Raw genomic sequence first — 54,527 nt, 5'->3', positions numbered from 1 at the left:
CCGCATCCAAGCCGACGACACCGCCGCCTACCTCCACTTCCACGACCCGGAAGACCTCGAGGACCAGGTCGCCGACGACCTGGCCATGCTGCTCGCGGAGCGGTTCGACGAGTCGCAGGTCGTCGACGATCCCGATCCCGAGGCGGCGGCGGCATCCCTCATCGCCCGCGTGCCGGTGCCGTACACCACCACGATCGGCCGCGAGGACGATATCGCCGCCGTGCGCGAGCTGCTCGCGCGCGGCACCGACCGGGTGGTGAGCCTCATCGGTCCCGGCGGGATCGGAAAGAGCCGCCTGGCGATCGAGACGGCCCTCGCGAGCGAGGACCTCTTCCCGGACGGCACGTACTTCGTGCTGCTGGAGGGCGTGCTCGAGCCGGGGCTGCTGCTGCCGACCATCGCGTACACGCTCGGCATCCGCGACAACGGCGAAGCCGCTCTCGAGGAGCGCATCTCGCACGCCCTCGCCGACCGCAAGGTGCTCGTCGTTCTCGACAACTTCGAGCAGATCGTCGACGCCGCGCCGGTGCTCGTACGGCTGTACACGGTCGCCCCGACAGCGACCTTCCTCGTCACCAGTCGCATCGTGCTGCGCATCCGCGGCGAGCGCGTCTACGAGGTGCCGACGCTGTCGACGCCGCCCGGCGACGGCCCGGCGAGCGTCGACCGGGCCACCCGCTCGGCCGCCGTCGCGCTCTTCGTCGATCGCGCGCAGGCAGTCAAGCCCGGGTTCGACGTCACCGACGACAACGCGGCCGATCTCGCCGCCATCGCTCGCCGGCTCGAGGGCCTGCCGCTGGCGATCGAGCTCGCCGCGGCGAAGGTGCGCATCCTCACACCCGCCGGCATCGCCGAGCGGCTGGAGCAGAGCCTGCCGCTCCTGACCGCCGCCGTGCGCGACCTGCCCGAGCGACACCGCACGATGCGCGCGACGATCGACTGGAGTGTGAGCCTCCTGCCCGACGAGCAGCGCGAGCTGCTCGAGGACCTCGGGGTGTTCGCGACCCGCTTCACCCTCGACGCCGTGGAGGCGCTCGGCGTGGGCCGCTCGTGGGAGGGCCTCGAGATCGACGGACTCGCGGCCCTCGTGGACGGCTCGCTCGTCAAGCAGACCGAGATCGGCGGGCGCTCCGTCTTCTCGCTGCTCGCGATCGTGCGGGAGTACTCGCTCGGGCGGCTGAAGGCCCGCGGCGAGGCCGACCGCGTGCGGGCGGCGCACGCGGACTACTACTTCGCGCTCGTGCGGCGGCTCGCGCCCGGGCTCGGCGGTCAGGCGCAGGCCGAAGCGGTGGTGCGCCTCGGTCTCGAGCTGCCGAATCTGCGCGCGGCGGTGCGTCACCTCATCTACACCGACCGCCTCGACGACGCGGGAGACTTCGCGTGGAGCCTGCTCATCTACTGGTGGATCTCCGGCTTCTTCGCCGAGGTCCGCCTGTGGATGCTCGAACTCCTCGAGAAGCAGCACGAGCGCCCCATCACCCAGCACACGCGCGCGGTCGCGTGGTTCCTGGCTCTGTGGGGCGAGATGTGGCAGCGCCCCAGCGAGCAGGTCGTCGCGGGGCTCGGCGAGTGCGTGCGCCTGTTCACCGAGAGCGGCGACGAGGATGCGGCGGCGATGGCGCTCGCGGCGCGGGCGACCGCCCGCGTGCAGCTCGTGGATCCGAACGCGGTCAAGGCCGACAAGGAGCTGCGCAAGGCGGTCGCGAAGCTGCGCGAGCTCGGCAACGGCTGGGCCGAGGCGATCACCGAGGTGTCGCTCGGCCGGCTCGCCTGGGTGCGCGGCGCCACCGAAGAGGCCCTGGCGCACTTCGACCGGGCGACGGAGGTCGCGTCCGCCGGCGGCGACCTGTTCACGACATCCGTGGCGGGCAACCTGCGGTCGCGGCTCAACTTCCAGCTGGGCCGGATCGACGAGGCCGAGCGCGAGTTCGTGCACACCCTGCTGCTGTCGGTGCACCTGCACTACGAGGAGGGCGTCGCGTACAGCCTGGAGGGCGTGTGCGCGGTGGCTGCCGCGCACGGAGAGGCGTGGCGGGCGTCGGCGCTCGCTGTCGCGGCCGGCGTGATCCGCCGCCGCATCGGCATCTTCGACGTCGAGGCCTTCACCGTGCACACGCCGTACCTCGACATCCTGCGGGGGCGCGACCCGGGAAGCGTCGCCTCGGGCGAGGCCGCGGGCGCCGAGATGAGCGTGTCCGAGGCCGTGCGGCTCGCGCTCCCCGAGAGCGAGCACGCGGCGGTCGAGGAGGCCATGCGCCACTGGTGACGCGCGGAAAGGGGCGAGACTATCGCCGCGACGCCACCCCGCCCCTACGCAACGACTACTCAGTTCTTCGGGCGTGCCGGAACCGGATCCGCGTGCCCGGCCGCGCCTGGGCGAGCAGGTCGAGCGAGGCATCCGTCACCACGGCGATGACGGGGTAGCCGCCCGTCACCGGCCCGTCGGCGAGCAGCACCGTCGGGCGGCCGCTCGGCGGCACCTGCAGCGCTCCGGGCACCATGCCCTCGCTCGGCAGCTCGTCCGTGCGCGTGCGGGGCAGCCGCGGTCCGTCGAGCCGCATGCCCACCCGGTCGGCGTCGTTCGTCACGGTCCACAGCGACTCGTAGAGCGTCGCGAGGGCGTCCGGCGCGAACCAGTCGGCCCGCGGACCCGGTGCGAGCTCGATCGTGAGCTCGTCGTCGTGCGGTGCCCCCCATGACGCGGGCGTCGAGACGGGGACGGGAGCGGATGCCTCGTCCGCGACGGCGAGTCGGTCGCCCGCCCGCAGCGGTGCAGGACCCAGGCCCGCCATGACGTCGGTCGCTCGAGAGCCGAGCACGGCGCGGCCGTCGAGGCCGCCGCGCACCGCGACGTAGGCGCGGGCGCCGTGCGCGAACCAGTCGAGGTGCAGCTCGGCACCGGCCGGCCACGCGATCGCCTCGTACGGGTCGACCTCGCGGCCGGCGAGGTGGATGGCGCCCCACGCCCCTGTCACGGCGACCCACAGGTCACGCCGGGCGACCGCGCGGAACCCGCCCATCGTCACCTCGAGGCCTGCGGCATGCTCGGCGTTGCCGACGAGACGGTTCGCCGCGCGCAGGGCGGTACGGTCGAGGGCGCCCGATCCCGCGACTCCCAGCGCCGCGGCGCCGGGGCGGCCGAGGTCCTGGACCGTTGCGAGCAGGCCGGACTCGACGACGTCGATGCCGCCGGCCGGTGCGGGAGCCGACGCGGCGGGCCGCTCGGCGGCGACCGGCGTCCCGGATCGACCGCTCGCCGCCGGGACGGCCCGGAAACGCACGCGCGTTCCCGGTGCGAGGAGCGCGGGGTTCGCGGCATCCGGGTCGAACAGCATCGCCGCGGTCGTGCCGATCAGCCGCCACCCGCCGGGGGTGTCGCGCGGGTACGCCCCCGAGAAGCCGCCGGCGAGGCCTACCGACCCGGCGGGCACACGCGTGCGCGGCGATGGCAGCCGCGCGACGTCGTACGTCCAGTCCTCGCGCACGAGATACCCGAAGCCGGGGGCGAATCCCGTGAAGGCGACCGTCCACGGCGAGGCCGTGTGCCGGTCGACGAGCACCTCCGGGCTGAGACCGAGCAGCGCCGCCGTCTCGGCGAGGTCGGCTCCGTCGTAGACGACGTCGAGCTCGACGAGAGGCGCGTCGGAAGCCGGCGCGGCGCGCCCCGCCGCCTCCGCGGCGTGAAGCGCCCAGCCTCGGGCGACCGAGAGCGGCAGCACCCGGGGGTCGACCCGCACGAGCACTGTGCGTGCGGCGGGGACCAGGTCGACGACGCCGTCGAGGCGGGATGCCTCGAGCCCGCCGTGCACAGCGAGCACGTCGCCCTGCGACCCGGCCTCGAGGAGGAACGCGCGCTCGCCCACGGGCAGGAGGCGGGCGCTCACCATGGGGCGCGCACCACGATGCCGTCGGCGTCGAGAGCGGCGCGCACCGCGCGCGCCATCGCGACGGCCGCCGGCGAGTCGCCGTGGAGACACAGCGAGGCCGCGTCGACCTCGACCACCGAGCCGTCGACGGCCACGACGACCCCATCGCGCACCAGCCGCAGCGCGCGCGCGGCGACCTCGTCGGGGTCGTCGAGCAGGGCGCCCGCCGAGGTGCGCGCGACGAGCCCGCCGTCCGCGAGGTAGCCGCGATCGAGGAACGCCTCGCGCACGAAGGGGAGTCCGGCGGCTGCGGCGGCGCGCGCGATCTCGCCGCCGAGGCCGAGGACGGGAAGCGCGCGGCCGATGAGCGCGGACTGGTCGGCGACCGCGCGCGCGACCGCCTCCGCCTGCCGCCGGTCGGCCGTCACCGCGTGGTAGAGCGCCCCGTGCGGCTTGACGTAGCGCAGGTCGGCGCCTGCCGCCACGAGGGCCCCCAGCTGCAGGGCCGTCTGGGCGGCGAGTTCGTCGGGCGCGAAGTCCATCGCCGCGCGACCGAAGTCTTCGCGGTCGGGGTAGGACGGGTGCGCTCCCACTGCGACTCCGAACCGCGCCGCCCGATCGACCGCGTCGCGCATCGACGCGGCATCGCCGGCGTGCCCACCGCACGCGACGCTCGCGCTCGAGATCAGCGCGAACATCGCCTCGTCGTCGGCGGTGGGGACGCCGTCGACGGTCTCGCCGAGGTCCGCATTGAGGTCGATGGCCGCCATGCCCCCACGCTAGCCCCGCGCGAACGCGTTACGACTCCGTAAAGGCTGTGGACGGTCGCGTGCACGAGCACGCCGCGCCAGGCAGGATGGACCAATGGCCCGCTCCACCGAACGCCCCGCGGCAGGGACGCCGCTGCTCCAGGTCCGCGACGTCGCCGTCGAGTTCCAGACGATCGAGGGGACGGTGCACGCCGTCGAGAACGTCGACCTCGACCTCGCCGCCGGCGAGACGCTCGCCATCGTCGGCGAGTCGGGGTCCGGCAAGTCCACCACCGCGATGGCGGTCATCGGTCTGCTCCCCGGCAACGGCAAGGTCACCCGGGGCAGCATCCTGTTCGAAGGCGAAGACCTCGTGGGCGCCCCCGAGAGCGTGCTGCGCACCGTCCGCGGACGGTCGATCGGCCTCGTCCCGCAGGACCCGATGTCCAACCTCAACCCGGTCGCCAAGATCGGCACCCAGATCGCCGAGACCCTTCTCGCGCACGGTCTCGCCACCCGCAAGAACGTCGACCAGCGCGTCATCGAGACCCTCTCGGCCGCCGGTCTTCCCAACGCCGCCGAGCGGGCGAAGCAGTACCCCCACGAGTTCTCCGGCGGCATGCGCCAGCGCGCGCTGATCGCGATCGGCCTCGCGTGCAACCCCAAGCTCCTCATCGCGGACGAGCCCACGAGCGCTCTCGACGTGACGGTGCAGAAGACCATCCTCGACCAGCTCGACCGCATGACCGGCGAGCTGGGCACCGCGGTCATGCTCATCACCCACGACCTCGGTCTCGCGGCCGAACGCGCTGCGCGCGTCGTTGTCATGAACCGCGGACGCATCGTCGAGCAGGGGCCGGCCCGGCAGATCCTCGAAGACCCGCAGCAGCCCTACACGCAGGCGCTCGTGAAGGCGGCACCCTCGGTGGCGGCCGTCCGCCTGCGGCCCGAAGTGTTCCGCACCGCGCCGGCGGTGGACGTTCCGGCGACTGACGCCGCGGCGGAGTACGCGCCGACGGCCGAAGCGCCCGTGACCGAGGTACCGACGGCCGAAGCGCCGGTGACCGGGCCCCCCGCGGCCGGCACGCCGGCAGAGCGCCCCGACACCGCCGAGCCTCGCACGTCCGCAGCGCCGGCGGCCGCGGCATCCGCTCCCGATCACATCGTCGAGGTCGAGGGCCTCACGAAGGTCTACAAGGTGCGCGGCAGCAAGGAGGACTTCGTCGCCGTCGACGACGTCTCGTTCGCGATCCCGCGCGGCGAGACCGTCGCCATCGTGGGCGAGTCCGGCTCGGGCAAGACCACGACGGCGCGCATGATGCTGAAGGTCATCGACCCGACCAGCGGCTCGATCCGTTTCGACGGCCAGGACGTCGCCGCGCTCAAGGGGCGTGAGCTCAAGCAGTTCCGCCAGCGGGTGCAGCCGATCTTCCAGGACCCGTACTCTTCGCTCAACCCGATGTTCTCGATCGAGCGGATCATCACCGAGCCGCTCGACTTCTACAAGCGGGGCTCGTCGAAGGAGCGGGCGGCTCGCGTGCGCCAGCTGCTCGACGACGTCGCACTGCCGCACTCGATGCTGCGCCGCTACCCGTCCGAGCTCTCGGGCGGTCAGCGCCAGCGCGTCGCCATCGCGCGCGCGCTCGCGCTCTCGCCCGACCTCATCGTGTGCGACGAGCCCGTCTCCGCACTCGACGTGCTCGTGCAGGACCAGGTGCTCACGCTGCTGCGCGACCTGCAGCAGGAGTACGGGCTCAGCTACCTGTTCATCTCGCACGACCTCGCGGTGGTGCGGCTGATCAGCGACTACGTGTGCGTCATGAAGGACGGCGCGCTGGTCGAGGCCGCCTCGAGCGAGGAGATCTTCACGAATCCCCGCGACCCGTACACCCGCCGGCTCCTCGCGTCGATCCCGGGCAACGAGCTCGACATCGCCGTCTGACCGCTGCGCACGGCCGCGCACGCGAGCCGCATATACAGCCGCACGGCAGCGCACACGGCCCCCGGAATCGCCTCGCGATCCGGGGGCCGTGGTCGTTCGAGCTCAGCGCGCGCGGGTGCGCGGGTCCATCGCCTCGCGCAGGGCCTCGCCGAGGAGCGTGAAGCCGAGCGCGGTGATCATGATGCAGATGCCCGGCAGGAAGGCGAGCCACGGGGCGATCGCGAGTTCCGCCTGCGCGTAAGTGAGCATGCGTCCCCACTCCGCCGTCTCGGGGCGGCCGCCGCCGAGGCCGAGGTACGACAGCGCGGCGGCGTCGATGACGGCCGTCGCGAGGCTCAGGGTTCCCTGCACGATGACCGGGCCGACGGCGTTGGGCAGCACGTGGCTCATCGTGATCGTGCCGCGCCCGAGCCCGAGAGTCTGCGCCGACAGCACGTAGTCGGCGCTGCGCTGCTGGAGCATCGACGAGCGCAGCAGGCGCGCGAAGACCGGGACCTGCGAGACACCGATGGCGATCATCACCGAGAAGGGGGTCTGCCCGAGCAGCGCCGCGATCGAGACCGCGAGGAGGAGGCTCGGAACCGAGAGCAGGATGTCGACGAAGCGCATCAGGATGTTGTCGACCTGGCCGCCGAACATGCCCGCGACGAGACCGATCAGCATGCCGCCGATGAGGCCGAACGCGGTCGAGACGACGCCGATGATGAGCGATGCCTGCGCGCCCCAGATCAGCTTCGAGAGCACGTCGCCGCCGAAGCGGTCGAGTCCGAGCGGGAACTGCTCGAGCTCTCCGGGACCGGGGATGTGGGTGGGCGTGATGTACGCCTGGCCGGGCAGCGCGTTCGGCGGGTACGGCGCGAGCCACGGCGCGAGGAGCGCGATGAGCACGAAGATGCCGACGATGATCCCGCCGACCCAGGCCGAGGGGTTGCGGAGCAGGCGGCGCCAGACATCGCGCCAGAACCCGCCTCCGGCCGTCCGCGCGGCGAGCAGCTCGCCGTCGGTGATGGCGGTGTCGTCGACCGGACCGCCGGACGGAGCGGGGGGCAGCATGGCGGAGGTCATGAGGCACCTCCTGTCGAGGATGCGGTGAGCACGATCATGAGACCCTCACTCTCGGATCGATGAAGCTGTACGACACGTCGACGGCGAGGTTGATGAACGCGTAGCCGATGGCGATGAAGATGATGAATCCCTGCAGGACGGCGTAGTCCCGCTCGAAGATCGCGTCGGCCATGAACTGCCCGACGCCGGGATAGGCGAAGACCTTCTCGGTGAGGACCGCGCCCGAGATGAGGAGACCCGCCTGCAGGCCGACCGTGGTGACCACGGGGAGCATGGCGTTGCGCAGGATGAACCGGTTGCGGATCGTTCCCTGCGAGATGCCTTTGGCCCGCCCCGTGCGGACGTAGTCGGCGTTCTGCACCTCGAGCACCGAGGCCCGCGTGATGCGGACGATGATCGCGAGCGGGATCGTGCCGAGCGCGATCGCCGGGAGGATGAGGTGCAGGATCGCGTCCCACGCGGCGTCGAACTCACCCGTGAGGATGCCGTCGAGGACGTAGAACCCTGTGGGGTGCGTCGCGTCGATGCGGGGGTTCTGGCGTCCGTCGGAGGGGAGCCAGCCGAGCTGGACCGCGAAGACGTACTTCAGGATGAAGGCCAGGAAGAAGACCGGGATCGTGATGCCGATGAGGCTGGCGGTGACGGCGAAGTGGTCGGCGGCCTTGCCGTGCCTGCGCGCGGCCCAGTAGCCGAGCGGGATGCCGAACCCCACGGCGAACAGGAGCGCGGCGATGGCGAGCTCGAGGGTCGCGGGGAACCGGAGGGCGAACTCCTCCAGGACGAGCCGGCTCGTCATGATCGACGCTCCGAAGTTGCCCTGCAGGAGGGATCCGATCCAGGTGAAGTACTGCTCGATCAGCGGCCGATCGAACCCGTAGAGCTCGTTGATGCGCTCGATCGCCTCGGGCGTCGCCTTCTCGCCCAGGATCGCGACCGCGGGACCGCCGGGGAGCGAGCGCACCCAGATGAAGAGCAGGATCGACAAGCCGAAGAGCGTGGGGATCAGATAGAGGACTCGTTTGCCGATGACGCGCAGCACTGCAGAAGACTCCGAGAGGTCGTGACGGGAGAGGAACGCGGATGCCGCGGGCGGGCGAGGGGCCCGGCCCGCGGCATCCGTCAGTTCATCACTCGGTGAGGACGATCTGGTTGAACACCTCGTCGTTCACCGGGCTGGCGGGGTACGTCTCGACCCGCGGGTCGAACGCCAGCGACGGTGCCGGGTGGGCCAGCGGGATGCCGGGGTTGAACTCCGCGATCATCTCGTTGATGGCCATGTACTGCGCCGTCTGCTCCTCGACGTCGGCCGTGGCGCGCGCCGCCGTGAGGGCGTCGAACAGCTCGGGGTTGTCGAAGCCCCACTCGTTCGAGGCCTGTCCGAAGAACACGCCCACGAAGTTGTCGGTGTCGTTGTAGTCACCCGTCCACCCGAGGAGGTGCAGACCGTGGTCCGAGCCGCCCTGGATGCGGTCGAGGTACGCCGGGTTCCACTCGTTGCCCGTCGGGGTGACCGTGATGCCGACCGCCTCGAGCTGCGAAGCCAGGTTGGTGAAGATCTGCTCGGGGTTGGGCATGTACGGACGCGACACGTTCGTCGGGTAGTTGAACATGAGCGTGAGTCCGTCGGGGTAGCCCGCCTCGGCGAGCAGCTCCTTGGCGAGCTCGGGGTCGTACTCGTACGTGGTGACGTCCTCGTTCCAGCCGGTGACCACCGGCGGGATGAACTGCGACGCGACCTCGGTGCCCTCGGGGAGCACCTGCGTGACGAGCGCCTCCTTGTCGATCGCGTGGGCGATCGCCTCGCGCACCTTGGGGTTCGCGAGCTCCGGAACGGCCTGGTTCATGCCGAGGTAGAGGATCGTGAACGGGTCGCGCTGCATGACGTTGAAGCCCGCGTCCTCGAGCGCGGCGGTGTCGGCCGGCGCGACCAGGTCGTAGCCGTCGATGTCGCCGGCCTCGAGCGCCTGGCGGCGTGCGGTCGGGTCGCCGATCGTGCGGAAGATGATCTCCTGCACCTGGCCCTGGTCACCCCAGTAGTCGGGGTAGGCCGACAGCGTGACCTGCTCGCCCGGCGCCCACTCGTCGAAGACGAACGGGCCGGTGCCGGTCGGGTGCGCGTTGGCGTACTCGCTGAGGGTCGGGGACTCCTCGGTGCCGCCCACCGCGTCGGCGTCGTACTCGGCGAGGGCCGTCGGGCTCTGCATCGAGAACGCCGGCAGCGACAGTGCGGCGATGAAGCCCGCGAAGGGCTGCGTCAGCGTGACGGTCGCGTGCGTCGCGTCGTCGGCCGTGCAGGACTCGTACACGGCGGTGTCGGGCGAGTCGGCGAAGCCCTTGAAGAGCGAGCCGTAGTAGTACGAAAGGCTCTCGGACTGGGCAAGGCCCGTCCAGTTGTACCAGCGGTCGAAGTTCGCGCAGACGGCCTCGGCGTTGAACTCGGTGCCGTCGTGGAACGTCACGCCCTCCTTGAGGGTGAACGTGTACGACAGGCCGTCGTCGGACTGCTCCCAGCTCTCGGCCAGCAGCGGGGCGGGATCGGCCGTGCCCGGCTCGACGCCCACGAGGCCCTCGAAGATCTGACGCGAGACGCGGAACGTCTCGCCGTCGCTCGCGAAGGCCGGGTCGAGACCTGCGGGGTCGTTCGATGCGGCGAAGACGAACGTCGAGTCGACGTCGCTCGCCTCGCCCGTCTCGTCGCCACCGCCGCGCTCGCTGGCGCAGGCCGTGAGCACGACGGCGCCGACGGCGACCGCCGCGGCACCGGCGAGCAGGCGCCTCTTCGAAGTGTGGAGCATGTGCTGTGCACCTTCCATATCGTGTGGGCGCCGCTGCACGTCATCGTGGAGCGAGGTGCGCGAAGCCCTCAGGGGGTGTGATGAATCGACGCTAACCGAAGCGGCGCGCATCGACGATTACACCTGTGTCTCGATTGTGTTTCGACGGTATCCGATGCCGCGCACTGATCGTTCTGCCCATCCACAGGCCGGTCCGCCGCGCAGAAGCGTCATCGCACCTACGGCGGGCTAACGTGAGGGCATGGCACGCGGCGGGAACGAGGCATCCGCTCCTTCTGCGCGCCTGACCGACGGCACCCTCGCCCGGGTCGTCCCGTCCGCATTCGGCGGCGGCTGGGAGCTCGACGTCGACGGCACCCCGCAGTCCCACGTCGACCTCGACGACCCGACGCACCTGCACTTCGAGTACGTCGCGCGCATGGGGGCCGTGATCGACCGGCTCCGCATGCCCGGCCAGCCGCTCACCGCGATCCACCTCGGCGCCGGCGCCCTGACCATCCCGCGCTACGTGCAGGCGACGCGGCCGGGCTCGCGGCAGCAGGTCATCGAGCTCGAGCCCGCGCTGTGGGACCTCGTGCGCGAAAGCCTCCCGCTCCCCCGCGGCGCCCAGATCCGCGTGCGCATCGGCGACGCACGAGAGGGACTGGCGCGGCTCCCCGCCGGGCTCGTCGGAGCAGCCGACCTCGTGGTGTCGGACGTGTACTCGGGTGCACAGACGCCCGCCCACCTCACGACGGTCGAGTTCTACACCGAGGCCGCGCGCTTCCTCGCCCCCGACGGCGTGCTCCTCGTCAACGTGTCGGACGGGTCGGGCCTCGCCTTCGCACGGCGCCAGGTCGCCACGATCGCCGCCGTCCTCGAGCACGTCATCGTCCTCGCGGAGGTGCAGACCCTGAAGGGCCGGCGGTTCGGGAACCTCGTGATCGCGGCATCCCGCGCCCCCCTGCCCACGCAGTGGCTGCCGCGGCTCATGACTGCGGGCCCGCACCCCGCCAAGGTCGCGCAGGGCGCCGAGGTGGTCGAGTTCGCACGCGGCGCGAGCGTCGCCACGGATGCCGACGCGACCGCGTCGCCGAAGCCCTCGGCATCGCTCTTCGAGCGCTGAGAGCGAGGCGGGATGCCGCGTCCCGGCGTGCCACGCGCGGCGATCGGCCCCGGCCCGGGCACACTGGATGGAGCCACCGATCGCTGCGCGAAGGGAGTCGCTGTGAGCTACATCCGCGGGTACGACCCCGACACCCTCCGCGAGCGGGTCGACCCCCGCCAGTGCAAGGAGCGGCTCGACGAGATCGGCGAGCAGCGCAGTCTTCCGGCGCTGCTGGAGCGGGTCTGGCTGCTGAAGGTGCTCGACCGCAGCGAAGACGCGCTCATCGTTTCCGAGCAGTCGGTGCGCGTGGCCCGCATGGCCGGCACCCGCAAGGACCTCCTGCGCGCGCGCATCCTGCACGCGTCGGTGCTGCAGACCCGCGGTGCCTACGCGGCCGCCGACCAGGAGCTCACAACCTGCGCCGAAGAGGCCGAGGGCCAGGGCTGGTCCGGCATCGCCGCCTTCGCCTACCAGCACCGCGGCAAGACCCACTACGAGGCCGGCGACTTCGACTCGGCGCGGCGCGACTTCAAGCGGGCGCTCTTCCTCCGGCAGGAGTCCGGGGCCGCCGACGACCAGCTCGAGTCGACGCTGCTCGCCATCGACGCCGCCGATCGGCGCCGGGCCGCGGCATCCGTCGCCAGCTGACTGTCGCAGGCCTCGCCTAGTCTCCCTCCATGTCGGACCTGAACCGCGTGCGCCACTGGGCTGAGGCGCTCATCGCCGCCCACCTCGACGACAGCTGGACGTTCGGGTTCGACAACGCCAAGCGCCGGGCCGGGCTGTGCGACTACACGAGCCGGCGCATCAGCGTCTCGCGCTACCTGGCCGCGCGTCACGACGACGACACCAACCACCAGACCCTCCTGCACGAGGTCGCCCACGCCCTCGCCGGGCCGGCCGCCGGCCATGGGCCGAAGTGGAAGGCGACAGCCCGCGAGCTCGGCTACGTCGGCGGCACGACCCATCACGGCGAGACGGCGACCGACCTCGCGCCGTGGGTGGGCGTGTGCCCCTCGGGCCACGTGGCCTACCGGCACCGCCGGGCGACGCGGCCGACCTCGTGCGCCAAGTGCGCTCCGCGCTTCGACGACCGCTTCGCCTTCACGTGGACCCGTCGCGAGATCACCCCCGCGACGCGCCTCGCGGCGATGACGCCGCGCGACTGACCGGGGCCCGCCGCGCCGCAGGGCCTCGCCGGGCGGGGGGCCGCGGACCCACCAGGTTCACTCGCCCGGTCCGTAACTCCGCCTGGATTCCGGCTTGCCTGCCGCGGCAGCCCGAACCGCGCGGGCACCCACCGCCCGCGAGCCGACGCAGGCGGAGTTACGGTCCGCCGCAGGGCGGGCGCGGGTCAGTACGCGGTGAAGGCGCCGTCGCGAAGGACGGGGACGACGGATGCCGCGTCCACGGCCGCGGCGGCGAGCACCTCGTCGCGGCGGCCGGCAGCCTCGAGCTCGCGACCGGAGCCGCTCGCCGTCAGCAGGTGTCGCACGGCACCCCGCAGCGACCGGAAGCCCTCGCCGGCGACGGCGGCGTCCGGTGACGAGTGGTCGATGCCGAGCTCGGCGAGGGCGTCGATGACGGCCCCGGCGCCGAGGAGGTCCTCGACGGCGAACCGCAGCGGTGCACCGGCATCGCGCGAGACGAGCTCGCCGCACGCGATGACCGCGATGCTGGTGCGTTCACCGCGCCGGTGCTGAAGATCCATCACCGCGCGGGCGACGGCGGCGGCGTTGCGCAGCCCGCCGAGCAGAACGGTGCCTGCCGTGGATGCGGCGGCGTCGGCAACCGCGGCGCCGTTGATCGACACGGCGCGGGCCGCGGCATCCATCGCCACCGTCTCGCCCTTCTCGACCGCCTGGACCACGGTCGATGAGAACCGCAGCACGTCGACGACCACCACGACGTCGCTCGGGGCGAGCCGGGCGAGACCGTCGGTCCCCCACTCGAGGCGGACCTGGTACGCGGACTGGTCGAACGGATGCTGCGAGCCGGGCATCCGTCCAGGGTACGGCGGCGCGGCCGGCCGACGAACGGCGCCCTGGTGCGAAACTGGAGCATGCGCATCCTGTTGAAGCTCGTGATCGACTGCGACGCGGATGCCGCGTGGCGGGCCGTCCACTCGCCCCGCGCGGTGGCCGAGCTCTACGGTCCGCTCCTCGACCTCGAGCCGATGGTGCCCGGCGGGCTGCCGACGTCGTGGTCGCCCGGCGACGACGTGCCGGTGCAGCTCGCCGCCCTCGGCAAGGTGCCCGCAGGACAGCAGCTCATCCACGTGAGCGAGCGCGAGGTCGACGAGCCTGCGGGGAAGGTGCGGATCTTCCGCGACAGCGGCATCCCGCTCACCGGTCCGCTGTCGAGCCTCGACGTGTGGGACCACCAGATGGCTGTGTCCCCCGCCCCGGGCGATGCGTCGAAAACACTGTGGCGCGACCGGCTGGTGATCGGCGGGCCGACCGCCCCGATCCTCTGGCCCGTGCTGTGGAGCGCGTGGCAGTGGCGCGGCGCGCGCATCCGCGCCCTGGCGCCCACGTGGGCGCACGACCTCGCGGTCGACTCCGACCCGTCGATCTGATCCCCGCCCGGCCGGCCGCCCGGACCGGTCACGGTGCCGAGTTGCCGGTTGCGGCGGGGTCCGAGCGCGCCGAGGTCGCCGCAACCGGCAACTCGACGGCAGAAGGGCGAAGGTGAGCGGATGCCGCGACCGAAGCCGGGCCGCGGCATCCGCCCGACGACCCCGGATCAGTCGGCGAGAGCCTCGATCGGGGCCACCCGCGTCGCGAGCCGCGTGGGCACGACGGCGGCGACGAGGGTCAGGACGGCCGTCGCGACCACGATGAGCGCGACCGGGCCCCACGGCACCGCGGGCACGACGAGGGTGGGCGACGTCCAGGCAGGCGGCATGGCAACCGACCCGAGCAGCGACTGCGCGCCGGCCCATCCGTAGGCGGTGCCGAGCACCAGGCCCGTGACGACCGCGGCGATCGTGATGTGCGCGGCCTCGAGGAGGACCATCCTGCGCACCTGCCCGGTCGAGACGCCCAGGGACCGCAGCAGCCCGAGCTCGCGGCGGCGCTGCACCACGCCGATCGTGAGGAGGTTCACGAGCCCGACCGCGGCGATCACGGCCGAGACTGCGACGAGGCCCATCATGATGCCGGCGAACGTGTCGAGCACCGCGTTGAACTCGGTGTCGATCTCGCCCCCGCCCGACGCGGTGACGACCGACTTCACCGTCTCGAGTGCGACGGCGAACATCGTGACGAGCGTCACGCCGATCACGACGCCGATCGCCATGCGGCTCGATCGCTCGGGATAGCGCAGAGCGTTCTCGGCGGCGAGGCGGGCCGTCGCAGAGCTGCCGAAGAGGCGGCCCACGAGCCGGAGGACCGGCGGCATGATCATCGTCGAGCCGAGCACCAGGCCGGTGAACGACAGGATGCCGCCGAAGAACGCGACCACCACGCCGAGCGGCGTCACCAGTCCGAGCAGGATTCCTCCCGTCAGCAGCGCGGCTCCCGCGGCGAAGAGGCCGATCGCACCGCCGTTGCGTCCTCTGCGGCTCGCATACGAGTCGTGGGATGCCTCGACCGACCCGCCGAGCGCCTGCAGCGGCGTGACGGTCAGCACGCGTCGCGATCCGACCCACGCGGCGACCCACGTGGTGAGCGCGACGATCACGGCGGGGATCACGAGAACGGGCTGGAGCACGCCGTAGCCGACGTCGTCGACGCCGAGCAGCGTCTCGGCGAGCGCGATGCCCGCGGCCGACACGGCGATGCCTGCGATGAGTCCGGCGAGCGCGCCGACGACCCCGACGACGAGGCCCTGCCGGGCGACCTCCGCGCGCTGCGACATGGCCGAGGCGCCGATCAGCCGCAGGAGCGCGATGCGCCGGGTGCGCCCGGCGACGACCGTCGAGAAGGTGTTGGCGGTGACGATCGCGGCGACGTAGACGGCGACGCCCACGAGGATCACGGTCATCACCATGAGGACCACGGCGAGGATCCCGCTCTGGCCGATGTAGGGGTCGGCGCGCATGATCGCGGCGATGTAGCCGGTCGCGGTGAGCAGCACGGCCCCGAAGGCGCTCGAGATGGCGGCGACGAGGATGCTCGCGCCCATGCCGCGCTCGCGCAGCCACGAGAGGCGAGCTGCGCGCGGGGATGCGGCAGGGGCGGCCCCGGACTCCGGGCCTGCGGGGCGAGGCATCCGCTCGCCTGTCGATGACGCGGTCGCAGCGGTCACGACGCCACCGCCGGCTCGCCCGCGCCGAGCTCGGTCGCGAGCATGTAGGCCGAGATCTCTTCGGCGCTCTGACGCGGCTTGTCGGCGACGATGCGGCCGTCGCCGAGGAACAGCACGCGGTCGGCGTGGCTGGCGGCGACGGGGTCGTGCGTGACCATCGCGATCGACTGGCCGTGGTCGCGGCTCGCGGCTGCCAGAAGCCTCAGCACCTCGCGCCCGCTGCGGGAGTCCAGGTTGCCGGTCGGCTCGTCGGCGAACACCAGGTCGGGCGCCGTCGCGAGCGCGCGGGCGATGGCGACGCGCTGCTGCTGACCGCCCGAGAGCTCGTGCGGCCGGTGGCGGAGCCGCGGCGTGAGGCCGAGCGTGTCGACGAGGCCGTCGATGCGTGCCTTCTCGAGCGCCGTGGGGCGCCGGCCGTCGAGGTCGAACGGGAGCATGATGTTGCCGATCGCGTCCAGCGTCGGCACGAGGTTGAACGCCTGGAAGACGAACCCGACGCGGCGGCGGCGCAGGATGGTCAGCTCCAGGTCGGAGAGGCCCGTGATGTCGGTGTCGCCGATCCACGCGCGGCCGGCGGTCGGGGCATCCAGTCCCGCCATGATGTGCATGAGGGTGGACTTGCCCGAGCCCGACGGACCCATGATCGCGGTGAACTCGCCGCGGCGGATGCCCACCGAGACGCCGTCGAGCGCGCGCACCGTGCTCTCGCCGGCGCCGTAGGTCTTCGTGAGCTGCTGGACCCGCGCGGCGAGGCCCAGGTCGGTCGATGTGATCTCCATGGCATCGACGCTACGAACCGCGGCGGTGCGCGCGCGTCGGCCGGGCGAGGCATCCGCGTACATCTGCGGGATGATCTCTTCCGCGTCGTCGGATGACGGGTCTAGGGTCGCGGCAGGCCCACGACGACGAGGAGACCCGATGCCCGCCACGCCCCTGCCGCCGAGCGGCGACCTGCCCTCCGGTCCGAAGACGTGCGACGCGAGCGGCATGATCGAGATCCACCGGATGTTCCGGCGGGGGTTCGGCGAGGGGCCCGATCTGGTGCGACGGGTGTCCGACGGCGACACACAGCACGCCGAGGCCGTGGCGACACAGCTCGAGACGCTGTCGGTCGGGCTCCACGCGCATCACGGCGCGGAGGACGAGCGGCTGTGGCCCGCACTCGACGAGCGCGCCCCCTCGTGCGCCGCGCACGTCGAGCGGATGAAGGCCCAGCACGCCGAGATGCTCGCCCACCTGATCGAGCTGGACGGCGCGCTTCCCGCATGGCGCCGGTCGGCGAGCGGCTCGGATGCCGCGGCCGTGCTCGCCGCGCTCGACGGCGTCAACGGCGCACTCGCCGTGCACCTGCCCGACGAGGAGGCCAACATCGTGCCGGTGATGGAGCGCACGATCACCGAGGCCGAGGCCGAGTGGTTCGCCGAGCACGGCCGCAAGTCCGTGCCCAAGGGGCAGATGTGGCAGCAGCTGGGCGAGATCCTCGCGTCGCAGCCCGACGGCGGAGACGAGTGGCTCCGCAAGCACATGCCCGCGCCGGGGCGCCTGGCTTGGCGGCTGATCGGCAAGCGCACGTACGCGGCCCATCGCGCCGCGCTCGAAGGGCGCTGACCCGGGTTCGGCGCTGCCGGCTACGCCAGCCCGTGGTCGAACGCGAAGACGACCAGCTGTACGCGGTCGCGCAGCCCGAGCTTCGTGAGGATCCGGCTGATGTGGGTCTTCACCGTCGCCTCGCTGAGGAACTCGCGCGCGGCGATCTCGGCGTTGGAGAGCCCCCGCGCGGCGAGCGCGAAGATCTCGCGCTCCCGCTCGGTCAGCTGCGCGAACTCGTCGGGCACCGGGCGCGTGGCCGCGCCACCGACGTGCGCGAACAGCTCACGAGTGGCGGATGCCGCGATCACGGCCGACCCGCCGTGGACCGTGCGGATCGCGGCGAGCAGGAACTCGGGGTCGGCGTCCTTCAGCAGGAAGCCGCTCGCGCCCTGGCGGATCGCACGCGCCGCGGCCTCGTCGAGGTCGAAGGTCGTCAGCATCACGATGCGCGGAGGGTGGGGGTCGGCGAGCAGCTCCGCCGTCGCCGCCAGGCCGTCCATGACCGGCATCCGGATGTCCATGAGCACCACATCGGGGCTCGTCGATCGCACGATGTCGAGCGCCTCGCGCCCGTCCGACGCCTCCGCGACGACCTCGAGGTCGGGCTGCGAGTCGACGAGCATGCGGATGCCCGCCCGGAAGAGCGCCTGGTCGTCGACCAGCGCCACGCGGATCATGCCGCCACCCCGATCGGCAGCGCCGCTCGCACGACGAATCGTCCGCCGTCGATGACGGCGTCGAGGCTTCCGCCCGCGAGCTGCGCGCGCTCGCGCATGCCGATGATGCCGTGGCCGGGCCCGGCCGACGCGGGGGCCGACGGCGCGGCGAGCGCGCGTGCGGGGTTGACCACCTCCAGGTCGACGCGGGACGGATGCCACGCCAGGCGCACATCGACGACCCCTCCGTCGCCGTGGCGCAGCGCGTTGGTGAGCGCCTCCTGCAGGATCCGGTAGACGGCGAGCTGAGCTCCGGCGGGCGGGTCCTCGGCGGGCGTCGGATCGACGTCGACGCGCAGGTCGACGCCCGCTGCCCGCACCTGCGCGTAGAGCGACTCGAGGTCGGCGAGCGTCGGCTGCGGGCCGTCCGCCTGGCTGTGCCGCAGCTGCGTGAGCAGCAGCCGCACGTCGGCGAGCGCGCTGCGCGCCGTGGTCGAGATTGTTCCCAGCGCCGCCGTCGCGACGGCGGGGTCGGGCCCCGCGGCGTATCGTGCGCCGTCGGCCTGCGCGATCACGACCGCCAGCGAATGCGCGACGACGTCGTGCATGTCGCGGGCGATGCGCACCCGCTCCTGCTCGGCGATCGCGTCCGACTCGGCGCGGACCTGTGCACTCCGGTTCTCGCGGGCGCGGATCGCGGTGCGCACGAGCGCCCCCACCGTCCAGGCGAGCAGGAGCGCGAAGCCCGCGGCGACGAGCACCGCAAGGGCGATCGGGATCGTCGACCACGTGACGCCGCCCGATCCGAAGTACGGCCCGACGACGAGGTACACGGTGATGACGAGAGCACCGAGGAACGACGAGGCGAAGCCCAGCCAGAACACGAGCTGCGTGCCGTAGGCCGCCGTGGCGTAGAGCACCGCGAAGATGGCGAGGTCGACCGGGCTCGGCGGCCGGCCGAACGACATCTGCACCACGGCACCGCCCCACGCGAGCGCGAGGGCCAGAGCCGGTGAGAGGCGGCGCACGGCGAGAGCGGCGGACAGAAGCACCGTCACGAGCACCGCCGACAGCAGTGCGAGCGAGAAGTCCGGAGTGCCCTGCGCGAGCTGGATCTCGACGAACAGCGCCATCACCGCGAAGAAGCCGGCCACCACGACGTCGACGACGATCTGGTAGGGCTTCAAGCTGCGGAACACCGTTTCACGGTACGGGAGATCGGATGCCGCGGCATCCGTCCCCGGATGTAAGCGAGGGGCCGCGGCATCCGTCGCCGGATGTATCCGCCGCGGAAGCCCGCGTGATTCCTAAGGTCTGCTGAACCGACCATTGCGGGCGCGCGAGCGAGGCTTTACTGTCGCGTCACAGGCCGAAACCGACGGGAAACGTCGACTCGACAGGATCGGGGAGCGGGGCAGCTCTTCTGGTCGCATCCCGTCGGTCCCAGCCCGAGGGACCTCGAACGAGCACGGACGGAGACAACATGACGACGGTACGCGCGGCCATCTCGCAGACCACCTGGACGGGCGACAAGGAGTCGATGCTCGACAAGCACGAAGGGTTCGCGCGGGATGCCGCGGCTCAGGGCGCCCAGGTCGTGTGCTTCCAGGAGCTCTTCTACGGCCCGTACTTCGGCATCACGCAGGACAAGAAGTACTACCGGTTCGCCGAGCAGGCGGACGGCCCGATCGTGCAGCGGTTCGCCGCGCTCGCCAAGGAGCTGGGCCTCGTCACGGTGCTCCCGATCTACGAGGAGGCCGAGACGGGGGTGTATTACAACACGTCGGTGCTCGTCGACGCCGACGGCACGGTCCTCGGCAAGTACCGCAAGCACCATCTGCCGCACCTCGACCGCTTCTGGGAGAAGTTCTACTTCCGTCCCGGCAACCTCGGCTATCCGGTCTTCGAGACCGCCGTCGGACGGGTCGGCATGTACATCTGCTACGACCGCCACTTCCCCGAGGGATGGCGCGAGCTGGGCCTCAATGACGCGCACATCGTCTTCAACCCGAACGCGACCAAGCCCGGGCTGTCCAACCGCCTGTGGGAGGTCGAGGGGCCGGCCGCCGCGGTCGCCAACGGGTACTTCGTGCTGCAGCCCAACCGCGTGGGCCGCGAGGACAACGAGTACGGCGACCTCGCGGTGGACTTCTACGGCACCAGCCAGGTGATCGACCCACGGGGCAACTTCGTCGGCGAGCGCGGATCGGGCACCGACGAGGAGCTGCTCGTGCGCGACCTCGACCTCGAGATGGTGCGCGAGATGCGAGACGACTGGCAGTTCTACCGCGACCGCCGGCCCGACTCCTACACGAAGATCGCCCGGCCGTGACGGCTATGCGGACCATGTCGATGCGCGAGCGCTGCAGTTTCCTGCGACGGCGCCGGCGCCCGACGCAGCGCTCGCAGGAAACAGCAGCGGTCGAGATCCGGAGAGGGACGCAGCAATGACAACCACACTCATCAAGGGCGGCACCGTCGTCTCGGCGACCGGGCGCGGCGAGGCCGACGTGCTCATCGACGGCGAGACGATCGCCGCCGTGCTCGCGCCGGGCTCGCAGCTGCTCGGCACCGACCTGGCGGCCTCCGTCGACACGGTCGTCGACGCGACCGGCAAGTACGTGATCCCGGGCGGCATCGACGCGCACACCCACATGGAGCTGCCCTTCGGCGGCACCAACGCCTCGGACACGTTCGAGACCGGCACGCGCGCGGCGGCGTGGGGCGGCACCACGTCGATCATCGACTTCGCCGTGCAGCGGTACGGCGAGCGGGTCCAGGACGGCCTCGCCGCCTGGCACGAGAAGGCCCGAGGCAACTGCGCCATCGACTACGGCTTCCACCAGATCGTCGGCGGCGTCGACGAGGACTCGCTGTCGGCGATGCGCGGGCTGCTCGACGAGGGCGTCTCGAGCTTCAAGCTCTTCATGGCGTACCCCGGCGTCTTCTACTCGGACGACGCGCAGGTGCTGAGGGCCATGCAGGTCTCGGCCGAGACCGGGCTGCTCACGATGATGCACGCCGAGAACGGCCCCGCGATCGACGTGCTCGCCGCCCAGCTCGCCGAGGCCGGCAAGAAGGCGCCGTACTACCACGGCATCGCGCGGGCGTGGCAGATGGAGGAGGAGGCGACCCACCGCGCGATCATGCTCGCCAACCTCACCGGCGCCCCGCTGTACACCGTCCACGTGAGCGCCAAGCAGGCGGTCGAGCAGATCGCCTGGGCGCGCGACCAGGGCTGGAACGTCTTCGGCGAGACCTGCCCGCAGTACCTGTACCTGTCGCTCGAGGAGCAGCTCGGCGCGTTCAGCGAGGAGTGGGGGCAGTTCGAGGGCGCGAAGTGGGTGTGCTCGACGCCGCTGCGCTCGAAGCAGGAGGGCCATCAGCACCACATGTGGCAGGCGCTGCGCACCAACGACATCCAGATGGTCTCGACCGACCACTGCCCGTTCTGCATGAAGGGCCAGAAGGAGCTCGGCACCGACGACTTCCGGGCGATCCCGAACGGCATCGGCTCGGTCGAGCACCGCATGGACCTGATGTACCAGGGCGTCGTGACGGGCAAGATCACCCTCGAGCGCTGGGTCGAGCTCACCTCGACCACGCCGGCGCGGATGTTCGGCCTGTACGGCCGGAAGGGCGTGATCCAGCCGGGCGCCGACGGCGACGTCGTGGTGTACGACCCGAACGGGCACACCACGATCTCGGCGGCATCCCACCACATGAACATGGACCACTCGGCGTGGGAGGGATTCGAGATCGACGGCCACGTCGACACCGTGATCTCGCGGGGCAAGGTGATCGTCGACGACGACGCCTACCTCGGCGCCAAGGGCGACGGCCGGTTCCTCAAGCGCGGCCTGTCGCAGTACCTCATCTGAGCCCACCGGCGATCGAGTAGCGGAGCGTATCGAGATCATGGACTTCGGAGTCGTCCTCCAGACCAACCCGCCCGCCGCGCGCACCGTGCAGCTCGCGCAGCTCGCCGAGGCGCACGGCTTCAGCCACGTGTGGACGTTCGATTCGCACCTGCTGTGGCAGGAGCCGTACGTCATCCACTCGGCGATCCTCAACGCCACGAAGCGCGTCACCGTGGGGCCGTTCGTGACGAACCCCGCCACGCGGGACTGGACGGTGACGGCATCCGTCTTCGCCACCCTCAACGAGCTGTACGGCAACCGCACGATCTGCGGCATCGGCCGCGGCGACTCCGCGGTGCGCGTGACCAACGGCAAGCCGGTGTCGATGGCCGAGTTGCGCGAGTCCATCCACGTGATCCGCGAGCTCGGCAACTCCCGGCCGGTGGAGTACAAGGGCGCGACGCTGCAGTTCCCGTGGAGCCGCGGGTCGGAGCTCGAGGTGTGGGTCGCCGCGTACGGCCCGCTGGCGCTCAAGCTCACGGGCGAGGTCGGCGACGGCTTCATCCTGCAGCTCGCGGACGTCGACATCGCCGCGTGGATGATCAAGACGGTGAGGGATGCCGCGGCCGCCGCGGGCCGCGACCCCGACGCCATCTCGTTCTGCGTCGCCGCCCCGATGTACATCGGCGAGGACCGGCAGCACATGCGCGACCAGTGCCGGTGGTTCGGCGGGATGGTCGGCAACCACGTCGCCGACATCGTCGCCAAGTACGGCGAGCACGGCGCCGTGCCGGACGCCCTCACCGAGTACATCGCCGGGCGCCAAGGCTACGACTACAACACCCACGGCAAGGCCGACAACGACCACGTCGACTTCGTGCCGGACGAGATCGTGGAGCGCTTCTGCATCCTGGGCACCGCCGAGGAGCACATCGCCAAGCTCGAGCAGCTGCGCGCGCTCGGCGTCACCCAGTTCGCCGGCTACCTCCAGCACGACAACAAGGAGGAGACGATGCGGGTCTACGGCGAGACCGTGATCCCGGCGCTCTCCGCCCATGTGACGGCCAAGGCATGACCTCCGCTCCCCCGGCTCACGCGGCCGCGGCGCCGGCGACACCGGGCGACCCCGCGCACCCCGCCCGGGCATCGCGCCCGCGCGCGCGGCGGTCGGGCCTCGCGTGGCTGTGGGGGATCGTCGGGGTCTCGCTCGTCGTCATCGTGTGGGAGCTGTACAAGCTGCTGGCGCCCGAGGACGGGGTCGTCGTCGCGGGCCTGCGGATCCTGCCGCGCACCACCGACCTCGCGATGCCGCACGTGTGGGTCATGGCCGGCCGCCTGTTCGAGCCGGTCACGCGGCAGGAGGGCTCGCCGCCGCTGTGGGGCGTGATCGCGCTCGGTGCGCTCACCACGCTCGGCATCGCGGCGGTCGGCTGGGTCGTGGGCATGATCGTGGGCTTCGCGTTCGCCCTGCTCATGCAGCGGTGGCGCCTGGCCGAGTGGGGGCTGCTGCCCTGGATCATCCTCAGCCAGACGGTGCCGCTCATCGCGTTCGCCCCGATCGTCAAGAGCTGGGGCTCGCGCATCGAAATCGGCGACTGGGAGTGGCAGGACTGGATGTCGGTCGCGCTCATCGCGTCGTACCTCGCGTTCTTCCCCATCGCCGTCGGTGCGCTGCGCGGGCTGCAGTCGCCCGATCGCATCCACACCGAGCTCATGCACACCTACGCGGCGGGCTACTGGCCCACGCTCGTGAAGCTGCGGCTGCCGGCATCCGTCCCGTATCTCCTGCCCGCGCTCCGCCTCGGAGCCGCCAACGCCGTCATCGGCGCCGTCGTCGCCGAGGTCTCGACCGGTCTGCAGGGGGGCATCGGCCGACTGCTGATCCAGTTCGCGGGGCAGGCGTCGGGCGACCCGGCCAAGGCATGGGGACCGATCTTCGGAGCGATCGTGCTCGGACTGGTCGCCGCCGGCTCGGTGGCGCTGCTCGGAGTGTTCCTGAAGGACTACCGACGAGGAGAGGCGGCCTGATGACCGACACGGCGACGAGCACGGGGGCCGCGACGCGCACCGCCGCGGTGCGGGTGACGGATGCCTCGAAGGTGTTCCCTTCGAAGGCGGGCGACGTCACCGCGCTGGAGGCCATCGACCTCTCGGTGGGCGAGGGCGAGTTCGTGTCGCTCATCGGCCCCTCGGGGTGCGGCAAGTCGACGCTGCTCCGCCTCATCGCCGACCTCGACTCGGCGACGTCGGGCACGGTCGAGGTGTTCGGCAAGCCCGCGCACCGCGCCCGGCGCGACCAGGACTACGGCATCGCGTTCCAGCAGGCGGGCCTCCTGCCCTGGCGGACGGTCGCCGCGAACATCGCGCTGCCGCTCGAGCTGCACGGCGTCGGCGCCGCCGAGCGTCGCACGCGGGTCGCGGCGCTCGCGGACCTCGTCGGGCTGTCGGACTTCGCCGACCGGCATCCGGACCAGCTCTCGGGCGGCATGCAGCAGCGTGTCGCCATCGCCCGGGCGCTCGCCGAGCGGCCCCGCCTGCTCCTCATGGACGAACCGTTCGGTGCGCTGGATGAGATGACGCGCGAGCGCATGCAGGCCGAGCTCTCGCGCATCGCCGCCGAGACCGGAGCGGCGGTGGTGTTCGTGACGCACTCGATCCCCGAGGCGGTGTTCCTCTCGGACCGGGTGGTCGTCATGTCGCCGCGGCCCGGACGCATCACGCACGTCATCGAGACGGGCTTCGGCACGGAGGTCGCGCGCGACGAGTCGCTGCGCGAGACGCCGGCGTTCTTCGCCAAAGTGACCGCGGTGCGCGAAGCGCTGCACGGAGCGCCGGCGACGGCGCCGAGGGGAGCCGAGGAGCGATGACGACGGCCGAGCGGGCGCAGCGCGCGGGATGGAGTCCCGCCGCCGAGCGCCGCCTGCGCGTGATCGCCCCGATCGCCGTCGGGCTGCTGGGCCTGGCACTGTGGCAGTTCCTGGTGACGGTCGTCGGCGTCTCGGACTACCTGCTGCCGAGCCCCGAGGCGATCCTCCAGCAGCTCGTGGAGTTCTGGCCCGCGATCGTGCAGGCCACCCTCGTCACCGGCACGAACGCGCTGATCGGCCTCGTCGTGGGCACGCTGCTCGCGATCGCCCTCGCCGCCCTGGCCGCGCGCTGGCGCGCGGTCGACGGGATGTCGGCACCCATCGTCGCCTCGCTCGCCGTCGTGCCCATCGTGGCTCTCGCACCCGTTCTGAACTCGATGTTCGGCGCCGACAGCCAGTTCGGCCGCCAGGCGATCGCGGCCCTCGCGGCGTTCGTGCCCGTTTTCGTCAACACGCTCCGCGGCCTCCGCCAGACGCGTCCGGTGCACCGCGACCTCATGCACGTCTACGCCGCGTCGGGCGGTCAGACGTTCCGCCTGGTGACGCTGCCCACCGCCGTGCCCTACCTCATGACCGGCATCCGGATCGCGAGCTCGCTCGCCGTGATCTCCGCCCTCGTCGCGGAGTACTTCGGCGGACCGCGCGGCGGTCTCGGCACCTTCATCGCGACCTCTGCCGCCACGAGCGCCTACGCCCGCGCGTGGGCGTACGTCGCGGCGGCGATCGCACTCGGTCTCGTCTTCTACCTCGCGACGGCGTTCCTCGAATGGCTCGTGCTCCGCCGCATCCCGACCGGGGGCACGCGATGACGCGGCCCCTCGCACGACGTCCTCGCCCCGCGAGGCCGGCCATGCACCACCGCAGCGAATCCCCGTGAGGGGACGGAAAGGAACGACATGAGACACAGCACACGTCGCGCGCTCGCGACAGGCGCGTTCGCCCTGTCGGCCGCGCTTCTGCTCGCCGGATGCTCCGGCGGCGGTGACGCCCCGTCGGAGAGCGGCGGGGCCGACCCGGGCGAGCTGACCCCGGTCAAGCTCCAGCTCCAGTGGCTCCCCCAGGCGCAGTTCGCCGGGTACTTCGCGGCCATCGACCAGGGCTACTTCGAAGAGGAGGGCCTGGACGTCGAGATCATCCCGTCCGGCGGCGACATCGTCCCGCAGGACGCCCTCGCCAACGGCGACGTCGACTTCGCGATCGCGTGGGTGCCGAAGGTGCTCGGGTCGATCGAGGCCGGCGCGAACCTCACCGACATCGCGCAGATCTTCCAGCGGTCCGGCACCCTGCAGGTGTCGTGGGCCGACTCGGGAATCGACTCGGTCGACGACTTCGAGGGCAAGACCATCGGCTCGTGGGGCTTCGGCAACGAGTGGGAGATCTTCGCGGCCATGGCGGCGGAGGGCCTCGACTCGACGACCGTGCAGATCATCACGCAGGACTTCAACATGAACGCCTTCCTGCAGGGCGACATCGACGCGGCCCAGGCGATGACCTACAACGAGTACGCGCAACTGCTCGAGACGGTGAACCCCGACACCGGCGAGCTGTACCAGCCGGAGGACTTCAACGTCATCAGCTACCAGGACACCGTCGGCGCGATGCTGCAGGACGCGATCTGGGCCGACACCGCCCGTCTCGAGAGCGACGAGGAGTACGCCGACACCGCGGTGGCCTTCCTCAAGGCCGTGGTCAAGGGCTGGGTGTTCGCGCGCGACAATCCGGACGAGGCCGCCGCCATCACCCTCGCGAACGGCTCGGCATGGGGTCCCAGCCACGAGCTGTGGATGATGAACGAGATCAACAAGCTCATCTGGCCGTCGCCGGACGGCATCGGCATCATCGACGAGGCCGCGTGGCAGCAGACCGTCGACGGCGCCCTGTCGGCCGTCAACGAGACCGGGGCGCACCTTATCACCGAGGAGCCGCCCGCGAGCGCGTGGTCGAACGAGTACATCCAGCGCGCGCTGGACGAGCTCGAGGCGGAGGGGATCGACCTGAGCGGCGACTCGTTCACGCCCATCGAGGTCGAACTGCAGGAAGGCGGCAACTAGCCGCACCGGTCGTCCGGAGGGCGGGGGCCGTCGTCCCCGCCCTCCGGACGTTCCGTCCGCCCCGCCGCCGGGGCGACCCGTGTTGTCTCTTGACCCTCGACCGGCGAGCGACGAGCGTAGCCGGAGGGGATTCCACGCCGTACCGGAGGACGCGCCATGACCGAAGATCTCGATCGCGAGGCCAAGACGCTCGACCGCGCGCACGTGTTCCACTCGTGGTCGGCCCAGGGCGGGCTCGACCTGCCGGTGATCGCCGGCGGCTCGGGGACGGTCGTGTGGGACCACGCCGGCAACCGGATGCTCGACTTCGCCAGCCAGCTCGTCAACGTGAACATCGGGCACCAGCATCCGGCCGTCGTGGAGGCGATCCAGCGGCAGGCGGCCGAGCTCGCGACCATCGGACCCGCGACGGCGAACCTCGTGCGCGGGCGTGCGGCGCAGCGCATCCTCGACAAGGCGCCCAGCGGCTTCGCGAAGGTCTTCTTCACCAACGGCGGCGCCGACGCCAACGAGAACGCGATCCGCATGGCCCGGCTCCACACCGGCCGCGACACGGTGCTCTCGACCTACCGCTCGTACCACGGCAACACGGGCGCCGCGATCGTCGCGACGGGCGATTGGCGACGGATGCCGAACCAGTACGCCCGCGGTCACGCCCACTTCTTCGGCCCGTACCTCTACCGCAGCGAGTTCTGGGCGACGACGCCCGAAGAGGAGTCGGCGCGCGCCCTGCACCACCTCGAGCGCGTCATCCAGTCCGAGGGCCCCGCGACGATCGCGGCGATCGTGCTGGAGTCGGTGCCTGGCACTGCCGGCATCCTCATCCCGCCGCCGGGCTACCTCGCGGGCGTGCGCGCACTGTGCGACCGGTACGGGATCATGCTCATCCTCGACGAGGTCATGGCGGGCTTCGGCCGAACCGGCCGCTGGTTCGCTTTCGAGGGCTACGACGTCGTACCCGACCTCATCACCTTCGCGAAGGGTGTCAACTCCGGCTACGTGCCGGTGGGCGGTGTCATCATCTCCGACGCCATCTCGGCCACCTTCGACGAGCGGGTCTTCCCGGGCGGGCTCACGTACTCCGGGCACCCGCTGGCCGCGGCATCCATCGTCGCCTCGATCGACGCGATGGAGTCGGAGGGCATCGTCGACAACGCCCGCCGCATCGGCGCCGACGCGATCGGCCCCGGCCTGACCGGCCTCGCCGAGAAGCACCGCCTCATCGGCGAGGTGCGGGGCGAGGGCGTCTTCTGGGCGATCGAGCTCGTCGCCGACCGCGACACCCGCGAGCCGGTGGGCGCCGACGTGATCGGAAAGCTCAAGAAGGAGCTCTCCGCGCGGGGCCTCATGCCCTTCGCGGCCGACAACCGGATCCACGTGGTGCCGCCTTGCGTGGTCACCGACGACGAAGTGGCACAGGCCATGGCGATTTACGATGAAGCTCTGACGAGCGTCGAAGAGGACCTCTCTTGACGCGTGCGCGTCCTCTCACGAGGAGGGCTTCCCAATGAAGGGCAGGAACCCACGATGACCGACACGACCACCCTGGAGCGGACCGAGCAGTCCGCCACGACGACCCTCGAGCACTGGGTCGGCGGCGCCGCCTGGGCGGGCGGATCCGAGCGGACCGGGCAGGTCTACAACCCCGCGTTCGGCACGGTGCAGAAGAACGTGCGCTTCGCGTCGAAGGCCGATGTCGGTTCCGCCGTGGACGTGGCGTCGGAGGCGTGGGCGCAGTGGCGCGACGCCTCGATCGCCAAGCGCCAGACGGTGCTCTTCGCCTTCCGCGAGCTGCTGAACGCCCGCAAGGACGAACTCGCCGAGATCCTCACGCGCGAGCACGGCAAGGTGCTCTCCGACGCGCTGGGTGAGATCGCGCGCGGAATGGAGGTCGTCGAGTTCGCGTGCGGCCTCGGCCACCTCACCAAGGGCGCGTACTCCGAGAACGTCTCGACCGGCATCGACGTCTACACGCTGCGTCAGCCGCTCGGCGTCGTGGGCATCATCAGCCCGTTCAACTTCCCGGCGATGGTGCCGCTGTGGTTCTTCTCGATCGCGCTCGCCGCCGGCAACGCCGTGATCCTGAAGCCCTCCGAGAAGGACCCCACCGCAGCCAACTGGCTCGCCGCGCTCCTGAAGGAGGCGGGCCTCCCCGACGGCGTGCTCAACGTCGTCCACGGTGACAAGGAGGCAGTCGACGCCCTCCTGGAGCACCCCGACGTGCGCGCGATCTCGTTCGTCGGCTCGACCCCGATCGCGAAGTACGTGTACGAGACCGCGACCGGTCACGGCAAGCGCGTGCAGGCGCTCGGCGGCGCGAAGAACCACATGCTGGTCCTCCCCGACGCCGACCTCGACCTCGCCGCCGACGCGGCCGTCAACGCCGGCTTCGGCTCAGCGGGCGAGCGGTGCATGGCCATCTCGGTCGTCCTCGCCGTCGACACGATCGCCGACGAGTTCGTGCAGAAGGTGTCCGAGCGCATGGCGACGCTGCGCACCGGCGACGGCATGAAGGGCTGCGACATGGGCCCGCTCATCACCGGCCAGCACCGCGACAAGGTCACCTCGTACATCGACGTGGCCGGTGCCGACGGCGCCTCGGTCGTCGTCGACGGACGCGACGCCGAGATCGACGGAGACGAGAACGGCTTCTGGCTCGGCCCCACGCTGATCGACAAGGTGCCCACCTCGTCGTCCGTGTACACGGACGAGATCTTCGGCCCGGTGCTCTCGGTCGTCCGCGTCGAGGGCTACGAGGACGGCCTCGGCATCATCAACTCGAGCCTCTACGGCAACGGCACGGCCATCTTCACGAACGACGGTGGCGCCGCCCGGCGCTTCCAGCGCGAGGTGCAGGTCGGCATGATCGGCATCAACGTGCCGATCCCGGTGCCGGTCGCCTACCACTCGTTTGGCGGCTGGAAGGCCTCGCTCTTCGGCGACGCGAAGGCCTACGGCCCGCACGGGTTCGAGTTCTTCACGGCCGAGAAGGCGATCACCTCGCGCTGGCTCGACCCGTCGCACGGCGGCCTGAACCTGGGCTTCCCGCAGCACGACTGAGCAGTGACCTCGGATGCCGCGACCCCGCGTGGGCCGCGGCATCCGTCGTTTCCGGGCCCGTCGTCGGCCGACTTCGGCCTCCCGGGCCGGCGAGGCCGCCGCGATGTCCCACTTCCCGGCCTTCGTGTCCCACCTTCCGCCGCTCCCGCTGCACCTAGAGGCCGAAAGTGGGACATGCCATCGGTGGCGTGGCGCTGAGGAGGCTCGGCGTCGGGGCGTGGCTAGAGGCCGGGGGCTTGACCCGGGGCGACTCGACCCGGGGCCTCGCCGTCGGGGGCTCTGCGTCGAGGGCTCGACTCAGGGGCTCCCGCTCATGACGGCGCGTACACGCGCAGTGCGTCCGGCACCACGACGCACCGCAGCCGGAAGCCCTCCGGTGCGCGCTCGACGAGCTCCCCGTCGTGGACGAAGACCGACGGATGCCCGGGCGCCGGTGTGACGCGGAGGTCGAGTTCCCGCACGACCCGGCGCTCGACGTCGGCATCCCGCGGGAACAGGCGCACCGCCCGCAGCACGGCCGAGGTCTTCTTGCCGAACGACAGTGCGGCGAGCGCACGCACCCGCGACCCGCGCGCGTGGTGGATGCGCACGTCGAGCTCGGAGGCGTCCGCCTCCTGCCGCTGCATCGTCGCGACGCGGTCGGGGTCGTTGCGTCCGGCGCTGACGAACACCGACCACACGCGGGCCCGGCGGCCGTCGAGCACGACGGTGAGCGGCTCGGTGCGGCGCAGGGCCGTCCACGTCGCGGCGACCCCGCCGAGCCATTTGCCCAGGCTGCTGCGTCGCTCGCGCTGCTCGATCAGCTCGGGATAGGCGCCGACCGACACCACGTTGAGCACCGTGAGCGGCTCGTCGTCGTCGGCGCGCGCCTCGACCACGCCCACCGCGACCGTCGTATCGGCCGCGAAGGCGTCGATCGCGGTGACGACGTCGGTGAGCCCGAGCGCCCGTACGAAGTGGTTGAAGGTCCCGCCCGGCATTGCGAGCAGCGGCCTGTCGTAGCGGCGCGCGAGCCCGGCCATGCGCGACACCGACCCGTCGCCGCCGTACACGCCGAGCACGGCGGGTGGGGCATCCGATTCCATCGCCTTCGCGACCACGTCGTCGAAGACCTCATCCTCAGCGAGCTCATGCACGACCGCCTCGGGCAGACGCTCGGCGAACGTCGCCGCAGGGTCGCTGCGGATCACGGCCGTGCCCGACCGGGCGTTGCGCACGATGAACACCCCGCGCCCGCGGGCGCGCGTGTCGTCGTCGGTCCCCTCCACGTGAGCGAGCGTACCCGCGCGCGGGCTCCCCAGCCCCGCGGTCGGCGGCACTGATTCAGGAGACGCCGCGGACGCGCGTCGCGGCGTCCCTGCTCGGCGTGTCGCCTGAATCTGGCACGCATCTCGGTGCCCGGCCCGTCGAACGGCGCCTCAGGCGAGCATCACGCCGGGAGGATCGGCCGGTTCTCGTAGAAGGTCTGCAGCACCACCGTCGTGCGGGTGTTCACCGAGGCGGCGAGGCGGATGTCGCGGATCAGCGTCTCGAGGTGCCGCGGCGACGTCACACGCACGAAGAGGATGTAGCTCGCGTCGCCGGCGATGGAGTGGCAGGCCTCGATCTCGCTGAGGTGCTCGAGGAGCTCCGGCGCGTTGTCGGGCTGGGCGGGGTCGAGCGGCGTGATCTCGATGAACGCCGAAAGCGGCTTGCCGACCGCCTCGGCGTCGACGACGGCGCGGTAGCCGGTGATCACGTCGCGGGCCTCGAGCCGGCGCAGCCGCGCCTGGACGGCCGACACCGACAGGCCGGTCGCCGACGACAGCTCCGCGAGCGTCGCACGCGCATTGAGCGACACCTCGCGCACGATGGTCGCGTCGATCGGGTCGTCCACGCGCCCGGGAGCCGGGGTCTGGTCTGGCAGGGCCATGCCCATGACACTACCAAGCACAGTCACGCGAGACAGGAAGTGTTCCTGTGGACAGCGAGAATCACAGGAAGGTTTCCCGTAGACTGACGTCAACCCAGCGACGATCGGAGGTTCACCATGTCCACACCCACCCGCGCCACGCAGGTCATCGTCGGCGAACCCGAGGTCGTCGAGGACGCCATCTCTCTCGCCGACGGGGTCGAGACCTCGGCCGCGTGGCAGAGCCTCAAGGGCGCAGGATCCGCTCTCCAGCCCCTCCAGATCAAGGACGGATCGATTCCGGATGCCGCGTCCCACGCGGCCGCCCGTGAGCACGTCGAGGCGATCATCGCCGCGATCGATGAGCTCGCCCCGCGCTTCCCGCACGACGCCGCCTACCTGGAGGCGTCGGTGCGCGACTTCCGACGCTGGATGGACGACGGCTTCGGCGTGCCCGACTTCCTCGACTCGCTCGTGGCGTTCCAGCCGCAGCAGCACCGGGTCGACGGCATCCGCCACCTCGTGGTGTTCCCGATGTACACGCAGAACGGCTCGTCCGACCGGCACGTCGAGGCGGTGCTCGTCGAGGTGATCTGGCCGGAGTTCATCGCCGAGCTCGAGACGGAGTACACCAACAAGCTCTTCGTCTCGCTGCGGTTCCTCGACTTCACGCCCGGCTACGACACGAACTCGGCGGTGCTGTTCCCCGAGACGGTCGCGATGCGCGAGATCCCCGCGTTCACGTGGGGCGCGATCTTCCAGGACCGCGAGGCCGCGCGCTACCGCCGCGTCGTGCGCGCCGCCGCCGAGATCACGAAGCTCGACCTGCCGGCCGACGCGGCGCGCATGCTCGACGACCAGGCGCTCACCGAGAAGACGTTCGTGATGTGGGACATCATCCACGACCGCACCCACATGCGCGGCGACCTGCCGTTCGACCCGTTCATGATCAAGCAGCGGATGCCGTTCTTCCTGTACTCGCTGGAAGAGCTGCGCTGCGATCTCACCGCGTTCCGCGAGTGCGTCGCGATCCAGGGCCGCCTGTCGGCTCAGGAATCGCTGACCGACGCCGAGGCCGAGATGCTCGAGCACGCGAAGCTCGTGCAGTACGCGGTGATCTTCGACCGGATCTTCCGGTTCTCGATCACCGGCTCGCGCGTGCGCAACTACGACGGCCTCGGCGGTCAGCTGCTGTTCGCGTGGCTGCACCAGCGCGGCGTGCTGCACTGGACCGACACGGCCCTCGCCTTCGACTGGGCCGAGGTGCCCGCTGCGGTGGTCGCCCTCGCCGACACGATCGACGAGCTCTACTGGCGTTCGATCGACCGCCCGAAGACGGCGCACTGGCTCGCCGCGTACGAGCTGGTCCGCGGCACGCTGACGCCGAACCCGGCCTCGGCGTGGGCGCGTGGACTCTCCGACGAGATCCTCGCCGGAGCTCCGAAGGGCTACACCGACGCGGTCATGGACGACGAGTTCCCGCTGTCGATGTTCTTCGAGGCGCTCGACAAGAAGATGAAGCCCGTCATCGAGTCGACGGCCGGCCTGACCGGGGCCGATGCCTGACTCCGTCGCCGGCCGGCTCGTGCTGATCGGGGGCGCGACGAGCGCCTCCGGTCTCGCGGCATCCCGCGTCCTGGTCTCGGCCGGGGCGCGGGTCGTCGCGGTCGGGCGTGACGGTGCGAAGCTCGACGAGCTCGCTGCCGCCGTGCCCGGCATCGCGGTCGAGGTGTGCGACCTGGCGGACGACGCCGAGGTCGCCTCGCTCGCCGGGCGGGTGCACGCCGCGCACGGCGCCGTCGACGGCATCCCGCACCTCGTGGGCGGCTGGCGCGGCGGCGGAGGCCTCGCGGGCCAGTCCGACGACGACTACCGCTTCCTCGAGGGATCCTTCACCGCGCTGCGCAACGTCACGCGGGCCTTCGACGCCGACCTGCGGGCATCGAGCGCGGGCAGGCTGGCGGTCGTCTCGTCGACCGCGGTCGCACGGCCGCTGGCCGGCGGGGCCAACTACGCGGCGGTGAAGGCCGCGACCGAGGCGTGGGCGCGCGCGGTCGCGCAGGGCTTCGCGAAAGCGGCTCGGGATGCCGGTCGGCCGCTGGCCGCGGCATCCGTCGTCTTCCGGGTCAAGAGCCTCGACGGGCTCGAGGAGGCCCTCGCGCAGCGATTCGCCGACCTGTGGGCGTCGGACGCCGACGACGTCAACGACTCGGTCGTCGAGCTGACCGACCCGACCCTCTGACCAGCACCGCCGCAGCGGCCCGAGCGGCGCGTGCCGTAACTCCGCCTGCGCCGACCCGCCGGCACCGAGCGGGCGCGTGGATCCGCGGGCACTCGAGCGGCTCCCGCCGGATCAGGCGGAGTTGCGACACGAACTAGATTGGAACACCGTGACCACGATCCACGACCCGAACCTGCGCGGCTTCGCCTCCGACAACTACTCCGGCATCCACCCCGAGGTGCTCGCGGCCATCGCCGCCGCCAACGACGGTCACCAGGTCGCGTACGGCGAGGACGACTACACCGAGCGGCTGCAGGCCGTCATGGCGCACCACTTCGGCGAGGGTGTCGAGGCGTACCCGGTCTTCAACGGCACGGGCGCGAACGTCGTCGGACTGCAGTCGATGCTTCCCCGTTGGGGCGCCGTCATCGCGGCGAGCACGGCCCACATCAACGTCGACGAGGGCGGCGCACCCGAGCGCGTGGGCGGCATCAAGATCCTCAACGTGCCGACCGAGGACGGCAAGCTCACCCCCGAGCTCATCGACCGCGAGGCGTGGGGCTGGGGCGACGAGCACCGCGCCCAGCCGCTCGTCGTCTCGATCACGCAGTCGACCGAGCTGGGAACGCTCTACTCGGTCGACGAGGTCCGCACGATCGCCGACCACGTCCACGGTCACGGCATGCGCCTGCACATGGACGGCTCGCGCCTCTCGAACGCCGCCGCCTCGCTGGACGTGCCCTTCCGCGCCCTCACGCGCGACGCGGGCGTCGACGTGCTGAGCTTCGGCGGCACCAAGAACGGCGCGATGCTCGGTGAGGCGATCGTGGTGCTGAACCCAGAGGCCTCGCAGGGGCTCACCTACCTGCGCAAGCTCGACATGCAGCTCTCGTCGAAGATGCGCTTCGTGTCGGCCCAGCTGGTCGCGCTGCTCGAGGGCGACCTGTGGCACCGCAACGCATCGCACTCGAACGCCATGGCGCAACGCCTGCGCGCGGGCGTCGAGGCCGGTCTCGCCGACGGCACCATCCACGGCGTCGCGTTCACCCAGCCGACCCAGGCCAACGGCGTCTTCGCGACCCTGCCCGACGGCGTCGCCGACCGTCTGCGCGCATCGTTCCGCTTCTACGACTGGGATGCCGCGAAGAACGAGGTGCGCTGGATGTGCTCGTTCGACACGTCCGAGAACGACATCGACGCGTTCCTGGCCGCGATCGCGCGCGAGACCTCGCGCAGCTGACCCGCACGCCGCCCGGCACGACGAAAGGGTGGGCCCCGCCTCGCGCGGGACCCACCCTTTCGTCGTGTTCGGCTCAGCCCTCGGTGCGCTGGAGCTCCTCGCCGTGCTCGGAGTGCTCGGAGTGCTGCGGCTGCTCGTCGGCAGCGGCCTCGGCCTCGTCAGCAGCGGCCTCGAGCTCGCCCTCGACTGCCTCCCCGTCGCCCGCTTCGTGGGCGGCGTCGACGTCCTCCGAGTGGAGCACGTGCTCGATCGGGGTCTCGTCCGCGAGCGCCTCGGCGGCGTCCTCGAGCGCCTCGGCGGCGTCCTCGGCGCTCTCGAGCACCTCGGCCGCGTGGAGCACCTCGGGCGCGGCATCGCCGGCCACGACCACGCCGGCGTCGGTGAGGTCGACCGGCACCGCGGGGCGGATGAGGTCCTTGACCTCGGCCATGAAGCTCGTCAGCTGGTGCTGCTGCCAGCGCAGCTGGCGGGTGCGGTCCTCGGCGTCGCGGAGGACCGCGTGCGAGTGGCTCGTGACGAGGTCGATGATCTGCTGGGCCTTCGCGCGCGCCTGGTCGAGCTGCTCGCGGGCGCGCACATTCGCGTCGGCCTCGACCTGCTGGGCCTGGGCGCGCACGAGCCGCTCGAAGTCGTCGGCCTTGGCCGACACGCGCTGAGCGTGCTCGAGCGACGCGGCGACCTGGTCGTTGGCGTCCTGCGTGATGCGCTCGGCGTGGGCGACCGCCTGATTGTGCAGCACGAGGAACTCCTGCTGCGCATCGTCCTGACGACGGGTGAGGGATGCCTCGAAGTCGAGGGCGCGCACGCGCAGCTCGCGCACGGCGTCTTCGGCCTCGGAGCGGGCGTGCGCCGTCTCGCGGGCGACCATCGAGCGCAGCGTCGCGACGCCCTTCTCGGCCTCGGAGCGGATTGCGGCGGCCTCGCGCTCGGCCTGCGCGACCTTCTCAGCCGCGTGCGCGGCTTCGCGCTCGATGCGGGCCTGGTGCGCGGTCAGCTCCGTCTCGATGCGCAGCCGCGCCTGCTGGGCCTCGTGCTGGGCCTGCGACACGATCGCCTCGGCCTCGGTCTTGGCATCCTTGCGGCGGTTGTCGATGTCTTCGTGGGCCGCGGCGAGCAGGCGCTCGCCCTGCACCGTCGCGTTGCGCAGCACCACGCCGGCCTGCTCCTCGGCGACGCGCAGGATCTCCTCGAACTGCGGGCGGTTCGGCGAGGCCGACTCCTCGGTGGCGCTCACGAGCTCCTCGGTGAGGGCCTGCACGCGGTGCTCGGCGCCGGCGAGCTTCGCCTTGGCAGCCGCGAGCTCTGCCTCGAGACGGGCGACGTCGCTGCGGTCGCGCGACCCGGCGGCGGCGACCTCGGACTCGAGGCGGTCGATCGCGTCCTGACGCTGCGCTGCCGCAGCTGCGAGCTCTGCCTCGAGACGGTCGGCCTTCTCACGGCTCTGCGACACGGCGGCGCTGGCGCGGCGCTGGTTCTGCTTGAGCAGCGTCACCTGCTCGGTCGCCGCGCGCACGCGGGCGTTGAGGCCGGCGATCGCGGTGTCGACCTCGTCCTTGTCGTAGCCGCGGAAGGCGGTGGTGAAGGCCGCTTCGGGGGCGGCCCCTCCGGCGGCGCTGATCAGCCGGTCGAACGGGTTGGTGCTGGTGTCTTCAGGGGTGTCGTGACGGGCGGGCGAGGCGTTGTCGGACATCGGGCGGGTCTCCGCTTCTTCGGATTCGGGGTTCGGCGTGCGCTTCGGGGGGATGGGGCGACGCGCACCGCGGCCCTCGTGCCGGGCGAGCACAGCGCACGCCGGCGGCGGGGGATCACGGGGAGACGACGCCCTCGGCGGCACCAGGTTCTCGGCGCAGGTGAATGCGGCGCGGGCAGGTGAAGAATACCCCGCCCGCCTGTGTGTTCCGCCACCCCGGAAAGAAGAATGTGGACAGCCTCGTCCGCTGCCCCGTGCACGCCGGTTCAGGCGCCCGCGAGCCACTCCCGGTATGCGGGGAACGAGTACTCCCGCCCGAGGAACGCCTGCACCAGATCGCGGGCGTCGCGCGACCCGCCGGGCTCGAGGATCTCGCGGCGATAGCGATGTGCGGTCTCCTCGTCCATGAGGTCCGCGTCGAAGCCCGACAGCAGATCGCGGGCGATGACGAGGCTCCACTGGTACGTGTAGTAGCAGGCGCCGTAGCCCGTGAGATGCCCGAACCCGGCGTACGGGTGCAGGCCGGGCAGCGGCTGCACCGGGCTCGTCGTCGCGTACAGGCGCTCGGTCTCGGCCTGCAGGTCGGCCGGACGGTCGACGTGCAGGTGATACGAGACGTTCGCGTGCCCGAGCTGGCGGCGCACCTCGAGCGCGCGGCCGAACGCGTCGGCCACCCGCATCTTCTCGACGAGCTCTGCGGGGATCGGCTCGCCGTCGGCGTTCGCGGTGAACGACCGGAGCACGTCCGCATCCCACGCCCACTCCTCGAGCAGCTGGCTCGGCGCCTCGACGAAGTCCCACTCGGTGGCGACCCCGCTGAACCGCACCCAGCGCTGACGGCCGCCCAGGATGTCGTGGACGAGGTGGCCGAACTCGTGGAAGAACGTCACGACCTCGTCGTGCTCGAGCAGCCCGCGGGAGAAGTTGCACAGCAGCACGGCTTCGGGCAGCGACCGCCCGGCGACGCCGGGCACGAGCGGGAAGCAGGCCGCGTGGTTGAACTTGCCCGGTCGGGGGTGAAGGTCGAGGTGGATGCGGCCGATCCGCTCGCCGGCGCGGAGCACGTCGTAGCTCGCGACGTCGTCGTGCCACGTCGGCACGTCGACCGGAACGTACTCGACGCCGAGCAGTCGCGCGGTGACGTCGAGCACGCCGGGCTTCACGCGCTCGAACGGGAAGTACGAGCGCACGAGCTGCGCGTCGACGTCGTACTCCTCGCGCTTGAGAGCGCTGAGCAGGTACCAGAAGTCGGCGATCGTGACCTCGCTCGCGCCGGGCTCGTCGCGGAGGAGGCGGTCCCTCAGCCGCTCGTACTCGACCGCGGCGGCCTCGGCGGATGCGGCATCCAGTCGCGACAGGAATGCGGGGATCTCGGGTCCTGAGCCGATCATGCGTGTCTCGGTCTCGTAGTCGGCCCAGTCCTCGAAGCCGAGCAGCCGCGCGCGCTCGGCGCGCACCTCGAGCAGCTCGGCGAGGACCGCGTCGTTCTCGGGCCATGCGAGGTCGTTGTACGCAGTGAGGAGTGCGACGCGCGTGGCGCGATCGGAGGCGTACTCGCGCACCGGCATCAGGTCGGTGTACTCGGTCGTGAGGGTCACCCTGCCCTCGGCGCCCACGGGGTGGGCGTCGATGAAGTCCTGCGGCAGACCGGCGAGGCCGCCGGGCGGGACAGTGATCTCGCGGCGCCCGTCGCGCACGTTGCGCGAGAACGTCAGCGACAGCTCGGTGTCGCGATCGGTGAGCGCACGCACACGTTCGCGCGTCTCGTCGTCGAGGTCGACCCCGCCGCGTCGGAAGTCGCGCAGCAGATGCGCCAGCAGCCGCGCCGCGTCGCCGTCGAGACCCGTCTGGTCGGCGTCGGCGAACACCGCCCAGAGGTCGCGGTCGAGGAGCCTCGCGCTGCTGAGCGCCTCGACCGCCTGCACCTGCGTCTCGGCGGCCTCGCGCACGGCATCGTCGGGGTGCGCCTCGCTGAGCAGGTAGGCGGCGCTCAGGGCCTCGGCGAGCGCGAACTCGGCGTCGTTCCAGCGTTCGAGCCGCTCGATCGTCGAGAGGTCCGGCGAGCCCTTGAGCTGCTCGTCGAGCGCGGCGACACGGGCAATCCGGTCGGCCGCACGGTCGGTGGCCAGTGCCAGCCAGCCCTCGCGGTCGGTCGGGAAGGACAGGGGCTCGAGTGCGACGTTGCTCACCCGACGAGCCTACGGCGCGCTCGTCTCAGCGCAGCGCCCCGACGCTCGCGAGTGCCAGGCGCACCAGGGTGCCGCGGCCGCCCTCCATCTCAGCGGAGAGAGCGTCGGATGCCGCTTCCTCCGGCTTCAGCCACGTGACCTCGAGCGCGTCCTGACGCGGCTCGCACGTGCCCGTCACCGGGACGACGAACGCGAGCGACACGGCATGCTGGCGGTCGTCGTGGAAGGGGCTCATGCCGGGAAGCGGGAAGTACTCCGCCACCGTGAACGGCGTCGGCTGCGGGGGAAGCAGCGGGAACGCCATCGGTCCGAGGTCGTTCTCGACGTGGCGGAACAGCGCGTCGCGCACGGTCTCGCCGTAGCGGACCCGTCCCGACACGAGCGTGCGCGTCATCTCGCCCAGCGGCGTCGCCCGCAGGAGGATCCCCACCTCGGTGACCACACCCACGCCGTCGGTGCGCACCGGAAGCGCCTCGACGTACAGCATGGGCAGCCGCCGGCGGGCCTCGGCCAGCTCGATGTCGGTCAGCCAGCCGGGGTTGGCCGCGGCATCCGGACTCGGCGAGCCGAACGTGCCGTCGCCCAGCTGACGACCGCCTTGGCCGAACGACGCCCCCACGCCGCCCAGCGGGTCGCGCGGCGTGCCGTCGTCGTCGCGCTCGTTCGGGTCGGGGTCGGGGGTGCGGACCGGCATGACTCCTGTATACCCCACGGCCTCCGGCGGCGGGGGTCGGTGCAGAGCCCCCGGCCCTCTTCCGGCCCGCGGCGGACGGGCGTAGCGTGCGACCCACATCGCAACCATCACCTGAGGAGGGATGACATGCACACGGCGGCACGCGCCGCGCTCGCCGCCACGGCGACCGCGGCAGCTGAAGTGAGCGGCAGGATGGTCGGGTGAGCATCCCCGCACCCCTCGACGCCGAAGCCGTGCTGTGGTCCGCCGACGCGGCCGCCCGCGAAGGACGACCGCTCCTCGTGCTGCTGCACGGTTACGGCGCCGACGAGAACGACCTCTTCGGGCTCGTGCCCTACCTGCCGCCCGGGTTCGCCGTGGCCGCGGTGCGGGCGCCGCTCGCCCCGCCGTTCCCCGCGCCCGGGTACTCCTGGTACCCCATCGAGGGGCTCGAGAGTCGCGACCCGGTGCACGTCACGACCGCGGCCGCTCAGCTGATCGAGTGGACGGATGCCGCGGCATCCGCTCATCGATCGGTGGGTCTGCTCGGCTTCTCGCAGGGAGCGGCGGTGGCGCTGCAGGCCATGCGCCTCGACCCTGCCCGCTTCGCGTTCGCAGTGAACCTCTCCGGCTACGCGACCCCCGGCGACCTCCCGCACGACGGGGCGCTCGCCGAGAGACGACCGCCGGTCTTCTGGGGGCGAGGGACCAATGACGACGTCATCCCCGAGTTCCTCGTCGAGCACACGACCGAGTGGCTGCCGCGGCACGTCGAGCTGAGCGGGCGCGTGTACCCCGGCCTCACGCACAGCGTCTCGGAGCAGGAGCTCGCCGACGTGCGGGTCTTCCTCGACAAGCAGCTGGACGGGCTCGGCTGACGGCTCTCGCCCGACGAGCACGAGATTCCCAGGCGCGCGGGCGGGGCATCCGCTATCGTGGCCTCTGGCCTTGTCCCCTCTGTGAGGAACTCCCTTGAAGCTGATCGTCGCGACCGCGCTGTAATCGCGCTGCTCCGTCGATCCTTCGATCCCGACGGCCCAGCGCTTCCGATTCCGCGCTGACCGTCGATCCCGCCGCCTTCTCCTCGGCTTCCGCGGGCGTACCCGCCGACCGCCGGGACGCGGCATCCGGTGTCAGCGCATTCACGACACCCACGGAGGCCTCCATGTCCACCCATACCCTCACCCCTTCGGTCATCCTCGACCGCGTCTCTTTCGCGTGGTCGGACGGAACGCCCGCCCTGACCGATGTGTCCGGCGCCTTCGGCGTCGGGCGCACCGGCCTCGTCGGCCGGAACGGCTCCGGCAAGTCCACGCTCCTGCGGCTCATCGCCGGCGAGCTCGCGCCCGCCGCGGGCAGCATCGCGACGTCGGCCGAGGTCGCGTACCTGCCGCAACGGCTCACCCTCGACGTCGGGCGTCCCGTCGCCGAGCTGCTCGGCGTGTCCGCGCCCCTCGCCGCACTGCGGGCGATCGAGTCGGGCGACGCCGATCCACGGCACTTCGACGCGGTCGGCTCCGACTGGGACATCGAAGCGCGCTCGCACGCCGCCCTCGCCGAAGCCGGCCTCGCGCCTGAGATGCTCGACCGGAACGTCGGCGAGCTGTCGGGGGGCGAGGCGGTGCTGACGGCGATCGCCGGGATACGCCTGCGCGGAGCATCCATCGCCCTGCTCGACGAGCCCACGAACAACCTCGACCGCGACGCCCGCGCGCGGCTCGGCGCGATGGTCCGAGGCTGGCGAGGGACGCTCATCGTCGTGAGTCACGACGTGTCGCTGCTCGAGCTGATGGATGAGACGGCCGAGCTCTACGCCGGCGAGCTGTCGGTGTTCGGCGGCCCGTACTCCGAGTGGCGGGCGTGGCTCGACGCGGAGCAGGACGCCGCCAAGCAGGCCGAGAAGGCTGCGGCGCAGGCCGTCAAGCGCGAGAAGCGCGAACGCATCGAGACCGAGGTGAAGCTGTCGCACCGCAGCGCCATGGGCAAGAAGGCCCAGATGGAGAAGCGCGTGCCGAAGATCATCGCGGGCGGACGCAAGATGGCCGCCCAGGTCTCGGCCGGAAAGCTCCGCACCGAGGCACGGGGCAAGGAGGCCGAGGCGCGCGAAGCGCTCGACGCCGCCGGGCGCCGCGTGCGCGACGACGACGCGATCCGCATCGACCTGCCCGATCCCGGCGTGCCCGCCGGGCGCCGCATCGCGACGCTGAGCGACGGGCACCGCTCGTGGGTCGTGCAGGGCCAGGAGCGGGTCGCCCTCGTCGGCGCCAACGGCGTCGGCAAGACGACCCTGCTCGAGAGCCTGATCGGGTCAGCGTGTCACAACTCCGCCTCGAGCGGCGGTCGGGTCCCGGATGCCCCTGCGACGGCGGGCGAGCCGAGCCAGGGCGCAGATTCGAGGCGGAGTCACGGCACGGGCGAGCTGCACACCGACCGGGTCGGCTACCTGCCGCAGCGGGTCGACGGCCTCGACGAGCGCGCGTCGGTGCTCGAGAACGTGGCGGCCGCGGCATCCGCCGTTCCGATTCCCGAGCTGCGCAACCGGCTGGCCCGGTTCCTCATCCGAGGGGCCGCGGTCGGGCGGCCGGTGTCGACGCTGTCGGGCGGCGAGCGGTTCCGCGTCGCCCTCGCGCGACTGCTCCTCGCGGATCCGTCCCCGCAGCTCATCGTGCTCGACGAGCCGACGAACAACCTCGACCTCGACACGGTCGGCCAGCTCGTCGACGCCCTCGCCGCGTACCGCGGTGCGGTGCTGATCGTGAGCCACGACGACGCGTTCCTCGAGCGCCTCGGTGTCGACACGACGCTCGAACTCGGGGCGGACGGCACGCTCAGCGAACTGTGACGCGGGCGCTCGGCATCCGGTTCCGCACGAACCGGATGCCGAGCGCGGCCAACAGGGCCATCATGAGCACATGAACCAACTCGTCCGGCCCCGTGAGGGGCGCATGATCGCCGGCGCCTGCCTCGCCGTCGCCAACAGGTTCGGCGTGAACGTCGTCGCGGTCCGGATCCTGACCGTCCTGGCGACGGTGTTCTTCGGCCTGTCGATCTGGGTCTACATCCTGCTCTGGATCCTGATCCCCGCCGAGCGCTGACGCCGGCGGCTCCTCCCGCCCGCGTCAAGCCCGCCCCGATGTCGCCGGCACCGGCCAAGATGGGGGGATGAGCGACGTGCTCGAGCGGTTCAGCCCTGCCACGCAGGACTGGTTCCGCGGCGCCTTCTCGAGCCCGACGGCCGCGCAGATCGGTGCGTGGGACGCGATCTCCAAGGGCAAGCACGCGCTGGTCGTCGCCCCCACCGGGTCGGGCAAGACGCTCTCGGCGTTCCTGTGGGCGATCGACCGGGTCTTCCGCGAGAAGGACGCGTCGGCGCCCGCGGCGACGACGGGCCGCAGAAGGCGAGCGGATGCCTCGCCCTCCCCCACGCGGATCCTGTACATCTCGCCGCTCAAGGCCCTCGGGGTCGACGTCGAGCGCAACCTCCGGTCGCCGCTCGTCGGCATCCACCAATCCGGGCGCCGTCTGGGTGTCGCGGTACCCGACGTCACCGTCGGGGTGCGCTCGGGCGACACGACGTCGAGCGACCGGCGCAAGCTCGTCACGGCTCCGCCCGACATCCTCATCACGACCCCCGAGTCGCTCTACCTGATGCTCACGAGCCAGGCGGGCGAGACGCTGAAGGGTGTCCACACCGTCATCGTCGACGAGGTGCACGCGGTCGCCGCCACCAAGCGCGGCGCTCATCTCGCGGTGAGCCTCGAACGGCTCGACGCCATGCTCGACAAGCCCGCTCAGCGCATCGGGCTCTCGGCGACCGTGCGGCCCATCGACGAGGTCGCCCGGTTCCTCGGCGGCTCAGCGCCCGTCGAGATCGTCGCTCCCCGGTCGACCAAGGCCTTCGACATGCGGGTCGTCGTGCCGATCGACGACATGCTCAACCCGCCACCGCCGCCCGGCACCGAGCCGTGGGCGCCCGCCCCCGCTCCCGGCGACGCCGAGGTCATCGACGAGGACTGGTTCGCCGACGGCAGCGCCGGCACCGCGAGGGCGGCCGGCGGCGGCGAGACCGAGATGACCGGCTCGGTGTGGCCGCACGTCGAGGAGGCGATCGTCGACCGCATCCTGCAGCAGCGGTCGACCATCGTCTTCTGCAACTCCCGCCGCCTCGCCGAGCGGCTGACCGGACGGCTCAACGAGATCTACTCCGAGCGGCTCGGGCTCGATCTCCCCGAGGCATCCGTCCCGGCGGCCATGATGGCGCAGGCCGGTGCCACCGCCGGCGCCGACCCCGTGCTCGCCAAGGCGCACCACGGGTCGGTGTCGAAGGAGCAGCGGGCGCAGGTCGAGGAAGAGCTGAAGTCCGGCGTGCTGCGGTGCGTCGTGGCCACGAGCAGCCTCGAGCTCGGCATCGACATGGGCGCCGTCGATCTCGTGATCCAGGTCGAGGCGCCCCCGAGCGCAGCGTCGGGTCTGCAGCGCATCGGCCGTGCGGGGCACCAGGTGGGCGAGGTCAGCCGCGCCGCGCTCTTCCCCAAGCACCGCAGCGACGTGCTCCACACCGCCATCGTGACCGAGCGGATGCTGGCCGGTCAGATCGAGGCGATCTCCATTCCGCAGAACCCGCTCGACATCCTCGCGCAGCAGACGGTCGCCGCCTCGGCGCTCGGCCCGGTCGAGGTCGAGGGCTGGTACGAGACGCTCAAGCGCAGCGCGCCCTTCCGCTCACTGCCCCGCTCGGCGTACGAGGCGACGCTCGACCTGCTGGCGGGCCGCTTCCCCTCCGACGAGTTCGCCGAGCTGCGGCCGCGGCTCATCTGGGACCGCGATCACGGCACGCTCACCGGCCGGCCCGGCTCGCAGCGCATCGCGGTCACGAGCGGCGGCACGATCCCCGACCGCGGGCTCTTCGGCGTCTTCATCGCCGGCGAGTCGCAGAACGCCCGGGTGGGCGAGCTCGACGAGGAGATGGTCTACGAGTCGCGCGTCAACGACGTCTTCACCCTTGGCACCACGAGCTGGCGCATCGTCGAGATCACCCACGACCGGGTGAACGTCGTGCCCGCGTTCGGCCAGCCGGGCAAGGTGCCGTTCTGGCACGGCGACGGCATCGGGCGACCGGCCGAGCTCGGCGAGGCACTCGGCAAGTTCTCGCGCGAAGTCTCCACCGCCAAGCCCGGCAAGGCCGAGGAGCGTCTGCGCGACGCGGGGCTCGACGACAATGCGCAGGGCAACCTCCTGGCCTATCTCGCCGAGCAGCGCGAGTCGACGGGCACCCTTCCCACCGACCGTCAGCTGACCGTCGAGCGCGGGCGCGACGAGGTGGGCGACTGGCGCGTCATCCTGCATTCCCCGTACGGCATGCAAGTGCATGCGCCGTGGGCGCTGGCGGTGAACGCCCGGATCCGCGAGCGCCTGGGCGTCGAGGGATCCGCCGTCGCGAGTGACGACGGCATCATCGCGAGGATTCCGGATGCCTCGGCCGACCCGCCGGGCGCCGAGCTGTTCGTCTTCGACCCCGACGAGCTGGAGCAGATCGTCACCGACGAGGTGGGCGGCTCCGCGCTGTTCGCCTCCCGGTTCCGCGAGTGCGCGGCACGTGCCCTGCTGATGCCCCGGCGCAACCCCGGGCGGCGCAGCCCGCTGTGGCAGCAGCGGCAGCGGTCGGCCCAGCTGCTCGAGGTCGCGCGCCGTTACCCGACGTTCCCGATCATCCTCGAGACGCTGCGCGAGGTGCTGCAGGACGTCTACGACGTGCCGTCGCTCCTGCGCATCGCGCGCAGCATCGGCGACCGCCGCATCCGACTGATCGAGACCGAGCCCGCCCAGCCGTCGCCCTTCGCACGAGACCTCCTGTTCGGATATGTCGGTGCGTTCATGTACGAGGGCGACTCGCCCCTCGCTGAGCGCCGGGCCGCGGCGCTCTCCGTCGATCCGGCCCTGCTGTCGGAGCTGCTCGGCAAGATCGAGATGCGGGAGCTGCTCGACCCGGACGTGATCGCGCAGTTCGAGCGCGAGGCGCAGCGACTCGACCCCGAGCGTCGCGCGCGGGGCCTCGAGGGGATCGCCGATCTGCTGCGACTCCTCGGGCCGCTGGACGCCGCCGAGGTCGCGGCCCGACTGCAGCCGGCCGACACGGCGACCGAGACCGCGGAGGCCGATGCAGCGTCCCTCCTCGACGCGCTCGTCAGCGCCCGCCGGGCGATCCCCGTGACCATCGCCGGGTCCCCGCGCATCGCCGCCGTCGAAGACGCCGGTCGCCTGCGCGACGCGATCGGGGTGGCGCTGCCGGTCGGCATCCCCACCGCATTCCTCGAGCCGCTGGCCGACCCGCTGGGCGACCTCGTCGCGCGCTACGCGCGTACGCACGGGCCGTTCACGGCAGATGCGGTCGCCCAGCGCCTGGGCGTCGGAATCGCCGTCGCGCGGCACACCCTGCAGCGACTCGAGTCGCAGGGGCGGCTGGCAAGCGGGTTCTTCCTGCCCGCCTCGGCGGCGACGGCGGGCGACGACACCGAGTGGTGCGACGCCGAGGTGCTGCGCCGGCTCCGGATGCGGTCGCTGGCGGCCATCCGCGGCAGCGTCGAGCCGGTGCCGCAGGACGCCTACGCCCGGTTCCTGCCGGTGTGGCAGCACGTCACGCGTCCCCTCGAGGGCGTCGAGGGCGTCGCCGCGGTCGTCGAGCAGCTCGCCGGCGTGCCGATCCCCGCCAGCGCGTGGGAGTCGCTGATCCTCCCCGCGCGCGTCGCGGGCTACACCCCCGCGATGCTCGACGAGCTGACGGCGTCGGGAGAGGTCGTCTGGTCCGGGCACGGCAGCCTCCCCGGCCGCGACGGCTGGGTCGCCCTGCATCCCGCCGATGCGCTCCCGCTGACCCTGACGGTCTCGGGCGAGGACGAGATCGCGCCCGGCTCGCTCGACGAGCAGCTGGTGGCCGCCCTCGCCGCGGGCGGCGGCTACTTCGCCGCCCAGCTGCGCGGACTCACCGGCGCCGAGAACGAGCAGTCCGTCATCGACGCGCTCTGGCGGCTGACCTGGGCAGGACGCGTCACGAACGACATGTTCGCCCCCGTGCGCACGCTCGTGGGCGGAGGCTCTCAGGCGCACCGCGTCGCCCGCAAGGCGCCCCGCACCCGCCTGTACCGCGGGGCGGCGGTCCGCACCGTCGCGGCGTCCGTCCCGCCGCGCCCGCCGGCGATCGGCGGGCGGTGGGCGCTGCTCCCCGAGCCCGAAGGCGACGCAGCGCTGCGCGCCACGGCCGCGGCCAGCCTGCTCCTCGACCGGTACGGCGTCGTCACGCGCGGGGCGGTGCAGGCCGAGGGGCTGCCCGGCGGCTTCGCCCAGGCCTATCGCGTCCTCGCGGGCTTCGAAGAAGCCGGCCACTGCCGGCGCGGCTACGTCGTCGAGAAGCTCGGCGCCGCCCAGTTCGCGGCATCCGCCACCGTCGACCGACTGCGCGAGTACGCCGGCCTGCCTGACCCGCCCCCGCTGCGCGCGGTGACGCTGGCAGCGACCGACCCCGCGAACCCGTACGGTGCGGCGCTCGCGTGGCCGGCTCTCGACGGCGTCGGGCACCGGCCCGGCCGCAAGGCGGGTGCCCTGGTCGTCCTCGTCGACGGGATGCTGGTGCTCTATCTCGAGCGGGGCGGCAAGTCCGCCCTCGCCTTCACCGGCGACGAGGCCCACATCGCCGCCGCCACACGCGACCTCGCCGCGACCGCGCGGGCACGGCGGCTCGACACCCTGACCATCGAGCAGGTCAACGGGGCGTTCATCCACGGGACGGGGTGGGGACGCGCGCTGCGCGACGCGGGCTTCGTGGAGTCGCCCCGCGGCCTGACGCTGCGCCGGCTGACGGCGGGCGACGCCGAGCGCGCCGCGCGACAGGGCGCAGGTTCGGCGAATGCCTGAGGGCGACACCGTCTACCGCACCGCACGCCGCCTGAACGATGCGCTGGCGGGGGCGACGGTGACGCGCTTCGAGCTGCGCGTTCCGCAGGTGGCGACGGTCGATCTGCGCGGGAGCGTCATCCACGACGTCGTCTCGCGCGGCAAGCATCTGCTGCATCGCATCGGCGACCAGACGCTGCACAGCCACCTCAAGATGGAGGGCGAGTGGCATGTCTACCGGCGCGGGGAGCGCTGGCGCAACGCCGCCTTCAAGGCGCGCGCCGTCATCGGCGCGACCGCCCCCGACGGCACCGAGTGGGAGACCGTCGGCTTCGACCTCGCCGACATCACGGTGGTGCCGACATCGGCCGAGGACACGCTGGTCGGCTACCTCGGACCCGACCCCCTGTCCGACACGTGGGATCCGGCCGAGGCGGCCCGGCGCCTCACGGCCGATCCCCGCGCCGTTCACGTCGCGATCCAGGACCAGCGCAACGTCGCAGGCTTCGGCAACGAGTACGCGAACGAGATCCTCTTCGTGCGCGGCATCCTGCCGACGACGCCCGCCGACCGCGTCGACACCGCCGCTCTCGTCGACCTCGGCGCCCGCATGATCCGCGCCAATCGCGACCGCAGCGGGCGCACCTTCACGGGCGATCCGCGGCCCGGACGATCGACGTGGGTGTACCGGCGCGAGGGGCGCGAGTGCCGTCGCTGCGGGGCGATCATCCGCGGCGGTGCGCTCGGCGCGGACCCCACGAAGGAGCGCATCGTGTTCTGGTGCCCGGTGTGCCAGACCGGGCCGGAGACGACCTGACGACGCGCGCGAGACGTCGCAGACGGACGATCTGTCGGCCGTTGCGCCGACAGTCGAGCACGCGGCACCGTGAGCGGCCCGAAACCGCGCGGTTTCCTGACCGTTACACAACTCCGGACGATCTGTCGGACCGGTAGCCTCGGCATCACTGATCGTCCGGTTCGCGCACCGGCGCATTGCGTCGGACGAACCAGCCGATATTGAATACCCCACACATCCCACCCGGTCGTGCAATGTCGCGCGACCCGCGAGCAGGAGGACCTCACCAGGTGACCACGGCGACTGACGCGGAGACGGCTCCGGCGACCAACCCGGTCTCGACCGAAGGCCGCGGTGCCGTGGTCCTCGACGGCATCACGAAGCGCTACGGCGATCAGCTGGCGGTCGACGACCTGTCGCTGACGATCCAGCCGGGCGAGTTCATCTCGCTCCTGGGTCCTTCCGGGTGCGGCAAGACGACGACCCTGCGCATGATCGCCGGCTTCGAGCACCCCGACTCCGGCGACATCAGCGTCTCGGGCACCTCTGTGCTGAACGCCCCGCCGTACCGTCGCGACGTCAACACCGTCTTCCAGGCCTACGCGCTGTTCCCGCACCTCTCGGTGGCCGAGAACGTCGCGTACGGCCTGCAGCAGCGGCGCACGCCGAAGTCGGAGATCCGCGAGAAGGTGTCGCAGGCGCTCGACCTGGTGCAGATGCGCCGCTTCGGCGACCGCAGGCCCACGCAGCTCTCGGGCGGACAGCAGCAGCGCGTCGCCCTCGCGCGCGCCCTCGTGAACCGTCCGGCGGTGCTGCTGCTCGACGAGCCGCTCGGTGCGCTCGACCGGCAGCTGCGCGAAGAGATGCAGCTCGAGCTCAAGCTGCTCCAGTCGCGGCTGGGCATCACCTTCGTTTTCGTCACGCACGACCAGGGCGAGGCCCTGTCGATGAGCGACCGCATCGCGATCATGCGCGCCGGCCGCATCGAGCAGCTCGCCGATGCCGACACGGTCTACGCCCGGCCGGCGTCGGCCTACGTCGCGGCGTTCGTCGGTCAGCAGAACTTCTTCCGCGGTCAGATCGCCGAGTCGGGTGCGGCGATCGCCTCGCCGCACGCGCTCGTCCGCGCTTCTCAGGCGAAGCTCGCCGCCACCGGTCAGGGCGAGGCGGCCGTGCGCCCCGAGTACATCCGCATCGAAGCCGACGCCTCCGGGGCGACGATCGACGTCAATGCCGCTCGCGGCGAGCTGATCGGCGTCTCGCACCTCGGCGACACCATGCAGTACCTCGTGCGGCTCGGCGACGACCAGAGCCTCATCGTGCGTCGCCCGACACCCGATGCGCCCGCGCTGCAGGTCGGCGACTCCGTCGTGTGCGCGTGGTCGGCGGACCACGTGCTGCTGTTCCCCGCCGATGAGGCCGCTCAGGAGGGCGGCTACATCGCCCCGCCGACCCTCTGACCTTCCCCAATTCCACACAGCCGCCAGCATCCGCTCACCCGGCTCCGACCCGAACTGGAGACCTCGATGACCGACTCCCGCAACCCGATCCGCATCCTCGCGCCCGAAGGCTCGGCCCCGCAGATCATGCGCGAGCTCTCGCGCCGTCGCTTCCTCAGCATCGCCGCCATCGCCGGCGGCGCCGCCGCGCTCGCGGCATGCTCACCGGGCGGGGGCGGATCGCCGCAGCCGCAGGCGACGGGCGGCGGCCTCGAGGACAGCCTGTCCGTCTACACGTGGGGCGACTACGACTCGCCGGACGTCGTCTCGGGCTTCACGTCCGAGCTCGGACCCAAGGTCACCCTCGACTCCTACAGCTCGAACGAGGAGCTCATCGCGAAGCTCGTCGCCGCGAAGGGCACGTCGGGCTACGACATCGTGGTGCCGACCGGCGTGTTCATCCCGCAGATGATCGAGAACGGCCTGCTGACGAAGTTCAACAAGGACCTCCTGCCCAACATGTCCAACATGGACCCGGCCTACCTCGGCCGCGCGTGGGACCCGGGCAACGACTACTCGGTGTGCAAGGCCTGGGGCACGACCGGCTTCGTCTACGACAAGAACGTCATCACGCGCGAGCTCGCGACGTGGGCCGACTTCTTCGATGCGGCGCAGAACGAGGCGAGCGGCAAGACGTCGATGCTGGACGACCCCGCCGGCACCCTCGGCTCATACTTCTGGTCCAACGACACCGACTGGAACACCGACGACCCCGAGCAGCTCGAGGCCGCCCGCCAGTTCCTCGTGTCGGAGGTCGCGTCGCACGTCTCGGCGTTCGACTCGTACCCCAGCACCGCGATCGTGCAGGGCTCGCAGGTGCTGATGCAGTCGTGGAACGGCGAAGCGCGCCTCGGCATCCAGGAGTCGAGCGAGCCCGACCGCTGGCAGTGGGTGCTCCCCGGCCCACAGACGGAGCTCTGGATGGACAACTGGGCCATCGCCGCGGGTGCACCGCATCCCGAGGCGGCCCACGCATTCATCGACTACTCGATGTCGCCCGAGAGCCTCGCCCTGAACCTCGACTACATCGGCTACAACGTGGGCGGGAAGGACATGGACGCGAGTGCCGTCGACCTCAGCGACTTCATCTTCTTCACCCCCGAGCAGCTCGAGACGATGCACGAGCAGGAGCTGAACGACTCCCAGACCACGCGCGTCGAGATCCACAACGAGATGAAGGCCGCCGCTGGTGCGTAGTCGCTCCGCGGGAGCCGCGCTCGCCGTCCCCGCGTGGGCGTGGCTCCTGCTGTTCTTCGTCGCCCCCGTGGCGATGGTCGTGTGGTTCAGCTTCGGCTACAAGCCAGGCATCTTCGGCACGCACGCGAACGACATCCTCTCGTTCGACCGGTACGTCGAGGCGGTGTCGCCCACGTTCTTCGCGACCTTCCAGAACACGCTGTGGGTCGGCGTGCTGGGTACTGTCCTGTGCTTCCTGATCGGGGCGCCCGTGGCGTACTGGATGGCGTTCAAGGTGCGCCCGTCGCGTCGCGGCATCCTGATCGCTCTCGTGCTGGTGCCGTTCTGGACGAACTTCCTGGTCCGCACGATCGGCTGGCAGGTGATCCTCGCTCCTGAGGGATGGCTGTCGACGGTGCTGCAGTCGATCGGCGTGCTCGACGGTCCGCTCGCGCTCATGTACACGCGCACGGCGGTCGTGATCGGCGTGGTCTACAACTACCTGCCGCTGATGATCCTGCCGCTCTTCGTGGCCTTCGACCGCGTCGGACCCGCGCTGCGCGAGGCGTCGAAAGACCTGGGGGCCGGCAAGTGGACGACGTTCTTCCGTGTCACCCTCCCGCTCTCGCAGCCCGGCATCATCGCCGGCGTCCTGCTGGTGTTCATCCCCCTCATGGGCGACTACATCACCGCGACCGTGCTCGGCGGCGCGCAGGGCAACATGGCGGGGCAGCTCGTGGCGAGCCAGTTCCAGACGGCCCAGAACTGGGCACTCGGCTCGGCGATGGCCGTGCTGCTGATGCTCGTCATCATGCTGACGATCGGCATCGCCGCCGTGATCATCTGGCTGGTGACCATGCCGTTCCGCGTGCAGAACCGGCTCGTACTGGGCCCCGCACCCGAGACCGTGAGAGCGGATGCCGCGACCAAGGCCCCCGCGGAGGTGGCGTCATGAGCCAGACGACGACCGAGACGATGCTGCGCGCGCAGCCGCGCAAGGGCGACGGAGTGAAGGCTCCCCGGGCCAAGCGCTCGGGGTCCGACATCGCCTTCAACGTGTGGGGCGTGATCGTCATGCTCTTCCTGTTCCTGCCGATCATCGTCATCGTCATCTACTCCTTCAACACGGGCCGTCTGCTCGTGTCGTGGGACGGCTTCGGCTTCGACGCGTTCCTGACGATCCTCGAGAAGCCGGCCATCCAGAACGCGGTGCGCGTCTCGCTCATCACGGCGTTCATCGCGGCGATCATCGCGACGGCCCTCGGCACCCTCGCCGGCATCGCCATGGCGCGCCACCCCGGCAAGTGGGTGTGGTGGTTCCTCGGGCTCCTCCTGCTCGTGTCGGTGACGCCCGAGATCGTCGACGCCGTCGCGCTCCTCCCCTGGATGGTGTTCCTCGGCCAGGACCTCGGGTTGACGATCTTCAACGACGGCATCGTGCGTCTGTCGGTCGGCTCGTCGCTGTTCGCGACCGCCGTCGTGTCGTACATCGTGCGCGCACGCCTCGTGGGCATGGACGCCAACCTCGAGGAGGCGTCCGCCGACCTGTACGCGAAGCCCACCACGACGTTCCGGCGGATCACGCTCGCCCTCGCGATGCCCGCCGTCCTCGCGGGCTTCCTGCTGGCGTTCACGCTGAGCCTCGACAACACCATCGTCGCGGCGTTCGTGCAGGTGTCGGGCACGACGCCGTGGCCGGTGTACGTGCTCAGCGCGGTGCGTTCGGGGCTGCGGCCGGAGATCGCCGCGGTCTCGACGATCATGCTGCTGCTGACGCTGGTGGCGCTGGCCCTCGTGGCCCTCGTGCTCAAGCGCGCGGGAGACTCCGCCACGCAGATCGCCCGCACCATGACCGGCGGCTGAGAGGAACCCATGGCCTACGCCGACCTCGTCTTCACCGGCGGGCCGGTGTTCACCGCGAACACCGTCCGCTCACGTGCCCGCACCGTCGCGGTGACCGACGGCCGGATCGTCGCGGTCGGCGGAGACGACGTGCGCGACCTCGTCGGACCGAAGACCGAGCTCGTCGATCTGCGAGGACGGATGCTGCTGCCGGGGTTCCAGGACGCCCACGTGCATCCGGTGTGGGGCGGGCTCGACATGCTCCGCTGCGACCTGTCGGCGCTCGGCACGGCCGCAGAGTACCTCGAGGCGATCGGCGCCTACGTCGCGGCGCACCCCGACGACGAGTGGATCCTCGGCGGCGGCTGGCAGATGTCGGCGTTCCCCGGAGGCACGCCCACGGCGGCCGCCCTCGACACGGTGATCGCCGACCGCCCCGCGTTCTTCCCGAACCGCGACGGCCACGGCGCATGGGTGAACTCGGCGGCGCTGCGCCTGGCCGGCATCGACGGCGACACCCCCGACCCGGCCGACGGGCGCATCGAGCGCGACGCCGACGGCAACCCGTCGGGCACCCTCCACGAGGGCGCGATGGGTCTGGTGAACCGCCACCTTCCCGAGGAGCCGCTCGAACGCCTCACCGAAGCGCTCCTCGTCGGCCAGCGCCACCTTCACTCGTACGGCATCACGGCGTGGCAGGACGCGATCGTCGGCTCGTACGGCGACGCCGGCGACCCCGGCCCGGCGTACCTGAAAGCCGCCGCCGACGGCACGCTCACCGCGCGGGTCGTCGGGGCGATCTGGTGGGACCGCACGCAGGGCCTCGAGCAGCTCCCGTCGATCCTCGAGAAGCGCGAGCGCTACCGCGGCGGCCGGTTCGCCGCGACGAGCGTGAAGGTCATGCAGGACGGGGTGGCCGAGAACTTCACCGCCTCGATGCTCGAGCCCTACTGCGACGGGCACGGCCACTTCACCGACAACTCCGGCATATCGTTCGTCGATCCCGCGGTGCTCAACGAGGCGGTCCCCTTCCTCGACGCCGAGGGCTTCCAGGTGCACTTCCACGCGATCGGCGACCGCGCCGTCCGCGAGTGCCTCGACGCCGTCGAGCACGCGATCGAGCGCAACGGGCGCGGCGACAACCGTCACCACATCGCGCACATCCAGGTCGTCCACCCCGAAGACATCCCGCGTTTCCGTCAGCTCGACGTCGCCGCCAACATGCAGTCGCTGTGGGCGGCGCTCGAGCCCCAGATGGTCGACCTGACCCTGCCGTTCCTCGGTGATCCGCGGAGCGCCTGGCAGTACCCGTTCGGCGACCTGCTGCGCGCCGGCACGGTGCTGGCGGCCGGCAGCGACTGGTCGGTGTCGACGCCGAACCCGCTGGCGGCGATCCACGTCGCAGTGAACCGCCTGTCCGCGCCCGGTGAGGAGGAGGGCGAGTACGAGCCGTTCCTCCCCGAGCAGGCGATCGACCTCGCGACCTCGCTCACCGCGTACACCGCGGGGTCGGCGTGGGTGAACCATCTCGACGAGACCACCGGCACGATCGAGGTTGGCAGGCTCGCCGACCTCGCGGTGCTC

The 54,527-nt window shown here is 71.6% G+C and carries 44 protein-coding genes (1 of these 44 cut by a window edge); 29 read left to right on the top strand and 15 right to left on the bottom strand.

Translation table 11 applies throughout. The annotated features are described in order from the left end of the window. Positions 1–2,266: ATP-binding protein (locus tag OB08_RS05480; protein WP_461472937.1), on the top strand; the 2,266-nt coding region annotated here is incomplete at its 5' end. A 55-nt stretch (positions 2,267–2,321) separates the two neighbouring features. Here the strand turns inward: OB08_RS05480 and OB08_RS05475 are convergent. Beyond that, complete coding sequence (locus OB08_RS05475) at positions 2,322–3,887, bottom strand: 5-oxoprolinase subunit B/C family protein (protein ID WP_461472935.1); 1,566 nt, start codon at positions 3,885–3,887, stop codon at positions 2,322–2,324. Beyond that, positions 3,881–4,636: a 5-oxoprolinase subunit PxpA gene (locus OB08_RS05470; RefSeq protein WP_461472933.1), complete on the bottom strand. Its 756-nt coding sequence runs from the start codon at positions 4,634–4,636 to the stop codon at positions 3,881–3,883. The genes OB08_RS05475 and OB08_RS05470 overlap by 7 nt, the downstream gene beginning before the upstream one ends. A 94-nt stretch (positions 4,637–4,730) precedes the next feature. Between OB08_RS05470 and OB08_RS05465 the strand changes: the two genes are divergently transcribed. Next, positions 4,731–6,557, top strand: a complete 1,827-nt coding sequence (locus OB08_RS05465; RefSeq protein WP_461472931.1) for an ABC transporter ATP-binding protein — start codon at positions 4,731–4,733, stop codon at positions 6,555–6,557. Positions 6,558–6,659: 102 nt separating this feature from the next. Here OB08_RS05465 and OB08_RS05460 read toward each other — a convergent pair whose 3' ends face one another. The 3 genes from OB08_RS05460 to OB08_RS05450 all read right to left on the bottom strand — a co-directional run bounded on the left by OB08_RS05460 (position 6,660) and on the right by OB08_RS05450 (position 10,417). Next, positions 6,660–7,622 carry an ABC transporter permease gene (locus OB08_RS05460; protein WP_461472929.1) on the bottom strand — a complete coding sequence of 321 codons (963 nt, stop codon included), beginning with the start codon at positions 7,620–7,622 and terminating at the stop codon, positions 6,660–6,662. 34 nt (positions 7,623–7,656) lie between these two features. After that, positions 7,657–8,661, bottom strand: a complete 1,005-nt coding sequence (locus OB08_RS05455) for an ABC transporter permease (protein ID WP_461472927.1) — start codon at positions 8,659–8,661, stop codon at positions 7,657–7,659. A gap of 88 nt (positions 8,662–8,749) precedes the next feature. Then, entirely contained in the window at positions 8,750–10,417 is a 1,668-nt protein-coding gene (locus OB08_RS05450) for an ABC transporter substrate-binding protein (protein ID WP_461472925.1), read from the bottom strand. Between the two features lie 241 nt (positions 10,418–10,658). On the opposite strand from OB08_RS05450, the gene OB08_RS05445 reads away from it, so the two are divergent. The 3 genes from OB08_RS05445 to OB08_RS05435 all read left to right on the top strand — a co-directional run bounded on the left by OB08_RS05445 (position 10,659) and on the right by OB08_RS05435 (position 12,673). After that, positions 10,659–11,522, top strand: a complete 864-nt coding sequence (locus tag OB08_RS05445; RefSeq protein ID WP_461472923.1) for a spermidine synthase — start codon at positions 10,659–10,661, stop codon at positions 11,520–11,522. Between the two features lie 102 nt (positions 11,523–11,624). Further along, the gene (locus tag OB08_RS05440) at positions 11,625–12,152 is read left to right on the top strand and encodes a hypothetical protein (protein WP_461472921.1); all 528 of its coding nucleotides are present in this window, start codon (positions 11,625–11,627) and stop codon (positions 12,150–12,152) included. A gap of 29 nt (positions 12,153–12,181) precedes the next feature. Next, on the top strand, positions 12,182–12,673 hold the full coding sequence (locus OB08_RS05435) for a SprT-like domain-containing protein (protein WP_461472920.1): 492 nt from the start codon (positions 12,182–12,184) through the stop codon (positions 12,671–12,673). Positions 12,674–12,858: 185 nt separating this feature from the next. On the opposite strand, the gene OB08_RS05430 is transcribed toward OB08_RS05435, so the two are convergent. After that, positions 12,859–13,506: a 2-phosphosulfolactate phosphatase gene (locus OB08_RS05430; protein ID WP_461472919.1), complete on the bottom strand. Its 648-nt coding sequence runs from the start codon at positions 13,504–13,506 to the stop codon at positions 12,859–12,861. 60 nt (positions 13,507–13,566) lie between these two features. On the opposite strand from OB08_RS05430, the gene OB08_RS05425 reads away from it, so the two are divergent. Beyond that, positions 13,567–14,082 carry a hypothetical protein gene (locus OB08_RS05425; protein WP_461472917.1) on the top strand — a complete coding sequence of 172 codons (516 nt, stop codon included), beginning with the start codon at positions 13,567–13,569 and terminating at the stop codon, positions 14,080–14,082. A gap of 167 nt (positions 14,083–14,249) precedes the next feature. Here the strand turns inward: OB08_RS05425 and OB08_RS05420 are convergent, their stop codons facing one another. Then, positions 14,250–15,719 (bottom strand): ABC transporter permease, encoded by a 1,470-nt coding sequence (locus OB08_RS05420; RefSeq protein WP_461472915.1) that lies wholly within the window; start codon positions 15,717–15,719, stop codon positions 14,250–14,252. Between the two features lie 32 nt (positions 15,720–15,751). Then, positions 15,752–16,534 carry an ABC transporter ATP-binding protein gene (locus OB08_RS05415; protein WP_461472913.1) on the bottom strand — a complete coding sequence of 261 codons (783 nt, stop codon included), beginning with the start codon at positions 16,532–16,534 and terminating at the stop codon, positions 15,752–15,754. Positions 16,535–16,673: 139 nt separating this feature from the next. On the opposite strand from OB08_RS05415, the gene OB08_RS05410 reads away from it, so the two are divergent. Beyond that, positions 16,674–17,363, top strand: coding sequence for a hemerythrin domain-containing protein (locus OB08_RS05410; protein WP_461472911.1), 690 nt, complete (start codon positions 16,674–16,676; stop codon positions 17,361–17,363). Between the two features lie 20 nt (positions 17,364–17,383). Here OB08_RS05410 and OB08_RS05405 read toward each other — a convergent pair whose 3' ends face one another. Beyond that, a complete protein-coding gene (locus OB08_RS05405) occupies positions 17,384–18,022 on the bottom strand; it encodes a response regulator (RefSeq protein WP_461472909.1) in 639 nt (212 codons plus the stop codon). Next, the gene (locus tag OB08_RS05400; protein ID WP_461472907.1) at positions 18,019–19,200 is read right to left on the bottom strand and encodes a sensor histidine kinase; all 1,182 of its coding nucleotides are present in this window, start codon (positions 19,198–19,200) and stop codon (positions 18,019–18,021) included. The genes OB08_RS05405 and OB08_RS05400 overlap by 4 nt, the downstream gene beginning before the upstream one ends. Positions 19,201–19,484: 284 nt before the next feature. On the opposite strand from OB08_RS05400, the gene OB08_RS05395 reads away from it, so the two are divergent. The 9 genes from OB08_RS05395 to OB08_RS05355 all read left to right on the top strand — a co-directional run bounded on the left by OB08_RS05395 (position 19,485) and on the right by OB08_RS05355 (position 29,839). Further along, positions 19,485–20,333: a nitrilase-related carbon-nitrogen hydrolase gene (locus OB08_RS05395; protein ID WP_461472905.1), complete on the top strand. Its 849-nt coding sequence runs from the start codon at positions 19,485–19,487 to the stop codon at positions 20,331–20,333. 115 nt (positions 20,334–20,448) lie between these two features. Next, a complete protein-coding gene (hydA, locus tag OB08_RS05390) occupies positions 20,449–21,882 on the top strand; it encodes a dihydropyrimidinase (protein WP_461472903.1) in 1,434 nt (477 codons plus the stop codon). A gap of 37 nt (positions 21,883–21,919) precedes the next feature. Next, positions 21,920–22,936, top strand: a complete 1,017-nt coding sequence (locus tag OB08_RS05385) for a TIGR03842 family LLM class F420-dependent oxidoreductase (protein ID WP_461472901.1) — start codon at positions 21,920–21,922, stop codon at positions 22,934–22,936. Then, a complete protein-coding gene (locus OB08_RS05380) occupies positions 22,933–23,889 on the top strand; it encodes an ABC transporter permease (RefSeq protein ID WP_461472899.1) in 957 nt (318 codons plus the stop codon). The genes OB08_RS05385 and OB08_RS05380 overlap by 4 nt, the downstream gene beginning before the upstream one ends. Beyond that, positions 23,889–24,728, top strand: a complete 840-nt coding sequence (locus tag OB08_RS05375) for an ABC transporter ATP-binding protein (protein ID WP_461472897.1) — start codon at positions 23,889–23,891, stop codon at positions 24,726–24,728. The genes OB08_RS05380 and OB08_RS05375 overlap by 1 nt, the downstream gene beginning before the upstream one ends. Beyond that, positions 24,725–25,537, top strand: a complete 813-nt coding sequence (locus OB08_RS05370; RefSeq protein WP_461472895.1) for an ABC transporter permease — start codon at positions 24,725–24,727, stop codon at positions 25,535–25,537. The genes OB08_RS05375 and OB08_RS05370 overlap by 4 nt, the downstream gene beginning before the upstream one ends. Positions 25,538–25,624: 87 nt before the next feature. Further along, positions 25,625–26,779, top strand: coding sequence for an ABC transporter substrate-binding protein (locus OB08_RS05365; protein ID WP_461472893.1), 1,155 nt, complete (start codon positions 25,625–25,627; stop codon positions 26,777–26,779). Positions 26,780–26,935: 156 nt separating this feature from the next. Continuing rightward, positions 26,936–28,252 (top strand): aminotransferase class III-fold pyridoxal phosphate-dependent enzyme, encoded by a 1,317-nt coding sequence (locus OB08_RS05360; RefSeq protein ID WP_461472891.1) that lies wholly within the window; start codon positions 26,936–26,938, stop codon positions 28,250–28,252. A 54-nt stretch (positions 28,253–28,306) separates the two neighbouring features. Beyond that, positions 28,307–29,839, top strand: a complete 1,533-nt coding sequence (locus tag OB08_RS05355; RefSeq protein WP_461472889.1) for a CoA-acylating methylmalonate-semialdehyde dehydrogenase — start codon at positions 28,307–28,309, stop codon at positions 29,837–29,839. Between the two features lie 311 nt (positions 29,840–30,150). Here the strand turns inward: OB08_RS05355 and OB08_RS05350 are convergent, their stop codons facing one another. Then, positions 30,151–31,107 carry a diacylglycerol/lipid kinase family protein gene (locus OB08_RS05350; RefSeq protein ID WP_461472887.1) on the bottom strand — a complete coding sequence of 319 codons (957 nt, stop codon included), beginning with the start codon at positions 31,105–31,107 and terminating at the stop codon, positions 30,151–30,153. A 161-nt stretch (positions 31,108–31,268) separates the two neighbouring features. Next, positions 31,269–31,715 (bottom strand): Lrp/AsnC family transcriptional regulator, encoded by a 447-nt coding sequence (locus OB08_RS05345; RefSeq protein WP_461472941.1) that lies wholly within the window; start codon positions 31,713–31,715, stop codon positions 31,269–31,271. A gap of 153 nt (positions 31,716–31,868) precedes the next feature. On the opposite strand from OB08_RS05345, the gene OB08_RS05340 reads away from it, so the two are divergent. The 3 genes from OB08_RS05340 (at position 31,869) to OB08_RS05330 (ending at position 35,191) form a co-directional block, all read left to right on the top strand. Continuing rightward, positions 31,869–33,296, top strand: a complete 1,428-nt coding sequence (locus OB08_RS05340) for a DUF6421 family protein (protein WP_461472885.1) — start codon at positions 31,869–31,871, stop codon at positions 33,294–33,296. After that, positions 33,289–33,972 (top strand): SDR family NAD(P)-dependent oxidoreductase, encoded by a 684-nt coding sequence (locus tag OB08_RS05335; RefSeq protein WP_461472883.1) that lies wholly within the window; start codon positions 33,289–33,291, stop codon positions 33,970–33,972. The genes OB08_RS05340 and OB08_RS05335 overlap by 8 nt, the downstream gene beginning before the upstream one ends. A gap of 148 nt (positions 33,973–34,120) precedes the next feature. After that, positions 34,121–35,191, top strand: coding sequence for a threonine aldolase family protein (locus OB08_RS05330; RefSeq protein ID WP_461472881.1), 1,071 nt, complete (start codon positions 34,121–34,123; stop codon positions 35,189–35,191). A gap of 73 nt (positions 35,192–35,264) precedes the next feature. On the opposite strand, the gene OB08_RS05325 is transcribed toward OB08_RS05330, so the two are convergent. The 3 genes from OB08_RS05325 to OB08_RS05315 form a co-directional block, all read right to left on the bottom strand. Beyond that, positions 35,265–36,881 carry a hypothetical protein gene (locus tag OB08_RS05325; RefSeq protein ID WP_461472879.1) on the bottom strand — a complete coding sequence of 539 codons (1,617 nt, stop codon included), beginning with the start codon at positions 36,879–36,881 and terminating at the stop codon, positions 35,265–35,267. 266 nt (positions 36,882–37,147) lie between these two features. Continuing rightward, positions 37,148–39,070, bottom strand: coding sequence for a M3 family metallopeptidase (locus OB08_RS05320; protein ID WP_461472877.1), 1,923 nt, complete (start codon positions 39,068–39,070; stop codon positions 37,148–37,150). 25 nt (positions 39,071–39,095) lie between these two features. After that, a complete protein-coding gene (locus OB08_RS05315; protein WP_461472875.1) occupies positions 39,096–39,764 on the bottom strand; it encodes an NUDIX hydrolase family protein in 669 nt (222 codons plus the stop codon). A 200-nt stretch (positions 39,765–39,964) separates the two neighbouring features. Here OB08_RS05315 and OB08_RS05310 point away from each other — a divergent pair, with 200 nt between their 5' ends. The 10 genes from OB08_RS05310 to OB08_RS05265 all read left to right on the top strand — a co-directional run. Beyond that, a complete protein-coding gene (locus OB08_RS05310; protein ID WP_461472873.1) occupies positions 39,965–40,621 on the top strand; it encodes an alpha/beta hydrolase in 657 nt (218 codons plus the stop codon). A 287-nt stretch (positions 40,622–40,908) separates the two neighbouring features. Next, on the top strand, positions 40,909–42,585 hold the full coding sequence (locus OB08_RS05305) for an ABC-F family ATP-binding cassette domain-containing protein (protein ID WP_461472871.1): 1,677 nt from the start codon (positions 40,909–40,911) through the stop codon (positions 42,583–42,585). A 70-nt stretch (positions 42,586–42,655) separates the two neighbouring features. Further along, positions 42,656–42,838 carry a PspC domain-containing protein gene (locus OB08_RS05300; protein WP_461472869.1) on the top strand — a complete coding sequence of 61 codons (183 nt, stop codon included), beginning with the start codon at positions 42,656–42,658 and terminating at the stop codon, positions 42,836–42,838. Between the two features lie 67 nt (positions 42,839–42,905). Then, positions 42,906–47,651 carry a DNA glycosylase AlkZ-like family protein gene (locus OB08_RS05295; protein WP_461472867.1) on the top strand — a complete coding sequence of 1,582 codons (4,746 nt, stop codon included), beginning with the start codon at positions 42,906–42,908 and terminating at the stop codon, positions 47,649–47,651. Beyond that, entirely contained in the window at positions 47,644–48,447 is an 804-nt protein-coding gene (locus OB08_RS05290; RefSeq protein WP_461472865.1) for a DNA-formamidopyrimidine glycosylase family protein, read from the top strand. The genes OB08_RS05295 and OB08_RS05290 overlap by 8 nt, the downstream gene beginning before the upstream one ends. 269 nt (positions 48,448–48,716) lie before the next feature. Continuing rightward, positions 48,717–49,886, top strand: coding sequence for an ABC transporter ATP-binding protein (locus tag OB08_RS05285; protein WP_461472863.1), 1,170 nt, complete (start codon positions 48,717–48,719; stop codon positions 49,884–49,886). Between the two features lie 66 nt (positions 49,887–49,952). Continuing rightward, on the top strand, positions 49,953–51,122 hold the full coding sequence (locus OB08_RS05280) for a polyamine ABC transporter substrate-binding protein (protein ID WP_461472861.1): 1,170 nt from the start codon (positions 49,953–49,955) through the stop codon (positions 51,120–51,122). Then, the gene (locus tag OB08_RS05275; protein ID WP_461472859.1) at positions 51,115–52,056 is read left to right on the top strand and encodes an ABC transporter permease; all 942 of its coding nucleotides are present in this window, start codon (positions 51,115–51,117) and stop codon (positions 52,054–52,056) included. Before OB08_RS05280 ends, OB08_RS05275 begins: the two co-directional genes overlap by 8 nt. Beyond that, complete coding sequence (locus OB08_RS05270) at positions 52,053–52,964, top strand: ABC transporter permease (protein WP_461472857.1); 912 nt, start codon at positions 52,053–52,055, stop codon at positions 52,962–52,964. Before OB08_RS05275 ends, OB08_RS05270 begins: the two co-directional genes overlap by 4 nt. Before the next feature lie 9 nt (positions 52,965–52,973). After that, a protein-coding gene (locus tag OB08_RS05265; protein WP_461472855.1) for an amidohydrolase crosses the window boundary here: on the top strand, positions 52,974–54,527 show its 5' portion. 102 nt of this gene lie beyond the right edge of the window; 1,554 of the gene's 1,656 nt are visible here — the first part of the coding sequence; the start codon lies at positions 52,974–52,976; the stop codon falls past the right edge of the window.

Source organism: Microbacterium sp. HJ5 (assembly GCF_054824025.1).
This window is presented reverse-complemented; position numbering and strand designations above follow the sequence as displayed.

Excerpts from the sequence above, each read along its gene's own strand:
- OB08_RS05475 (WP_461472935.1), bottom strand. The coding sequence starts at position 3,887 with ATGGTGAGCGCCCGCCTCCTGCCCGTGGGCGAGCGCGCGTTCCTCCTC.
- OB08_RS05470 (WP_461472933.1), bottom strand. The coding sequence starts at position 4,636 with ATGGCGGCCATCGACCTCAATGCGGACCTCGGCGAGACCGTCGACGGC.
- OB08_RS05465 (WP_461472931.1), top strand. The coding sequence starts at position 4,731 with ATGGCCCGCTCCACCGAACGCCCCGCGGCAGGGACGCCGCTGCTCCAG.
- OB08_RS05460 (WP_461472929.1), bottom strand. The coding sequence starts at position 7,622 with ATGACCTCCGCCATGCTGCCCCCCGCTCCGTCCGGCGGTCCGGTCGAC.
- OB08_RS05450 (WP_461472925.1), bottom strand. The coding sequence starts at position 10,417 with ATGCTCCACACTTCGAAGAGGCGCCTGCTCGCCGGTGCCGCGGCGGTC.
- OB08_RS05445 (WP_461472923.1), top strand. The coding sequence starts at position 10,659 with ATGGCACGCGGCGGGAACGAGGCATCCGCTCCTTCTGCGCGCCTGACC.
- OB08_RS05435 (WP_461472920.1), top strand. The coding sequence starts at position 12,182 with ATGTCGGACCTGAACCGCGTGCGCCACTGGGCTGAGGCGCTCATCGCC.
- OB08_RS05430 (WP_461472919.1), bottom strand. The coding sequence starts at position 13,506 with ATGCCCGGCTCGCAGCATCCGTTCGACCAGTCCGCGTACCAGGTCCGC.
- OB08_RS05425 (WP_461472917.1), top strand. The coding sequence starts at position 13,567 with ATGCGCATCCTGTTGAAGCTCGTGATCGACTGCGACGCGGATGCCGCG.
- OB08_RS05420 (WP_461472915.1), bottom strand. The coding sequence starts at position 15,719 with ATGCCTCGCCCCGCAGGCCCGGAGTCCGGGGCCGCCCCTGCCGCATCC.
- OB08_RS05415 (WP_461472913.1), bottom strand. The coding sequence starts at position 16,534 with ATGGAGATCACATCGACCGACCTGGGCCTCGCCGCGCGGGTCCAGCAG.
- OB08_RS05410 (WP_461472911.1), top strand. The coding sequence starts at position 16,674 with ATGCCCGCCACGCCCCTGCCGCCGAGCGGCGACCTGCCCTCCGGTCCG.
- OB08_RS05405 (WP_461472909.1), bottom strand. The coding sequence starts at position 18,022 with ATGATCCGCGTGGCGCTGGTCGACGACCAGGCGCTCTTCCGGGCGGGC.
- OB08_RS05395 (WP_461472905.1), top strand. The coding sequence starts at position 19,485 with ATGACGACGGTACGCGCGGCCATCTCGCAGACCACCTGGACGGGCGAC.
- hydA (WP_461472903.1), top strand. The coding sequence starts at position 20,449 with ATGACAACCACACTCATCAAGGGCGGCACCGTCGTCTCGGCGACCGGG.
- OB08_RS05385 (WP_461472901.1), top strand. The coding sequence starts at position 21,920 with ATGGACTTCGGAGTCGTCCTCCAGACCAACCCGCCCGCCGCGCGCACC.
- OB08_RS05380 (WP_461472899.1), top strand. The coding sequence starts at position 22,933 with ATGACCTCCGCTCCCCCGGCTCACGCGGCCGCGGCGCCGGCGACACCG.
- OB08_RS05375 (WP_461472897.1), top strand. The coding sequence starts at position 23,889 with ATGACCGACACGGCGACGAGCACGGGGGCCGCGACGCGCACCGCCGCG.
- OB08_RS05370 (WP_461472895.1), top strand. The coding sequence starts at position 24,725 with ATGACGACGGCCGAGCGGGCGCAGCGCGCGGGATGGAGTCCCGCCGCC.
- OB08_RS05365 (WP_461472893.1), top strand. The coding sequence starts at position 25,625 with ATGAGACACAGCACACGTCGCGCGCTCGCGACAGGCGCGTTCGCCCTG.
- OB08_RS05360 (WP_461472891.1), top strand. The coding sequence starts at position 26,936 with ATGACCGAAGATCTCGATCGCGAGGCCAAGACGCTCGACCGCGCGCAC.
- OB08_RS05355 (WP_461472889.1), top strand. The coding sequence starts at position 28,307 with ATGACCGACACGACCACCCTGGAGCGGACCGAGCAGTCCGCCACGACG.
- OB08_RS05340 (WP_461472885.1), top strand. The coding sequence starts at position 31,869 with ATGTCCACACCCACCCGCGCCACGCAGGTCATCGTCGGCGAACCCGAG.
- OB08_RS05335 (WP_461472883.1), top strand. The coding sequence starts at position 33,289 with ATGCCTGACTCCGTCGCCGGCCGGCTCGTGCTGATCGGGGGCGCGACG.
- OB08_RS05325 (WP_461472879.1), bottom strand. The coding sequence starts at position 36,881 with ATGTCCGACAACGCCTCGCCCGCCCGTCACGACACCCCTGAAGACACC.
- OB08_RS05315 (WP_461472875.1), bottom strand. The coding sequence starts at position 39,764 with ATGCCGGTCCGCACCCCCGACCCCGACCCGAACGAGCGCGACGACGAC.
- OB08_RS05305 (WP_461472871.1), top strand. The coding sequence starts at position 40,909 with ATGTCCACCCATACCCTCACCCCTTCGGTCATCCTCGACCGCGTCTCT.
- OB08_RS05300 (WP_461472869.1), top strand. The coding sequence starts at position 42,656 with ATGAACCAACTCGTCCGGCCCCGTGAGGGGCGCATGATCGCCGGCGCC.
- OB08_RS05295 (WP_461472867.1), top strand. The coding sequence starts at position 42,906 with ATGAGCGACGTGCTCGAGCGGTTCAGCCCTGCCACGCAGGACTGGTTC.
- OB08_RS05290 (WP_461472865.1), top strand. The coding sequence starts at position 47,644 with ATGCCTGAGGGCGACACCGTCTACCGCACCGCACGCCGCCTGAACGAT.
- OB08_RS05280 (WP_461472861.1), top strand. The coding sequence starts at position 49,953 with ATGACCGACTCCCGCAACCCGATCCGCATCCTCGCGCCCGAAGGCTCG.
- OB08_RS05270 (WP_461472857.1), top strand. The coding sequence starts at position 52,053 with ATGAGCCAGACGACGACCGAGACGATGCTGCGCGCGCAGCCGCGCAAG.